We start from the raw sequence: 55,813 nt of genomic DNA on the forward strand, positions 1-55,813 counted from the left end.
GCTGGCCGCGATTTCGGCGCCGACGGCGCTGGCGGTGAACATGGCCGAGGGCGCCGGCCTGACCCTGGCCGGCTTCGTGCGCGGCGGGCGCCACGTGGTCTATAGTCACCCGCAGCGCCTGCTGGCCTAGCTGGCCTCGTCGGCCAGGGCCAGGGTGGCGGCGGCCGCGTCGAGCGGGCGGAAATAAAAATAGCCCTGCACGAAATCGCTGCCCATCTCGCGCAGGATGTCGAGTTCGGCGCGCGTTTCCACGCCTTCGGCGACCACGTCCAGCCCCAGCGTGCGCGCCAGCATGACCACGACTTCGGCGATCTGGCGTTTGTCGCTGTGGCTGTCCATGGCGCTGACGAAGGAGCGGTCGATCTTGAGCGTATCGATCGGCAGGCGCCTCAGGTGGCTGAGCGAGGAATAGCCGGTGCCGAAGTCGTCGAGGCTGAGGCGCACCCCGAGCGCCTTGAGTTCCTTGAACACCGCCAGCGCATGGTCGGCATCGGCCATCACGGCGCTTTCGGTCAGTTCCAGCTTCAGGCTGCCGTGGGCGATGCCGGTTTCCGCGAGCACGCGCGTCACGACCTTCACCAGTTCGCCGCCCGCCAGCTGGACGGCGGAGACGTTGACGCTCATGCTCAAGGGCAGGGCGCGCCCGCGCTGCCATTCGCGCAGCTGGAGGCAGGCTGCCTCCAGCACCCAGCTGCCGATCTGCCCGATCAGGCCCACTTCCTCGGCCACCGGGATGAACTCGAGCGGCGAGATCATGCCCAGCACCGGATGGCGCCAGCGCAGCAGCGCTTCGAAGCCGCTGATCATGCCGTCGCCCGGCGTGATGATCGGCTGGTATTGCAGGAACAGCTGGTTCGCGTCCAGCGCGAGGCGCAGCTCGGCTTCCAGCGTGAGGCGGCGCAGCGCGCCTTCCTGCATGGTCTGGTCGAACATCATCCAGCGCGCACGGCCGTTCTGCTTGGCGTGGTACATCGCGATGTCGGCGTCGCGCAGCATCACCTGCACGTCTTCGTAGCCGCTGGAACTCATCGCGATGCCGATGCTGGCGGTGACGAACACGTGCTGCTGGCCGACGACGATGGGCGTGGCCAGGGCTTTGAGCAGGCGTTCGGCGACCCGGATCGGCGTGGCGGGGCCGGTCACGTTGTCGAGCAGGATGGTGAACTCGTCGCCGCCCAGGCGCGACACGACATAGTCGCCGTCGGCGGCCTCGCGCGCCACCAGGTCGTTCTGGCGCAGGCAGGCGGTCAGGCGCCGCGCGGTGGCGACGATCACCTGGTCGCCGGCCTGGTGGCCGAGACCGTCGTTGATCGCCTTGAAGCGGTCGAGATCGACGAACAGGACGGCGAACTGGTAGTCCGGGATGCGCTGCGAGCGCACCAGGAAATGGTCGAGGCGGTCGAGGAAGAGCTTGCGGTTGCCGAGCTGGGTCAGCGGGTCGTGCAGCGCGTCGTGTACCAGTCGGTCCTGGGCGCGGCGGCGCTCGATCACCCGTCCGAGCTGGGTCCCGATCTGCGCCATCAGGCGCAGCATCGATTCGTCCGGCGTCTGCAGCTCGCGGCTGAAGAACTCGAGCACGGCCACCACTTCGTTGCCGATCACGACCGGGAAGGCGAACAGGGAGGACAGGCCGAGCTGCACCAGCAGCGGCATGCGCGGATAGTCGCCGGCATTCGCCGCGCCGGCGTTGGCCCAGGCCGGCGCCGCGGTGCCGACCACCCGGGCGGGCAGGCCCACTTCGCCCGCGAAGACCATGGACTCGCTCAGCCGGCGCAGGGCGTCGAAACGGCCCGCGCCTTCGTCGTGCCAGATGGGCGTGGAGTCGAGCGGCGCGCCGGCGCCGCCTTCAGGCACCAGCAGCAGGTGGCCGAGCGGCCAGGCGGCGTAGCGGCACACGGCTTCGAGCGCACGGCGCATCGCGTCGTCGACGCCCGCCGCTTCGTTGGCGGCGACCGCAATGCTTTCGAGCAGGCCGATTTCCTGCTGGCGCTGGAACAGGTCGCGCAGGCCGCGCTCGGCGATCGCTTCGGCTTCCTGGCGCGCCGCCGTCTCGCGGCGCAGGCGCCGCTGCAGGCGCGCGATTTCTGCGTCCGCGGGGTTCGAGAGGGCGCCGGCTTCGCCTGCGTTCACGCGCGGAACCGCACGTGGAAGCTGCACTTGGCCGCGCCGTGGTGCATGCACTCGGGCTGGCTGATCTCGGCCTGTTGGCCGAAATGCTCGGCCGCGCCGGCCATGAAGCCCTCGGCCAGCGCGCACAGGCGGCGCGCCGAGTTATAGCCGATGACGAGGCGCTCGCTGTCGCCGGTGTCGAAATCGAAGACCGGCGGCGCCGCGCCCGGATACAACTTGCGCACCTCGGGATGGATGATGCTGTTCAGGGTGAGGAGAAAACTGCGCGTGTCCGGATGGCCGGAAAAGAAGGTCGGGTAGCGCTTCGCCAGCAGCGGCATGGCGCGCCGCCCGAACCAGCGCAGCACGTCCGGTTCGGGAATCCCGAGCGCCTTTGATGCCACGCCGACCAGGCGCACGATCTCGGCGTCGTCATAGCTGCCGAGCGAGGTGTAGGCACCGTCGAGGCCGGCGTCGTCGAGCAAGCGGTCCCAGGTTGCGTCGCCGAACTCGGTGCTGACTGCCTCTTCCAGCAGATTGAATACGATGCCTTTCATGCCATTTTTCCAGATAAAGTGATTATGCAGGGCGGAATTTTAACCGCAGACTGTTGCTAGCGGGCAAGGTTTATGTAACAAATCAGCGATCTGGCACGTTCGGCATGCATACGGCGCCGAGGTGTTGTGAGATTGCAGCATTCCGGGCTTGCCCCGCACGCCTTCAGGCCGCCCGGTTCATTCCTCGTCGCGCAGTTTCTCGAAAATCGCCAGCGCCGCCTCGTCCAGGCCGTCGACGACGAAGGGATCGTCGGGCGCATACTCGGCCGCGTCGACCAGCATGCGCAGCTTTGCCAGGCGCCCGCCCATGGCCAGGGCCTGGGCAAGGACTGGCGCGTCGGGCCGGCCCGCGGCCTCGATTGCCGCCGCCACCGTTTCGGGAAACTCCCACAGGCGCGCGATGCATGCCGACAGGGTGCGCGCATGCAGGAACAGGCCGGCAATGAAGGGGTCCGACCAGGGCAGCGCTTCGTCCGGGCACAGCTGGTCGATCAGGCGGAACGCGACCACCAGGCCCACGTTTTCCATCAGCCCGGCCAGGTAGGCGTCGAAGGCGTTCGCGCGCAGGCCTGGCGCGAGCAGGCTGGCGGCCAGGGCGTTCTTTTCGGACTGGCGCCAGATCAGCGGCGCGGTGCGCCGGGCCACGCGTCCGCTCTGCATGCTGACGATCGGGCGGAAGGCCACGCGCGCCAGCAGCATGCGCATGCCGTTCTGCCCGAGCAGCATGATGGCGCCCTGGATGCTGTTGATCGGCGGACCCGAATGGTAGCGCGGCAGGTAGGCCGGGCGGTTCGCTTCGCGGTAGACCTCGGCCACGAGCACCATGTCCTGGCTGAGCTGGCGCGACAGTTCGGCGGCGTTCATGTCCTCGCCCTGCAGGGTGCGCATCAGCTGCGGAATAATCTCCGGAACCCGCGGCACCAGCGCGGCGCCGGCCACCGGCGCCTGCGCCAGGCGCGCCAGCTCGTCGAGGATACGCAGCTCGAGCTGCGCCGGGGCGCGTGGCGGCGGCGCGGCGGCCAGCCAGCGGTACCAGGCGGCGTCGATCTCGAAGGCCGTAGCGGGGGCGGCATCGAGCGCGTCCGGCGCCGTCCCGGGGGGCGGCGTACCCGTCCCGGGTGCTTGCGCACCGCCCAACAATTTGCCGAACCAACCCATACGACTGCTACCCGATAAGAATGCCAGCTCGGGATTTTACATGAGGATGCCGTCCCGGTCCGGCCCGGATCAGCGGTCCACTACCTGGCGCGGCACCAGGGCCAGCATGCAGGCGCCCAGCAGCAGGGCGCCGGCGGTGAGCCACAGGCCGGCGCCCTGTTTTCCCGTGAAGTCGTTCAGCCAGCCGACCAGGGAGGGCGAGAAGAAACCCGCCAGGTTGGCGATGCAGTTGATGGTGGCGATCCCCGCCGCCGCCGTCATCCCGCCCAGGAAGGCGGTCGGCAAGGCCCAGAACTGGGAGGTGCCGCAGATCGCGCCGGCCGCCGCCGCGCTGAGCAGGGCCAAGGCCGTCGTCACGCCGTCGGTGAAGGGCAGGGCGAACAGGGCCGCCGCCGCAACCAGCATCGGCACGCCGCAGTGCAGGCGCCGGGCCAGGGTGCGGTCGGAACTGCGGCCGACCAGCGGCAGGCAGAGCAGGGCGACGGCGTAGGGAATCGCCGCCAGCAGGCCGACCGTGCCGACGCCGGCTACCCCGGCATTCCTGAGGATGGCCGGCAGCCAGAAGGTGATGCCGTACTGGCCCATCACGATGCAGAAGTAGATGGCGGTCAGCAGCCACAGGCGGCGGTCGGCGAAGAAGTCCTTGACCGAATGGTGGGCCACCTTGCCGTCTTCCTCCTTCGCGATATTGCGTTGCAGGACGGCCTTTTCGTCGGGCGTGAGCCATTTCGCGGCGCCGATGCTGTCGTCCAGGTAGAACAGGATCGCGATGCCGAGCAGGAGCGAGGGCACGGCTTCCAGTGCGAACAGCCATTGCCAGCCTGCCAGGCCGTGCAGCCCGGAGAAGGATGCCATGACCCAGCCCGACAGCGGTGCGCCGACGATGCTCGCCAGCGGGATCGCCATGAAGAAGATCGCCATCACTTTCGCCCTGCGCGCCGACGGGAACCAGTAGGTGATGTACAGGATGACGCCCGGCGCGAAGCCCGCCTCGGCCACGCCCAGCAGGAAGCGCAGCACGTAGAAGGCGGTTGGCGATTCGACCACGCTGAAGCTGGCCGAGATCATGGCCCAGGTGATCATGATGCGCGCCAGCCAGCGCCGGGCGCCGAAGCGGTGCAGCACCATGTTGCTCGGCACCTCGAACAGGAAGTAGCCGATGAAGAAGACGCCGGCGCCGAGGCCGTAGACGGTGTCGCTCCAGCCCAGGTCACTGAGCATCTGCAACTTGGCGAAGCCGACGTTCACCCGGTCCAGGTAGGCGCCGAGGTAGCACAGCATGAGGAAGGGGACCAGGCGGCGCATCACCTTGGCATAGGCGCGCGTTTCGATATCGAGGGCGGGTGCGGAGGAGTCCGCGACGGCGCCGGCTGTGGAAAGGACGGAATGCGATTTCATGTTTGTCTCCAAAAAACCGTTCTGGTGCCCGGGGATCGGCTTCCACACGCGGCACATTTCATTGGCTGCGCGGCCCGGAGGTCTGTGCCTCCTGGCTGGCCGCGCGCCGCGTACTGTCTAGCTTAGCCAGCCCTTGATGCTGGCCGCCATGGCATCGAGCGAGATGCCGTAGCGGTCGTGCAGCGTCGGCAGCGCGCCGGCGTCGAGGAAGGCATCCGGCAACGCGACCTGGCGGAAGCGCGCCGGCGCCACCCCGGCGCGCAGCAGCGTGCCCGCCACCGCTTCGCCCAGCCCGCCGACGACCGAGTGGTTTTCCGCCACCACCACCAGGCGCCCCGGTTTCGAGGCTTCGCGGATCACGGCCTCTTCGTCGAGCGGCTTGATGGTCGGCGTGTGCAGCACCGCCACGCCGACGCCGTCGCTGCGCAGCTGCTCGGCCACTTCCAGCGCGCGCATCGTCATGATGCCACTCGAGATGACCAGCACCTCGCGCCCGTCGCGCAGCAGTTTCGCCTTGCCCAGCTCGAAGCGGTAATCGTACTCGTCCAGCACCAGCGGCACCTTGCCGCGCAGGAGGCGCATGTAGACCGGGCCCTGGTGGGCGGCGATCGCATGCGTGGCCTGCTCGGTGTCGAGCGCATCGCAGGGGTCGACGATGGTCAGGCCCGGCACGCCGCGGAAGATCGCGATGTCCTCGGTCGCCTGGTGGCTGGGGCCGTAGCCGGTGGTCAGGCCGGGCAGGGCGCAGACCATCTTGACGTTCAGGTTTTCCTCGGCGATCACCTGGTGGATGAAATCATAGGCCCGGCGCGCGGCGAACACGGCGTAGGTCGTGACGAAGGGCGTGAACCCTTCCTTGGCCATGCCGCCGGCGGCGCCCATCAGGAGCTGCTCGGCCATCCCCATCTGGAAGAAACGCTGCGGGAACTCCTTGGCGAAGATGTGCAGGTCCGTGTATTTCGCCAGGTCGGCGCTCATGCCGACGATGTCCGGCCGTTCGCCGGCGAGCTGCACCAGGGCGTGGCCGAAGGGCGCGCTCTGGGTGCGCTGGCCTTCGCCGGCGATCGAGGCGATCATGGCCGAGGTGGTCAGGCGCGGTTTGGTGAGGGTTGCCTGGTTCATTGGGTGTCTCCTGCATGGTTTGCGTCGAGGATCGCGATGGCTTGCTGCCATTCGTCGGCTTCGACCCGGATGAAGTGGTTCTTGTCGCGCTCTTCCAGGAAGGGCACGCCGCTGCCCATCAGGGTCTCGAACAGGATCACGCGCGGCTGCGCTTGATCGTGGGCGCGGGCCGCGTCGAAGGCGGCGCGCACGGCGCCGATGTCGTTGCCGTTCACGCGCTGGACGAACCAGCCGAAAGCGGCCCACTTGTCGGCCAGCGGTTCGAAGCCGAGGATCTTGCCGGAGGGGCCATCGGCCTGCTGGTTGTTGATGTCGACCAGGGTGACCAGGTTGCCGAGCCGATGGTGGGCAGCCGACAACGCCGCTTCCCAGGTCGAACCTTCGTCCAGTTCGCCGTCCGACATCGAGTTGTAGACGAAGGCGGGATTGCCCTTCTGGCGCAGGCCGAGCGCCATGCCGACCGCGATGCTCAGGCCCTGGCCGAGCGAGCCGCCCGAGATCTCCATTCCGGGGGTGTAGGTTGCCATGCCCGACATCGGCAGGCGGCTGTCGTCGCTGCCGTAGGTCTCCAGTTCGGACTCGGGAATGATGCCCGCCTCCAGCAGGGCGGCATAGAGGGCGATGGCGTAATGGCCGTGCGAGAGCAGGAAGCGGTCGCGGCCTTCCCATTCGGGCGCATCCGGCCGATAATTCAGCGCATGGCGGTAGGATACGGCGAGGATATCGGCCATGCCCAGGGCCTGGCCGACATAGCCCTGGCCCTGGACTTCGCCCATGCGCAGGGCGTAGCGGCGGATGCGGTAGGCTGCGCCGCGCAGGGCGGCCAGGCTGTCTTGTTGCTCCATGTTGGGTCTCCAGTGGTTGAATGGATCGCTGTCTGAGGCAGCGCTTGATGGAACCCAGTGTATAAATGGACCCATGAACCGTATAGCGAGTATTTTTGAGCCATAGATGAAACCAGTTCAGCGATACCGCGCCCTGCGCAAGGCCTCCCTCAAGGGCCTGCAAGCCTTCGAGGCCGCCTACATGCACCGTTCCTTCGCCAGCGCCGCCCAGGAGCTGTCGATCACGGCCTCGGCGGTGAGCCATTCGATCCAGACGCTGGAAGAGGCGCTCGGCACGCTGCTGTTCGAGCGCGCGCGGCGCGGCGTGGTGCCGACCGAGGCCGGGGCGCGCCTGTTCGAGGTGATCCGGCGCTCCTTCGGCGAGATCGACGACGAGCTGCGCACCATCCTCGACCGCAGCAGCAGCCAGCAGCAGGTGGTGACGATCCAGTGCGCGCCGAGCTTCGCCGCGATCTGGCTGATGCCGCGCCTGCCGGCCTTCTTGCGCGCCCATCCGGACATGGACGTCCGCTTGTGGGCGGTGCACCAGGCGCCGGATTTTTCGAACAGCGGCGTCGACGTCGCGGTGACCTACGGCCGCCCGCCCGCGTCGGCCGGCATCCACGTCGAGCCGATCTCGCGGCGCGAGCGCTACCTGCCGGTGTGCAGCCCGGCCCTGGTCGAGGGCTGGACCTTGCCGCTGCCGGCCGCCGACATCGAGAATTTCTACCTGATCCAGAACGATGTCTCGCTGACGTCGTGGGACGAGTGGATCGCGCGCTTCGCGCCCGGTTGCCTGAACCCCGTGCGCGGGCTGCGCCTGGACCGCGCTTTCATGACGCTCAGTGCGGCCGAGAACGGACTGGGGATGTGCATCGAGTCGACCGTGCTGGTGCACGACTACCTGCGCGATGGGCGGCTGGTGTGTCCGTTCGGGGAACTGGCCATCGAGGCGACCGCGCATTACCTGGCGGTGCCCAAAAGCCGCGAGGGGCTCGGGGCGGTGCACACGGTGCTGGAGTGGATACGGGGGTTTGTGGATGGGGAGAAGAGCGACCCGAATGGGGGCGCCTGAGGACGCGTAGGGTGGGCTCTCGAGCCCACGCGGTCGTACCTGTGCACACCGCAGTGTTCGCGAACAGCACTTTCCATATGCATGCGTGGTTCCGCGTGGGCTCGAGAGCCCACCCTACGGGCACCTATGCCGGTCAGTGGATCAGCATCCCCCCATTCACATCGAGCGTGATGCCCGTGCAATAGGCCGACAAGTCGCTGGCGAGGAAGACGACGGCGCCGGCGATGTCGTTCGCCCGTCCCAGGCGCGCCAGCGGAATGTCCCGGGCGATCTCGCCTTTTCTCTCCTCGGTCAGCTTGCCCTTGATGATGTCGGTCGCGATCAGGCCGGGCGTGATGGCGTTGACGCGGATGTTGTCCGGGCCGAACTCGCGCGCCATCGCCCGCGTCAGCCCCAGCACGCCGGCCTTGGCCGCCGAGTAGTGCGGTCCGCCCAGGATCCCGCCGCCGCGCTGGGCCGACACCGACGAGGTCGAGATGATGCTGCCGCTGCCCTGGCGCTGCATGGCCGGCAGCACCGCCTGCGACATCAACAGCGTGCCGCGCAGGCTGACGTCGAGCACGGCGTCGTAGTCGGCCGCCGAGATATCGAGCGTCTTGCGCGCCTGGGTGATGCCGGCGTTGTTGAACAGGATGTCGATGCGGCCGTATTTCTCCACGGCGGCCGCGGCGGCGGCTTCGCATTGCTCCTTGCTGGTGACGTCGGCCACCACCCCGAGGTGCCCCGTGCCCAGTTCGGCGGCGGCCGCGGCCGGATTGGCGGCGGCCAGGTCGAGGATCACGACTTGCGCGCCGTGCGCGGCCAGCATGCGGGCGGTGGCGAAGCCCAGGCCGTTGGTGCCGGCGCCGCCGGTTACGATTGCCACGCGTTCCTTGAGTAACATGTTGTGTCTCCATGGGTGTTGGTTGTAAGCCCATGTTCGCGGACCGTGGCCGCGCGCGCAAACGAGGAAAACTCAGGGCGGGGCGAATTGGATTCATGCCAGGTCACCAGCCGATAGCCTCAAGCGCGGCTGTCCGGTATGGCGGCGCTTAGGCGTGCACGGGCATCCATGCGACAATTCCGCGCATGATGACCTTATCGGATTTCCAGGCGCTGTTTCGCGTCACTCCTTATCCCTATCTCGTGATGACGCCCGACCTGACCATCGTCGGCGCCAGCGGGGCCTACCTGCGCTCGGTCCAGCGCACCGAGGAAGACATCGTCGGGCGCAACGTGTTCGAGGCCTTTCCGGCCGAGGAAAGCAATGCCGAGGCCACCAACATCACCGAAGTAAAAGCCTCGATGCTGCGCGCGCTGGCCAAGGGGCAGCCGGACACCAGCGCTTTCGTGCGCTACGCGGTCGAGGTCAATACGCCGGAAGGGAAGAAGTACGAGGAACGCTACTGGAGCACCGTGCACACGCCGGTGCTGGGCGAGGATGGGCAGCCCGTTCTTCTGTTCCAGAATGCGGTCGACGTCACCGAGCTGTATCGCTACGACCAGCAGTCCGAGGTCGCGACCCTGCAGCTGACGCCGCCGAGCGACAGCCATGCCGAAAACTTCAACCGCGCCCAGATGCACGAGGCGCTCTCGCGCATCCTGAACAACGAGCGCGAGCACCTGCGCAGCCTGTTCAACCAGGCGCCCGGTTTCGTCGCGGTGCTGATGGGACCCAAGCACGTGTTCGAGATGGTCAACGAAGCCTATTACCAGCTGGTCGGGCATCGCGAACTGATCGGCAAGGCGGTGTGGGAGGCGCTGCCCGAGGTGGCGGGGCAGGGCTACGAAGAATTCCTCGACCAGGTGTACCGCACCGGCGAGGCCTGGACCACGCGCGCGATGCCGATCTCGGTCCAGCGCGAGCGCAACGGCCCGATCAGCCAGCGCTACATCGACCTGGTGTACGAGCCCTACAAGGACCAGTACGGCACCACGATCGGCATCTTCGCGCAAGGCTACGACGTCACCGACGCGGTCGAGGCGCAGGCGGCCAAGCGCGAGAGCGACGAGCGCCTGCGCGACGGCATGGATGCGGCCAGGATGGCGGTCTGGGACTGGGATTTCGCGAGCGGCGAGCTGGCCTATTCGGACAACATCGGCCTCGTGCTCGGCTTCACACCGGGCGGCATGAACGTCGTCGGCGCGCATATCCATCCGGACGACCGCGAAACGATAGACCGCGCCCACGAGGAGGCGATTGCCGGCGCCGGCAGCTACCAGGAAGTGCTGCGCTTCATCCGGCCCGACAACGGCAGGCAGGTGTGGCTCGACAGCCGCGGCAAGGTCCGCTTCGACGACGAAGGCCGGGCGGTCAGCATGCGCGGCGTGACGGTCGACGTGACCGAGCGCTACCAGGCCGAATTCGAGCTGCGCGAATCGAACCGCAAGAAGGACGAGTTCCTCGCCATGCTGGCGCACGAGCTGCGCAACCCGCTGGCGCCGATCAGCACCGCAGCCGAGATGCTGCGCCTGGCAAATGCCACCGACCCACGCACCAGGAAGGCAAGTGAGGTCATCAGCCACCAGGTGAAGCACATGACGGCGCTGGTGGACGACCTGCTGGATGTCTCGCGCGTCACACGCGGGCTGGTCGAGCTGGAACGCGAGCTGGTCGACATCAAGGCGGCCGTGGCCAACGCCGTCGAGCAGGCGCGGCCCCTGATCGAGGCGCGCCGCCACGCGCTCACGGTGCGCACCGACGCCAGCCAGGCGACCGTGCTGGGCGACCGCACGCGCCTGGTGCAGGTGATCGCCAACCTCCTGAACAACGCGGCCAAGTACACGCCCCAGGGCGGCGAGATCACGCTCGCGGTGCACGCCCAGGCCGACCAGGGTTGGGTCGACATCGGCGTGATCGACAACGGCATCGGTATCGACGCCAGGCTGCTGCCGCATATCTTCGACCTCTTCACCCAGGCCGAACGCACGCCCGACCGCGCGCAGGGAGGTCTCGGGATCGGCCTGGCGCTGGTCAGGACCATGGTGGCGCTGCACGGCGGTGTCGTGACGGCCGCCAGCGACGGACCGGGCGCCGGCAGCACGTTTACAATCCGCCTGCCGGCCGTCACCCAGGGCGTGAAGGACCAGCTCGAGGGCGCGGCAAGGGAGGGCGCCCTGGCGGGTCCGGCGCCGCTGCAGATCATGATCGTCGACGACAACGTCGACGCCGCCGAATCGCTGGCCGTGCTGCTGGAAGCGCAAGGCCACCGCGTGCAGGTGGAAGCGCACCCCGTGCAGGCGCTCGCCGCCGCGCGCCAGGACCCGCCCGAGGTCTTCATCCTCGACATCGGCCTGCCGGAGATGGACGGCTACGAACTGGCGCGTCGCCTGCGCGCCGATCCGGCGACCGGTTCCGCGCTGTTCATCGCGCTCACCGGCTACGGCCAGGCCCACGACCGCATCCTGTCGAAGTCGAGCGGCTTCGAGCATCACTTCGTGAAGCCGATGGATACGGACAGGCTGGGGCAGGTGCTGTCGACGGTGCGCGGCGCCAGGCCGGCCTGAGTCGCTACCGACAGGCCGGTAACCGATGATAAACTTTTAACTGTCAGCTTTATACACCGCGAGCACGCATGCACATTACCTTCGAATCCCCTGATCAACCCGACGTGCATGCGCTGATCGCTGAGCTCGATGCCTATCTGTATTCGCTGTATCCCGCGGAGAACGTGTATGCGCTCGACATCTCCTCGCTGCAGCACCCGGGCGTGCTGTTCGCCGTCGCGCGCGACGCCGCCGGCGCCGCACTGGGCTGCGGGGCCATCGTCCTGAAGCCGGAATACGGCGAAGTCAAGCGGATGTACGTGCGCCCGCAGGCACGCGGCCGCGGCCTCGCACGGCGGCTGATCGAAACGCTGGAAGGCAAGGCGGCGGAGCAGGGGTGCCGCAGGTTCATGCTGGAAACCGGACCCACGCAACCGGAAGCGCTGATCGCCTACGAGCGCCTGGGTTACCGGTACCGCGGCCCGTTCGGCGATTATCCGGACGATCCGCTGTCTGTGTTCATGCAGAAGGACGCTGCCTGAGGCCGATCAGGAGGCTGGCGTCAGGTCCGTCCCGATCTCAGCTGGTTTCCCTTGCCATCGAACGCTCGACGAGTTCCCGGTTGATCGTCCCGGATGCGTCCAGTTCGCGTTCCGCCAGCGCGCGCACTTCCGCCGCTTCCAGGCCGTCGAGCAGGGCACGGCGCAAATCGACGGCCTCGGCTTGCTTGCCCTGTCCGCGCAGCACGGCCATGGCGAGCTGCACGTCCCTGGTGAGGTTCATCAGCTCCGCGGCGACTCGTGGGGCCTGGCCGGAAGGCGGGAACAGCGGCATGCTGCGGGCGTTCCGGTTGACCTCACCCAGCATGGCGAGGGGATCGCGGCGGTAACGGTCCGCCAGGTTGAAGTCGCCGGCCTCGACCACCGCTGGCAGGGCAAGCCCGGCATAGCGGCGTGCAAAGGCGGGCTGGGCAGCGTCGAGCCGGGCGAAGAGCTCGTAGGTCGGCCGCGTGTCGCCCAGGATCCGGTCGATCTCGACCACGAGCGAAAATCGGGTGAGACGTGGGAAGCTGTCTTCCTTGCCGTCGCCGGCACCGCGGTACAGGTCGCCGGCCAGCGCCCGCGCCGCCTGCTCTGCGCGGATGGCGGACAGGGAGCGGCGGGCCGGCGCGTAGTCTTCGGCCAGCGCCTGGAACTCCACCATCAGGATGAAATGGCGCGACCTGGACGGTTCGGACTCGCGCTCGAACTCGGCAAATAGGTGCTCCAGCAGGGCCAGGGCTTCGTCGAACCGTTTTTGCTCGCGCAACTTGCTTATTTCATACTCACGTGAATCGAGATCGGGCATGCCGTATCTTTCCAGGTCGGTTCAAGATGGTGAGGTTACAAACGGAAGCGCCGATCAATACTCGCGCCGGTCCGGCTTAATTTCCTGCAGGATCGTGGTCGAGATCTCCTCGATCGACTTGGTGGTCGACGACAGCCAGCGGATCCCTTCGCGCTTCATCATCATCTCCGCCTCGTTCACCTCATAGCGGCAGTTCTCGATCGACGCATACTTGCTGCCGGCGCGGCGCTCTTCGCGGATCTGGGCCAGGCGCTCGGGCGTGATCGTCAGGCCGAACAGCTTGTGCTTGAACGGCGGCAAGGACGAAGGCAGCTTGCCGCGCTCGAAGTCGTCGGGAATGAGCGGATAGTTGGCCGCCTTGATGCCGTACTGCATTGCAAGATACAGGCTGGTCGGCGTCTTGCCGGAGCGCGAGACGCCCACCAGGATGACGTCGGCCTCGGCCAGGTTCTTGTGCGACTGGCCATCGTCATGTGCCAACGAGAAATTGATTGCCTCGATGCGGTTCTTGTATTCCTCGGAATCGACGACGTTGTGGATGCGGCCGATCGTGTGCGTGGATTTCACGCCGAGTTCCATCTCGAGCGGGGCGACGAAGGTCTGGAACAGGTCCATGTGCATGCCGTTCGACGCGCGGATCACGCCCGACAGGTCGTGCTTCACCAGGGTCGAGAAGACGATCGGGCGCTGGTTGTCGGCGGCATAGTGTTCGTTGATACGGCGCGCGGCGTCCCTGGCCTTGTCGAGCGTGTCGATGAAGGGGATGCGGATCTGGCGGAAACGCATCTCGAACTGGCTCAGCACCGCGTGGCCGAAGGTCTCCGCGGTGATGCCGGTACCGTCGGAAACGAAGAACACGGTGCGGGTCGGCGGGGGAAGCGAAGGGCGGGCGTCGAGCGTCATGGTATTTTTTTATTAATACTGTCGGGTTTGCAGTGTTGTGCGATGTGAATCCGGGGCACACGGGGTAGAATGCTCGGCAACGGATTTTGCATTGTGCTGCACCGCGCCAAGAATAACAAGAACACGCATCCGCAGCCGCACCAAAGGTTTCCATCATCAAGTAAGGTGTATTACCATGACTAACCTGTCTAATGCAGTATTGAAAGAACCCGAGCAAGGGGCGAGTGTCTACGTTGCCCCGTTCGAAAACCTGCGCATGACCGATGTCGAATCGGTCGGCGGCAAGAACGCCTCGCTCGGGGAAATGATCAGCCAGCTCGCGGAAGCCGGCGTGCGCGTGCCGACCGGCTTCGCTACCACGGCCCAGGCCTTCCGCGACTTCCTCGAGCATTCGATCAACGGTGGTCCTTCGCTCGCCGACCGCATCGCCACCCGCCTCGAAGGCCTCGACATCGACGACGTGCGCTCGCTCGCCGCCGCCGGCGCCGAGATCCGCCAGTGGATCGTCGAAACCCCGTTCCAGCCGCGCCTGGAAAACGAAATCCGCAGCTATTACGAGCGCCTGGTCGCCGATTCCACCGCCGAGATGTCCTTCGCCGTGCGTTCCTCGGCCACCGCCGAAGACTTGCCGGACGCCTCGTTCGCAGGCCAGCAGGAGACCTTCCTGAACGTGGTCGGCATCGACAACGTGCTGGAAGCGATGAAGCACGTCTTCGCCTCGCTCTACAACGACCGCGCGATCTCGTACCGCGTGCATAAGGGCTTCACCCACGCCGAAGTCGCCCTGTCGGCCGGCGTGCAGCGCATGGTGCGCTCGGACCTGGGCGCCGCCGGCGTCATGTTCACCATCGACACCGAATCGGGTTTCAAGGACGTCGTCTTCATCACCTCGAGCTACGGCCTGGGCGAGACCGTCGTGCAGGGCGCGGTCAACCCTGACGAGTTCTATGTCCACAAGCCGATGCTGGCCCAGGGCAAGAAGCCTGTCATCCGCCGCAACATCGGCTCGAAGCTGATCAAGATGGAATTCACCAGCGAGGCGAAAGCCGGCCGTTCCGTGAAAACCGTCGACGTGCCGATCGAGATGCGCAACCGTTATTCGCTGACCGACGAGGAAGTCGTCGAGCTGGCCAAGTATGCCGTCATCATCGAAAACCACTACGGCCGTCCGATGGACATCGAGTGGGGCAAGGACGGCCGCGACGGCAAGCTGTTCATCCTGCAGGCGCGTCCGGAAACCGTGAAGTCGCAGCAGAAGGCGACCGACGCCCAGCAGCGTTTCAGCCTGAAGGGCAGCGGCACGGTGTTGACGCAGGGCCGGGCGATCGGCCAGAAGATCGGCGCCGGTCCGGTGCGCGTGATTACCGACCCGTCGGAAATGGAACGCGTGCAGCCGGGCGACGTGCTGGTGGCCGACATGACCGACCCGAACTGGGAACCGGTCATGAAGCGCGCCTCGGCGATCGTCACCAACCGCGGCGGCCGCACCTGCCACGCGGCCATCATCGCCCGTGAACTGGGCGTGCCGGCAGTCGTCGGCTGCGGCGACGCGACCGAAGTGCTGAAGGACGGCACCTTCGTCACCGTCTCCTGCGCCGAAGGCGACGAAGGCAAGATCTACGACGGCCTGCTGGAAACGGAAATCACGGAAGTCTCGCGCGGCGAACTGCCGCCGATCGCGACCAAGATCATGCTCAACGTCGGCAACCCGCAGCTGGCCTTCGACTTCCAGTCGGTGCCGAACAACGGCGTCGGCCTAGCGCGTCTCGAGTTCATCATCAACAACAACATCGGCGTGCACCCGAAGGCCATCCTCGAGTACCCGAACATCGACGCCGACCTGAAGAAGGCGGTGGAGTCGGTCGCCCGCGGCCACGCTTCGCCGAAAGCCTTCTACGTCGACAAGCTGGCCGAAGGCGTGGCGACCATCGCCGCCGCCTTCTGGCCGAAGCCGGTCATCGTGCGCCTGTCCGACTTCAAGTCGAACGAGTACAAGAAGCTGATCGGCGGTTCGCGCTACGAGCCGGACGAAGAAAACCCGATGCTGGGCTTCCGCGGCGCCGCGCGCTACCTGGCCGAAGACTTCGCCGAAGCCTTCGAGATGGAATGCATCGCGATGAAGCGCGTGCGCGAAGAGATGGGCCTGACCAACGTCGAGCTGATGATCCCGTTCGTGCGCACCCTGGGCCAGGCCGAGAAGGTCATCGCCCTGCTGGCCAAATATGGCCTGAAGCGCGGCGAAAACGGCCTGCGCGTCATCATGATGTGCGAAGTGCCGTCGAACGCCATCCTGGCCGAGCGCTTCCTCGAACACTTCGACGGCTTCTCGATCGGTTCGAACGACCTGACCCAGCTGACCCTGGGCCTGGACCGCGATTCCGGCATGCCGCTGCTGGCCGCCGATTTCGACGAGCGCGACCCGGCCGTGAAGGCAATGCTGTCGCTGGCCATCAAGGCCTGCCGCGCGCAGGGCAAGTACATCGGCATCTGCGGCCAGGGTCCTTCGGACAATCCTGATTTCGCGCAGTGGCTGGTGGAAGAGGGCATCGAGTCGATGTCGCTGAACCCGGACTCGGTGATCGAGACCTGGCAGAAGCTGGCGAAGATGTAACGGACTATAACCCTAATCTGTATGCTTGCTAGGCCCTCGGCGTTCGGCTACCGAGGGCCTTTTTTTGTCTTGCACTAGTATCACTCCTACCTTTACTCCTAATATCTAGTTGTTGTACTAGTTGCTGCCTTTGAAAAAGGACTAGGTGGACTAGTTTTAGGGGCACTCCAGTAGTACTATTGCACGTTAGGAAATCCTTTTGTTGAGACCTGAATAGAGAGCTGCAGCTGTGCTACACACCAAAGTTAAGGAAGAGCTTGTCGAAGAAGGAGTAACTTCTGGCGTCGAGCAAGAGGAAGAAACGTTTAAGAGTCATGAGCCATTCGATCCCGCATCAATCTCGTTGTCTTCAAAGGTTGTCGCCCTTGATACAGTGCTTCGTAGGATTAGAAATGGAACTATCGTTCTGAACCCAGATTTTCAACGCAATTATGTATGGGATTCAGAGCGTAAAAGCCTCTTAATAGAGTCCATGATGTTGCGTATTCCGCTTCCGATGTTCTATGTGTCCGAAGATAAAGATGGGATATGGGAGGTCGTGGATGGCCTGCAGCGCCTCACGACTATACGAGATTTCATTTTAGGTCCAGACGGAGACGGCAAAGGGTTCTCATTGCGTGGTCTTGAGTTTTGGGGGGATATTTTCGATGGGAATAACTTCTTCACGATTGAAAAACGGGCAAAAATGCCTAGGATTATCAATAATATAATGGAGGCAGAACTTTCGTTTACCATTATCAATCCCGACACCCCTGAAAAAGTTAAGCGAAATATCTTTAAACGGATTAATACGGGTGGTATGCGATTGTCGTCACAAGAGATTCGCCATGCGTTATACCAAGGTGAGGCGACTGAATTATTGAAGGAAATGGTATCTACAACCGCGTACAAAAAGTTTGTAGGAAAAACGGTAAAAGATGGAAGGATGGCCGGGCGTGAATTGGTTCTGCGTTTTCTTTCATTTTACCTGCGGGAACGTAAAAGCTATAAAGGCGATATGGACGCCTTCCTTTCGGATACTATGAGATTTGTTAACGGTGATCTAAAGTTTGAAGACGTGCGTAGGATTCCAAATGTAAAGGTTTTGGCAGACTTCGACCGGGCTCTTGAAAGGGCAAATATTCTGTTTGGGGAACATGCTTTCAGACGATCAAAAGGGCGTGAGAGAAAGACTCCCATTAATAAATCATTATTCGATGTATGGACGTATTGCCTTGCAAAAATAAACGTTGAGTGGTTTAATAAGATAATTGAGCGTCAGGGCGCGTTTGAAGCCGCTTATTATGCATTGCTTGAGAACGATAGCGACTTTAGCGATTCAATTGGTCGGTACGGGGGCGACTTGGCGGGAGTTCGGTATCGTTTTGATCGTATAATTAGTCTTCTAAGAAGTATTAAAAATGATTAATAAGATAAAAATAAATGGTTTCAAGTCTTTTCGATCAGAAGAGGTAGATCTTGGCAAGCTAACGGTCTTGACTGGACTTAATAATTCAGGAAAGAGTAGCGTTATTCAAGCGCTTCGAATGTGCTCTGCTGTATCGAATGGTAAATCCCCTTATATAGACGGCTATGGCGGCTTTAGCGAGTTGAGGTCAAGGCTGGTTGATATTAATGCACACATCGAATTGTCTATTGGCACCGATGATGCTAAAAATTATACTTTAAACATTGGCGGCTTAAATTACGAGGTAACTGCCGACTTAGATCTCCCATTCTGTCAGTATATCTCCGCAGATCGATACGGTCCTAGAGTTGCGCTTCCATTGCTGAGTGATGACATGAATGATTTGACGGTGGGATCGCTTGGGCAGTATGCGGCGCACTACGCGACAATATTTGAAAATACCATCGTGGCTTCTCTGCTGCGTCATACTGATTCAGCGAGTAACACGCTTAAACACCAAGTTGTGAGATGGATTAGCGAAATCTCTCCAGGGGTTCGACTTGAATTTGACGTTCTCCGTAAATATGATTCTTCGACGCTAGCAGTGGACGGAAACCGTGCAACGAACTCAGGCTTCGGAATTAGTTATACGCTACCCATTATATTGTGTTTGCTTACAATGACCGGAAATATTGGCACTGATGATTCTGATCAAAGATTGACTCAGTGGTTTGGAACGTTAGCAAACAAGGGAGGTTTGTTGCTAATCGAGAATCCGGAAGCTCACTTGCATCCACGGGGGCAAACGAGGATGGGCAATTTAATTGCTTGTGCTGCTGCGCTGGGGTTACAGGTAGTTGTGGAGACTCACAGCGACCATTTATTAGATGGAATTCGTCTCGCGGTCAAAAACAACTGTGGGCTAAAAGGCGACGAAGTGAAGATAGGATTTTTTGAGAAACCGGAAGATGGTGCGAGCATTCTGACAAAAATTCAGCTTCGTGATGATGGTAAGTTAGAGCGTTGGCCTAAAGGGTTCTTTGACCAGTTTTCAATAAATTTGCGTGAGCTGAGTAAGAAGAATGCCTGACATACATTTTTTCGTTGATGAAGAGGTACTTCTCAATGCTCTAGCCTGTATTCATCGTGATTGTGAACCATTAGACAAATTTGTACAGGTGATCGATGCTGCACTTGACATTGATTCTAACTTGGCAACCGTTTGTTGCTATTCCGACGTTTATTCGCTTGAGGTCAACGGAAGTGATGTAGCTCAGTTGGTATTTGAAGGTAACGAAGAAGGGAGTGTGCGTGATTCGATAGTGAAATTCCAGATTGCACATTCCCGAACCGTGGCATGCGATTCGAATAATGGAAGCGGATTTGCAAACACTGCTTTATTGGACGCGGGTGCTGGTGCTCTCATCTCGACTAACGGACGGCAGCACGAGTCTTGGTGGGATGAGAACGCGATGACTCTTGTAGCTGACGTGGCGCACGTTCCCCCTGCACTCCGAAGCTTATTTCTACATTACAAGATGTCGCTTGATCTATTGGTGTTATACGCGCCAATAATGTATGAAAATATATATTTTTATGCCGAAGTCGCTGAGTTGAAGAGCACGGGAGTAGATTTTGACAGTGGCCGTGCCGAAATTCTAAGTCATTTGACATACCTTAATGACGTTGCGCCTGTTGATTTTCGCTCAGGTATCTCGGCAAAGGAGATTATTGGGAACGCAAGGGCGTATGGAGTCGAAATTTCGCCTGAGAGTCCTAGTACTCACAAAAATAAGGCTGCAATGAAAGAAAGAGAAATAAATATTGCCGGAGAGAAGATTCTATGTGAGTGGCATACTAAGCTGCAGCCAACGTATGGCCGTATTCATTTTTATGCGCGCAGTTACGCAAACGAAAAGGTCGCAAAAGCGGTCAATAAGAAGGTTATTGTTGGTGTCATCGCAGCCCATCTAACGACGTAAACTTTTGGATAGCAATGAGATCGTACTCTGCGAAAGCCATCTACGAGCAGGGTCTCAGCACCGTCCCCGATTTCACGCAGTGGCTGGTGGAAGAGGGCATCGAGTCGATGTCGCTTAACCCGGACTCGGTGATCGAGACCTGGCAGAAGCTGGCGAAGATGTAAGCTTCGCTGGACCGGAAAAACCCTCGCTCACCTTGCTGGTGGCGAGGGTTTTTTTTCGCACCGGCGATGCGCCAAAAAGAAACGCCAACCGAATGGTTGGCGTGTGCGTCGTACCTTGCCGGCTCTAGTTGCAGCCGCCGGCTGCCTGTCGTTGCATGAACCGCTCGGCGCGGTGGCGGGACATGCGCATCAAGAGGCGCGTGACAGTTCTGACCAATCGTTTCATTTCCATCTCCTGGGATTGCATTGCGGTAGATCCTGCGATCACCGATACTCCCTTTATAGGCCGGTTCCGGCCCTTGCGCCAATTCTCGTTGGCAATGACAGATATTTCAGTGATGAATGAATTGTTCAAGATGCTGCTTTCGGGGCAATAGTCTCGCGGGCCGCAATTGGGAATTTATTAATAGCCTAACGGCAACAAATGTCTTGACTCATCCCGGGAACGGGTTAAACTTTTGGTAACCCTCGTCAGCCCTGCGGCGGCGGGGGTTTTTCACATTGACTGGAGAGATACATGCGCCTCGCACCCTTGCTCCTCACCCTGGCGGGTACGCTGGTCTCGCACGCCGTCCTTGCGGCCGAGCCAAGTTTCTGCCATTCCGTCTGCGACAGCGAACGCCGTGCCTGCAAGGCCGACGTGGCGCAGCTGGCGGCCGAAGACGGCGAGGGCCTGCTGGTGACGCAGGAGAAAAACCAGCTGGCGCGCACGGCTGCGAAGACTGGCGCACCTTCGCCGGAGCCGGTGCGGGCCGGCGAGCACTCGGCGGTGCAGAACCGGCGCATCGTGCGCACGGCGGCCTGCGAGAGCACCTGGCAGCGCTGCGAACGAACCTGCAAGGCGCCCGAGGCCAAGGCGCCGGTCTCGCCGATTTTCACGCCGCGCAAGAGCGGCTGAGTACTGCCCGACAGGAGAACGCCATGCTTGATTGGATGAACTGGCTGGTCGGTGCGGGGATCCTGGTGATCGCCGAACTGTTCACCGGCACCTTTTATCTGCTGATGATCGCCATTGGCCTGGCCTTCGGCGGCATCGCCGCGCTGCTGGGCTTGAGCGGACCGATCCAGACGCTGGTCGCGGCCGTGGTCGGCGTCGTCGCCACCAGCATCCTGCACCGCAGCCGTTTCGGCCGGCCGGCCAAGGGAAGCGCCAACCGCGACCACAACGTGAACCTCGACATCGGCGAGCGTGTCAGCGTTCCCAGCTGGCAGGGCGGCCGGGCGCGCGTGATGTACCGCGGCGCGCTGTGGGATGTCGAACTCGGCCCGGGCGCGCTGCCCGAAGCCGGCGAATACCGCATCGTCGAAGTGCAGGGCAGCCGCCTGATCGTCGCAAATTCATAAACAAACGAATACTCATCTTGAAAGCATGCTCATGGAATTCTCGTTCGGAACGGTAGCGCTGGTCATTTTCATCATCGCGATGGTCTTCGTCTTCAAGACGATCAACGTCGTCCCCCAGCAGCACGCCTGGGTGGTCGAGCGCCTTGGCAAGTACCACGCGACGCTGGCGCCGGGCCTGAACATCGTGATCCCCTTCATCGACCGCATCGCCTACAAGCACGTGCTCAAGGAAATCCCGCTCGACGTGCCGCCGCAAGTCTGCATCACCAAGGACAACACCCAGCTGCAGGTGGACGGCATCCTGTACTTCCAGGTGACCGACGCCATGCGCGCCTCCTACGGCGCGTCGAACTACATCCAGGCCATCACCCAGCTGGCGCAGACCACGCTGCGCTCGGTGATCGGCAAGATGGAGCTCGATAAAACCTTCGAGGAGCGCGACCACATCAACACCACCATCGTCAACGCCATCGACGAGTCGGCCGCGAACTGGGGCGTGAAGGTGCTGCGCTACGAGATCAAGGATTTGACGCCGCCGGCCGAGATCCTGCATTCGATGCAGCGCCAGATCACCGCCGAGCGCGAAAAACGGGCACTGATTGCGGCGTCCGAGGGACGGCGCCAGGAGCAGATCAACATCGCCAGCGGCGAACGCGAAGCCTCGATCGCCCGCTCCGAAGGCGAGCGCCAGGCCGCGATCAACCGCGCCCAGGGCGAGGCGAGCGCGATCGTCGCCATCGCCGAGGCCAGCGCCACGGCGCTGCGCCAGGTGGGCGCCGCGATCCGCGATCCGGGCGGCGAGGACGCGATGAACCTGCGCGTGGCCGAACACTATGTCGACGCCTTCGGCAAACTGGCCAAGACGAATAACTCCATCATCGTGCCGGCCAACCTGGGCGAGATGAGCGGGCTGATTGCCAGCGCGCTGCAGATCGTGAAGACGCAGAAATGACCGGGGCACGAACGCCGCGGGTCATCATCATCACCGGCGCCTCCGACGGCATCGGCGCCGAGATGGCGCGCCAGCTGGCGGCGAAGGAGGGCGCGGGCCTGGCGCTGGTGCTGGCCGCCCGCAACGCCGCGCAGCTGGACGCAGTGGCGGCCGAATGCGCCGCCTTCGGTGCACAGGTGCTCGCGGTGCCGACCGATGTGGGCGTGCAGATCCAGTGCCGCAGGCTGGTGATCACGGCCGTCGAACGCTTCGGCCGCATCGATGTCCTGGTCAACAACGCCGGGCGCTCGGCGCACGCCCTGTTCGAAGAGGTCGAGGACCTCGGCTGGTACGAAGAGCTGATGCGGGTGAACCTGTGGGGCAGCGTCTGGTGCACCCAGGCGGCGCTCCCGCATCTCAAGGATGCGCGCGGCAGCATCGTCGCCGTCTCCTCGCTGGCAGGCCTGATCGGCGTGCCGGGACGCACCGCCTACAGCGCCACCAAGTTCGCGATGACCGGCTTCTTCGAGGCGTTGCGGGCGGAAGTGAAGGGCGCCGGCGTGAGCGTGACGACGGCGTATCCGGGCGTGGTCGCAACAAAAATCCGCTATCGCGGCTTCAATGCGCAGGGCGAGGCGGCGGGAGCGAGCGGCTTGAAGGAAGAGGGCGCGATGAGCGTCGAGGAATGCGCGCGCCTGATCATCGAGGGCATGAATGCGCGCAGGCGCGAGGTGGTGATGTCGGCCAAGGGGAAGCTCGGGCGCTTCCTCAAGCTGCTGGCGCCGGGCATGGTCGAAAAAATGGCGCTGGCGGCCTTGAAGGACGAAGTCAAGCCGCATGGGTAGGCAAGACCACGAACATGCATACGGCCGGCTGTCGAACGTGGTGAGGTGAAACAATGCGCACGAAGCACGTACTGATTGCCATGCTGGCGCTGATGCTGGTTTCCGGACTCCTCGAGCCGCTCGAACCGACATCCGCCATGCCGCCCGCGTGGTGGGTCCTGGTGTCGGCCTTCCTGTCGAGCTTTTTACCGTTCTACTGGTACCGGCTCGATAGCGAAGCGCGCCTGTTCCTGCCCTCGCGCTGGATGAGCACTGGCGTCGTCACGCTGACGCCGGTCGTGTTGCCGATCTACCTGCTGCGCACCCGCCCGCGCGGCGAGCGTGCCCGCGCGCTGCTTCGGTGCCTCGGATTTTTCCTTTTGATGATACTGGCGTCCGGCTTCGGGACCGCGCTTCGGTTCGCCGTCTACTGAGGCGCGCAGCAGCCCATGGCCCGGGCAAATGCGCCGCCCCGACCAGCACCACTGCCGAACCCTCGTCGAGGGCCGCGCAGCGACGGCATCCATGCGACATTGCGCTCCTTCAGCATCAGCTCGTAGGGTGGGCACTCCGTGCCCACGCCGTCTCAGCGGTCGCGCAGTTGCGGGATAACGTGAAGTCAGTGGTGTGCAGCCGCCGCAACGCGTGGGCACGCAGTGCCCACCCTACATGCTCAGAAGTCGATCGACCCCGACACGCTCACCGTGCGCGGCGCACCCGCCACCAGGTAGCCGAAGCCCGGATAGCCGCCGCTCGAGGCCCAGTAGCTACGGTTGGCGACATTGTCGATGCGGGCACGCAGCGTCACGTCGCGCGCCATCACGCGCGTCATCCAGGTCGCGCCGATATCGAGGCGGGTCCAGGACGGCAGCCTTTGCAGGTTGGCCGCGTCCGCGAACTGGTCCGAGGTGTGCACGGCGCGCGCGTTCAGCGACAGGCCCTGCACGCCCGGCACGCTCCAGTCGGCGCCGAGGTTGAACTGCATTTCCGGCACGCCGATCGCCTCGCGGCCGTCGGTGGCGCCGTTGTAGGTGTGGCGCTGCTGGGTGTCGAGCAGGGTGGCCCCGCCCAGCAGGCGCAGGCCCCTGGCCGGCGTGCCGAACACCGACAGCTCCAGCCCGCGGTTGCGCTGTTCGCCGAACAGGCCGAAGGTATTGTTCAGGACATTCGTCTGCGGCTGGCTGGTCGTGAACAGGGCCGCGCTGGCGCCGAACTTGCCGGCGTCGACCTTCACGCCGATTTCCTTCTGGCGCGAGGTGTAGGGCGCGAGCACCTCGCCTTCGTTGGCGAAGAGATGCGCGCGGTCGAAGCTGGTGGCAACCGTGCCGGGCTGCAGCGCCTCGATATAGTTCGCGTACAGGGACACACCCTCGGCCGGCTTGTAGACCAGGCCCGCGACCGGCGTGTTGGCGCTCGATTCGTAGCGCGAGTTCTCGATGCCGGTGGCGTAGTCGTAGCCGGCATCCCTGATGCGCTGGTGGCGCAGGCCGAGCGTCAGCAGGACCTTGTCGCCGGCGAAGGAGAGGGTGTCGGCAATCGCCGCGCTCGACAGGATGGTCTTGCGCGTCAACAGTGGATCGCTCATGTTCCCGCCGGGGTAGGCGAGGTAGCCCGGCGCGGCCGCGTCCATCGGACGGTAGATGTTCGTGTTGATCAGCGCGTTACCGAGCGCGAAGGCATTGCGCGACTCGCTGTGGAAGCCCGAGGCCGTGGCCGACAGCGTGTGGCCGATCGCGCCGGTACGCAGGCTCGTGCGGGCGCCTAGCTCTCCGGTGCGCACCTCGTCCTCGCGCACGTTGTCGAAGCGGCTCATGGTGGCGCTGCCGTCCCGGGCGAAGACGTCGGCCGAGGCGAGCACATTCGATTCGTCGCCCTTGCGCGCGCCGAAGGCGGCCCAGGCGACCGAGTCCTTGCCGAGATCGACTTCCGCGCGCAGGGTGCCGAACACGTCGCGTTCCTTCGACACCGTCCAGGGCTGGGCCCAGTTGCTGTCGGCATCGGGCGCTTCGAGGATAGGCAAGCCGGCCGCGACGGTGACGCTCGGGCGTGCCTTGTCCAGCCGGTGGTTCTGGTAACCGGCGTCTGCCGACACCCGCCAGCCGCGTCCGCGGTAGTCGGCGCCGACCGAGAACACGGACAGTTCGCGGCCCTCGCGGTCGATGGCGGTGTCGCCGTCGCGGCGCGCGCCGTTGATGCGCAGGCCGGCGCGGCCTTCGGGACCGAAACGGCGCGCCAGGTCGAAGGCGCCGTACAGCTGGCCGCCGCTCTCGACGCCCAGCGTCACCTGGTTCAGGGGCGCGTTCGGCGCGCGTTTCGGCACCAGGTTGATCATGCCGCCGATGCCGCCGCCGCCCGGCGCCGCGCCGTTTACGAAGCTGTTCGCACCGCGGAAGACTTCGACGCGCTCGAGCAGTTCGGAGGCCACGAACTGGCGCGGCAGCAGGCCGTACAGGCCGTTATAGGCGAGGTCGTCCGAGTTGACGGCGAAGCCGCGGATCACATACAGCTCCTGGTAATTGCCGAAGCCGCGCGCCACGCGCACCGAGGGGTCGTTCTGGACCACGTCGGCGACGCTCCTGGCCTGCTGGTCCTGGATCAGCGCGTGGGTGTAGTTGGTGGTGTTGAAGGGCGTGTCCATCATGTCGACATTGCCCAGCAGGCCGATGCGGCCGCCGCGCGCTACCTGGCCGCCGGCGAAATCCTTCGGCAGGCCCTGGGCCGAGGCGTCGGCCGAGGCGGTGACGACGACGGTCTGGATCGGCTGTTCAGGGGTGTCTGGAGCGGCGGTCTGGGCGCCGGCATGGCCGGAGATGAAGACGAAAGCGCCAAAGGCGAGGGGAGTAAGGCGGAGCTGGTTCATCGGTAGTATTGTTCTTGAATGAGAATAGTTATCATTATTATGCACGCGAAGCTTGCGGCTGTAAATGAGAACCATTATTATCTGTACTCATCTTCTTCAAGCGCCACATGTCATCGCATTCCCTACGCCGCTGGTCCTGGATCCATAAATGGAGCAGCCTGGTCTGCACCATCTTCATGCTCCTGCTGTGCCTGACCGGCCTGCCGCTGATCTATCACCATGAGATCGGCCACCTGCTGGGCAACGATGTCGAGGCGCCGAAGCTGGATTCCACTCTGGCAGCCGATCCGCCGCGCGCGAATGTCGACGACGTGATCGCCGCCGCCCGCGCCCTGTATCCGAACAAGATCACGATGTACATCTCGCAGGAGACGGACGAGCCGGCGATCTGGAACGTCACCCTGGGCGACCACCCGACCGACGAACACTACAAGCCGATCGCGGTCGACGCGCGCACGGCCAAGCTCATCACCGAGCCGGCTTTCGAGGGCGGCGCCTTCATGTCGACCATGTTCCGCCTGCACGTGGACCTGTTCGCGGGCCTGCCCGGCAAGCTGTTCCTGGGCCTGATGGGCCTGCTCCTGCTGGTGGCCATCGTCAGCGGGGTGGTGCTGTACGCGCCCTTCATGCGCAAGCTCGACTTCGGCACCGTGCGCCACGGCCGCACCGCACGCCTGAAATGGCTCGACCTCCATAACCTGCTCGGCATCGTCACGCTGGTGTGGGCGCTGGTCGTCGGCGCGACCGGCATGGTCAATACCTGGGCCGACGTGCTGCTGAAATACTGGCAGGCGACCGAGATCGCGGCCATGCTCGAACCCTACAAGGGCGCGCCGCCGCCGACGAAACTGGCCTCGATGGACGCGGCCGTCAAGGCAGCCGAGAAGGCGGCGCCCGGGATGCAGGTCGGTTTCGTGGCCTTCCCCGGCACGCCGTTCGCCAGCCCCCATCATTACGGCGTCTACATGCGCGGCAACGAAGCCTTTTCCTCGCGCCTGTACAAGCCGGTGCTGATCGACGCCCAGACTGGCGCCATCACCGACCACCGCGACCTGCCGTGGTATTTGACGGGCCTGCTGATCTCGCAGCCGCTGCACTTCGGCGACTACGGCGGCGGCTGGATGAAGTTCCTGTGGGCGCTGCTCGACCTCGCGACCATCGTGGTGCTGGGCAGCGGACTGTATTTGTGGTTCCAGCGTGGGCGCGCGCTCAGGCGGCATGCACAGGCCGTCGCCCGGCAAATGGGAACGCCGGCGCGGGCACTGGTGCGCAGCGGGGAAGGGCGATGAACAGCCCTTTCCTGAAACTGTGGGGCATGCCGATCCTGCTCGGCCTGCTCACCACGATCGGCCTCCTCAGCGCGCTGCTGGGCGACGGCATCTGGGACATCGTGTCCGCTTTCGCGCTCGGTATCCCGGTCATCATCGGCTTCTGGTACGGCCTGCGCGGCTGGCGCAGCTGAGCATTTCTGAAGCCTTCCTTAAGCCGCCTTTCGTTGCCTGAAGCTTAAGCTTTTCCAAAGAATTGCCCCGTATAAAGTGGAGACACCAACCACCACACATCGGGACACTCCAGTGAAGAACTTCATCCGCGCCAACAAGGGCTTTATCGCTTTCATGCTGCTGTTCGGCGTGTTCCGAACGGCGGTCGCGGACTGGAACCCGATTCCCTCGTCCTCGATGCGGCCGAACCTGCTCGAGGGCGACGTGGTGTTCGTCAACCGCCTGGCCTTCGATCTGAAGGTGCCGCTGACCGACACCATCGTCACCCGCACCGGCGAACCGCAGCGCGGCGACGTCGTCACCTTCAGTTCGCCGAAGGACGGCACGCGCCTGATCAAGCGCCTGGTTGCACTGCCGGGCGACGTGGTCGAGATGCGCAACGAAATGCTGATCATCAATGGCCAGCATGCCCAGTACGACGCCGTGCAGCAGGTGATGGAGCCGGCCGGCAAGGGAGAAGTGCCGGCAATGCGCATCAGCGAGCGCCTCGACGGCCACGCACGCCGCGTCCAGTTCTTCCCGCAGATCGATTCGCCGGCGCGCAATTTCGGACCGGTGACGGTGCCGCCGGACCAGTACATGATGCTGGGCGATAACCGCGACAACAGCGCCGACTCGCGCTACATCGGTTTCGTGCCGCGCAAGCTGCTGATCGGCCGCGCCGAGCGGGTGCTGGTCTCGGCCGATACGCTCGGTAACTGGCACCCGCGCTTCGACCGCTTCGGCATGTCCCTGCGGGATTAAGCGGCTGCCGCTCCGGGCCCGCTCCCGATGAGCTGACCTAATATTCTGTACAATCTCGGCCTTCCCGCTTCACTGAAAGTCCCTGATGTACAGAATCCTGACCGTCGTCCTGGCCTGCCTCGGCATGGCCGGGGCCCTTGCGATCGACACCTATCTGCCCTCGATGCCGGCCATCGGCCGCGATTTCGGCGTCGGCCCGGTCGCCGTCCAGCAGACCCTGTCCGTCTTCCTGTTCTGCTTTGCCTTCATGATGCTGTTCTATGGCACGCTGTCCGATTCCTTCGGGCGGCGGCGCGTGATCCTGGTCGCGCTCGCGATCTATACGCTGGCGTCGGTCGGCGCGGCCTTTGCCCCGAGCTTCGGCTTCCTGCTGGCCTGCCGCGCGCTGCAGGGACTGTCGGCCGGCGCCGGTTCCGTCATCGGCCAGGCCATCGTGCAGGACCGCCTGAAGGGGGCCGAGGCGCAGAAGATGATGTCGAACATCATGATGGTGTTCGGCCTGGCGCCGGCCATCGCGCCGATCCTCGGCGGCTGGCTGCACGTGCACTTCGGCTGGCGCTCGACCTTCTGGTTCCTGGCCGCCTTCGGCACCCTGCTGATCGTGCTGACGCTGCGCCTGCTGCCGGAAAGCCTGCCGGTCGAGAAGCGCCAGCCTTTTCATCCAGCGACGATCGCGGCCAACTACCTGAAGGTGCTGCGCAATCCGCAGTTCCTGCTGCTGTCGCTGTCGGTCGGCATGTCCTTCGGCGGCCTGTCGCTGTATATCGGCTCCGCCGCGAATTTCGTGATGGTCATTCTCGGGCTGCCGGAGACGGCCTTTGCCTGGATGTTCATCCCGCTGATCGGCGGCATGGTGCTCGGTTCCGCCTGGGGCGGCAAGCGCGCGGCGCACATGGCGGCCGGGCGCCTGAAGTGGATCGGTTTCGGCACCATGCTGGTGGCGGCGGTGCTGAACATCGGCTACAACGCGCTGTTCCCGGCCGCGATTCCCTGGGCGGTGCTGCCGCTGGCGATCTATACCTTCGGCCTGGCCGTGGCGATGCCGGCGGTGCAGATGACGGCGCTGGGGCTGTTTCCGGACAACCGCGGGCTGGCCTCGTCGATGCTGGGGTTTATCCAGATGATGTCGTTTGCGCTGGTGTCGGGGCTGGTGGCGCCGGTGCTGTTCGACAGCGCGTTCAAACTGGCTTGCGGGGTGGGGGTGGGGCTGGTGTTGAGTTTTGGGGCGTGGAGGGCCAGCAAGCTGGCGTGAGCGTTGGCTGCGGGCTGCTCACCGTTTACGCGTGAGCTCCGGAGCCCACGCTACGGTGCACCCCAGCCAACGACAATTGCGTAACGTAGGGTGGGCTCCCGAGCCCACGCGTTTACGCACATGTGGACACCGCGCCGCGAATCACCGCCGGTTCGTCTTCATCGCCGACTGCACCTCGCGCTTGGCATCCCGGTCCTTCTCGGTCGCGCGCTTGTCGTGCTGCTTCTTGCCCTTGGCCAGGCCCACTTCGCACTTCACCCGCCCGCCCTTGTAATGCAGGTTCAAGGGCACCAGCGTATAGCCCGAACGCTCGACCTTGCCGCGCAGCTTGTCGATCTCGGCACGGTGCAGCAGCAGCTTGCGCGTGCGCAGGGCTTCCGGGTGGCTGAAGGAGGAGGCGGTGGTCAGCGCGCTCACGTGGCAGCCGAACAGGAACAGCTCGTCGCCGCGCACGACGACATAGGCTTCCTTGATGTTCACGCGTCCTTCGCGAATGGCCTTGACTTCCCAGCCCTCGAGCACCAGGCCCGCTTCGTAACGGTCCTCGATGAAGTAGTCGAAAAATGCTTTTTTATTGTCAGCGATGCTCATGAAATAGCGAAAATCCGCGGGTCGGTTAAACTACAGCTGTCGCGGCCGAATGGCCGCGAAATGCAACTTGTCCAACATCATAACAAACGGTTGACCAATGGCAGTAGTGCACAAATCAGTTTTCCTGGGCTATAGCGCTGAACAGATGTTCGATCTGGTGGCAAAGGTGGAAGATTATCCGAAGTTCCTTCCCTGGTGCAGCGGCGTCAAGCTGCTCGAACGCAGCGACGACAAGCTGGTGGCCAGCCTCGGCATCAACTTCCACGGCGTCAAGCAGAGCTTCACCACCTCGAACCACAACCAGCGTCCGACGCAGATGAAGATGCACCTGGTCGACGGCCCCTTCAAAATGCTGGAAGGCACCTGGAATTTCAAGGCCTTGCGTGAAGACGCCTGCAAGATCGATTTCGACATGCAGTACGAGTTCTCGAGCATTATCCTCGAACAGCTCGTCGGACCCGTGTTCGGGATGATCGCCAATAACATGGTCGATTCCTTCTGCAAGCGCGCCGAGGTGGTCTATGGTGTCTGATGGGGCGGCCGGCACCCTCGCGGTGGTGGTCTGCTATGCGACGCCGCAGCAGGAATTCCTGCGGCCGCTCGACGTCGCTCCCGGCACGACGATCGGCCAGGCGATCGAGGCCAGCGGCGTGCTCGCCGCCTTCCCCGACATCAACCTGGTGACCCAGCCGGTCGGCATTTTCGCCAAGAAGAAAACCCTCGATACCGTCCTGCGCGCGCATGACCGCATCGAGATCTATCGCCCGCTGGTGGCCGACCCCAAGGATTCGCGCCGCAAGCGTGCGGCAAAGAAGGAAGCCGGCGCCCAGAAATGAGGGAAGGCGCCTAGCGGCATTCTTTCATTTCGCTGGCGGTGCGCTCGGCCAGTGCGGCACGCTCGGCATCGCTCACGAATCGTTTCTGGCCGTCCGCCCCGACGTCGGCGATCCGGATTCCCGAGTCGTACAGGCGCTTGTGCTTGCGCAGGTTCTCGCAATATTCGGCCTGGGCCGCCGCCTGCTGCGCTTGCGCCTGCGACTTGCGCTGCGCGTCCTCGCTCTCCTGCCTGCGTTTGCGATAGTCGGCTTCGCGCTCCGCCAGGGTCGGAGGCTTCGGCTTCGCGGGAGCAGGCGCCTTGTCTTCCTCCTTCGCTTCCTTCCCGGCCTCCAGCACCTGCGGCGGCGCCGCGCGACCCGGTCCCTTCAGGATCTTCGCGGCCGGCGTGCCGGGCGGCGGCGGCTGGTCCGAATACACGCGGGTGCCGTTCGGGCCGATCCAGACGAACTGGGCCTGCGCAAGGCCGGCGCAGCAGAACAGGAGCACGGCGGCGCAGCGGGACAGGGAGGGGCGAAGCGATCTTGGCATGGTGGATATTTTCGTGTGGCAACTCTTTAGCAACTGAGTGCGATTCTCCATGATTCCCCGCGGCTGTCAACGAAGCCGTGCGGAAACGGTCTTTTTTACCCAACGTGCGACGACTTTCGCGGCTTTCTGTATAATTCGCTTTTGCGCCTATAGGAAAATGCTATGCGTCTACTTCAAAAAGCACTCACGTTCGATGATGTGCTGCTCGTCCCGGCCTACTCCAATGTTCTTCCGGCCGACACCTCCCTTCGCACCAAGCTGACCCGCAACATCACGCTGAACATCCCGCTGCTCTCGGCCGCGATGGATACCGTGACCGAAGCCCGTCTGGCGATCGCGATGGCGCAGGAAGGCGGCATCGGCATTATCCACAAGAACCTTCGCCCGGCCGACCAGGCCCGCGAAGTTGCGCGCGTCAAGCGTTTCGAAGCAGGCGTGCTGCGCGATCCGATCACCGTCCCGCCGACGATGAAGATCCGCGACGTCATCGCCCTGCAGCACCAACACGGCTTCTCGGGCTTCCCGGTCGTCGAGGGCAAGCAGGTGGTCGGCATCATCACCAACCGCGACCTGCGTTTCGAAGACAACCTGGATGCGGAAACCCGCACCAAGATGACCCCACGCGAAAAACTCGTGTACGTGAACGAGGAAGCGAACACGGAAGAAGCCAAGCGCCTGATGAACAAGCACCGCCTCGAGCGCGTGCTGGTCGTCAACGACGCCTTCGAACTGCGCGGCCTGATCACCGTGAAAGACATCATGAAGTCGCACGAGCACCCGTTCGCATCGAAAGATGCGCAGGGCAAGCTGCTGGTCGGCGCGGCGGTCGGCGTCGGCGAGAAGGATCGCGAGCGCGTCGAGCTGCTGGTCGCGGCCGGCGTCGACGTGCTGGTGGTCGACACCGCCCACGGCCACTCGCAGGGCATCCTGGACACCGTGAAATCCATTAAGACCCGCTACCCGCACGTGGACGTCATCGGCGGCAACATCGCCACCGCCGCCGCCGCCAGGGCGCTGGTCGAGGCCGGCGCTGACGCAGTCAAAGTCGGCATCGGTCCCGGCTCGATCTGCACTACCCGCATCGTCGCAGGCGTCGGCGTGCCCCAGATTACCGCGATCTCGAACGTGGCCGAAGCGCTGGCCGGCACCGGCGTGCCCTGCATCGCCGACGGTGGCATCCGCTACTCGGGTGACGTCTCGAAGGCGCTCGCAGCGGGCGCCTCGACCGTCATGATGGGCTCGATGTTCGCCGGTACCGAAGAAGCGCCGGGCGAAGTCATCCTGTACCAGGGCCGCAGCTATAAATCCTACCGCGGCATGGGTTCGCTGGGTGCAATGGCCGAAGGCTCGGCCGACCGCTACTTCCAGGACGCCTCGGCCAAGGCCGACAAGTTCGTCCCGGAAGGCATCGAAGGGCGCGTCGCCTACAAGGGCAGCGTGCTCGCGATCATCTATCAGCTGGTCGGCGGCGTGCGCCAGTCGATGGGCTACTGCGGCTGCGCGACGATCGACGAACTGCGCGAAAAGGCGGAATTCGTCGAGATCACCTCGGCGGGCATGCGCGAATCGCACGTCCACGACGTCCAGATCACCAAGGAAGCGCCGAACTACCGTTCGGAGTAATGCAAGAGCGGCCCAATGCGGCCGCTTTTTTTGCATCTGCATCGGTCGTGCACCGTAGGGTGGGCTCCCCGAGCCCACGCGTTTGCACTCGATGATCATCCGCGACGCCACGCGCTGCCCCTGAATTCGAATTACTTCTTTAAATCGGCCCAATGCACTCCAAAATCCTCATCCTCGACTTCGGCTCCCAAGTCACCCAACTGATCGCCCGCCGCGTCCGCGACGCCGGCGTCTTCTCCGAAGTCTTCCCCTACGACGTCGACGACGAATTCGTGCGCAACTACGGCGCCTCCGGCGTCATCCTTTCCGGCAGCCACAACTCCACGCTGGAAGGCGACTCCCCGCGCGCCCCGCAAGCCGTGTTCGAACTCGGCGTCCCCGTGCTCGGCATCTGCTACGGCATGCAAACCATGGCCGCCCAGCTTGGCGGCAAGGTCGAAAACGGCAAGGTCCGCGAATTCGGCTACGCCGAAGTGCGCGCCCGCGGCCACACTAAACTGCTGAACGGCATCAACGACTTCGTCACCGACGAAGGCCACGGCATGCTGAAGGTCTGGATGAGCCACGGCGACAAGGTCCTGGAAATGCCGGAAGGCTTCAAGCTGATGGGCTCCACCGACAGCTGCCCGGTCGCCGCCATGGCCGACGAAGACCGCCGCTTCTACGCGCTGCAATTCCACCCGGAAGTCACCCACACGACGCAAGGCGAAGCCATCATCGGCCGCTTCGTGCACGAGATCTGCGGCTGCAAATCCGACTGGAACATGCCCGACTACATCGGCGAAGCCGTCGAAAAGATCCGCGCGCAAGTCGGCACCGACGAAGTCATCCTGGGTCTCTCGGGCGGCGTCGACTCGAGCGTGGCCGCAGCCCTGATCCACCGCGCCATCGGCGACCAGCTGACCTGCGTCTTCGTCGACCACGGCCTGCTGCGCAAGGACGAGGGCAAGATGGTGATGGACATGTTCTCGAAGAACCTGGGCGTCAAGGTCATCCGCATCGATGCCGAAGACCAGTTCCTCGGCCACCTGGCCGGCGTGAACGACCCCGAGCAGAAGCGCAAGATCATCGGCCGCGAATTCGTCGAAGTGTTCCAGGTCGAAGCCGGCAAGCTGACCAATGCGAAGTGGCTGGCCCAGGGCACGATCTACCCGGACGTGATCGAATCGGCAGGCAAGGGCAAGAAGGGCCAGACCATCAAGAGCCACCACAACGTGGGTGGCCTGCCGGAAACCCTGAACCTGAAACTGCTCGAACCGCTGCGCGAACTGTTCAAGGACGAAGTGCGCAAGCTCGGCGTCGCCCTCGGCCTGCCGCACAACATGGTCTACCGCCATCCGTTCCCGGGCCCCGGCCTGGGCGTGCGCATCCTGGGCGAAGTGAAGAAGGAATTCGCGGACCTGCTGCGCGAAGCTGACGCCATCTTCATCGAAGAACTGCGCAACACCCCGTTCGAACTGCCGCCGGTCGCCGGCATCGACGCCGGCAAGGCGCCGGTGAACTGGTACGAAGCGACCAGCCAGGCGTTTGCCGTGTTCCTGCCGGTGAAATCGGTGGGCGTGATGGGCGACGGGCGTACCTACGAATACGTGGTCGCGCTGCGCGCGGTGCAGACGCTCGACTTCATGACGGCGCAGTGGGCGCATCTGCCGCATTCGCTGCTGGGGAAGGTGTCGAACCGGATCATCAACGAAGTGCGCGGGATCAATCGCGTGGTTTATGATATTTCGGGGAAGCCGCCGGCGACGATTGAGTGGGAATAATCAACAACTCGGCAGTAGCCCGCAAGCTCAGGCAATAGAGCACAAGGAAGCCCCTGATTTCAGGGGCTTTTTTATCCTTTCGTTACAACTATGCGATCAATGGGCGGCAAGAGACGCTGGTCCTCGGCAGGTACGGTCCGGACGGGATCAAACTGGCAGAGGCAAGGGAGATGCTCAACGAGGCCAAGCGATCGCTTGCCTCTCCGACTTGCGGTGCGGGCGGGTCTTCCTTGACGGAAGGAACGGTGGCACGCAAGACGAAAGCCTTGAGCGCCAGATAAAACAGGGTCCACCCGGGAGGGCGGGACAAAACTTCTATTGCGGCCGAGGCCGATTCGCGTAACGAGCGCACCGCCCGCTTGAGGCATAGCCAAGGTTGCGGGGACCAGGAAACGTGCTCAGCACAGCAAAACGCCCGTGCCTGCTTGAGGAGCCCAAAAACTCTCGCTGGTGCCAATTTGGCGCTCTCAAGCCCGAAATCGAGGCGATTTTCGCTCGACGTGGCCGATGAACGAGGTACCTCTGTTTCTCAGCGGCTTTGGTTCGGGTGCTTCTCGCGGCATAGGTGTTGAACCGTTGTTGAACGCTTGTTGAACGGGTGTTCAACAACGAGTTTCTGCGGCTGCCGCTTCCATCCTGTTGAACGCTCGTTGAACCGTTGTGGAACGATTGTTCAACGACAGAGGAAAAGGCGCGACAAAATATCGCTTCACGCGTGCACAGCACGGAGAGGTAGCGCAGCAAGATGTCAGGGCGGCGAGCCAGGAAGGTGCGCCCGGCCGTAACTGGCCTGGGCGTGGCGATAGACTCGACCAGAAAATCCAGGAGCTGTCAGGCATGCTTCAGGAGGAGCAGGTAACGAGAGCGACCATTGAGCGAAAGTTTGCGGTGGCGTCGGCGCTCGGCAGCGAGCAGCTAGCGACAGAACAAAAGGGACGAAAACATGGGGGGCACCCAGGCCAGGTCTTGGAAAGGGGAGTCGACTGAAGGCTTGGTATCGCCTGCTGCGTAATGTTGCCGGATGGCTTTAGGAGCACTTGCGACCGAAACAGGCTTTAGCGAAAGGGATTGCGAAAGCTAACTGGCGAGGCGGTTGCATCTGGCATCGTTCGCAACGTTTGACGGACGCGATAGCGAGTGCGGCGCCTGCGTGCTGTTTCAGCCGATTCCAAGCCGCCTTCATCTGCAGCCCGCCTTGCCGGCACGCGCCTCATAGCAGCGCGGCCGGCGGAAGGGTTCCTTGGACGTATCCCAATGACTCGACAGGCACAATGGTCGTTGCTCGAGGAAATGGCACGCGCAGATCGACCAACGGCAATATCATCTCCGCAGTCACTGTATTGCACTGGTCCGTTATGGCTGGGTCGCAAATTCGGACCTGAACGAAGCGGATACATGTGGGCGCACGCAAATCACTCATGCAGATCCGCCTGTTCACGGCCGCGTCGTTTGGCCACAATGCCTCGGGTATCACAGACAGGTCAAACCGCAGGTATTCCAAACGGACATGTTCGTCCGTAATGGGGTTCCCAAGCACGAGCCCACCAGGCGAGCTTCGTAGGATCCCGTATTGCCTTACCCTGGCAGTTGCGGCGGTGTCACGCGGATAGACGTTCACTGCAGCAGCGGCAGTCCTGCGCGTGACCTCATGCAGGGTGTTAATCACAAACAGGACGCGCGCCAGTTCGATGATGCCGAAAACAAACATAAAAAAGATGACGGCGAGCAGCGCAAATTCGACTGCTGCAGTACCGGCCTGTGTCTTGAGTGGGCGCCAGCCGTCGCGCCGCGACAGGTTAGTTGCCGGCATAGCGCATGGTGTAATTGGCAGTAATCTGCAAGCCATACCACCCCGTGTCAACAAGCCCGAAAGGGTCGAACATTGAGATCAAAAAATGAACGCGGACGGTCGTAGGGAGCGTTCCCGCTGCGTTGCCGCCGCAATTCGACGTATCACAGAACGTTTCGAGAGTACCAATTTCAGAACTCGATGAAACCTCAGCGATTTCCCGTCGAATGATCTCTTGGGCAAGGTCCCCTGCCGCTCGTGCCGAGGCAGGTGTCATCATTTCTGCTACGGGCACAGTAGACAGGTAGCGGGCGGCGTCCTGTGCCGCTTTCTGTGCCATCGTGTAATGCCAGAATATGCTTACAGTGAAGAAACCTAGTGTAAGGAACGCTATGAGAACCGGCAGCAGGAGTGCGCACTCTACGGCAGCTACGCCGGCCTGGTATTTCGTTGATCTGCGGACTACTGCAGGAAGGAATTTTTTCATGGGAAGAGCTCCACGTGACCTGGCAACGATTGCAGGGGAATCAATCCGGCGAATTCGGCGATGAGACTGTTGTCGGTCGCTGGTACGGTCATAAAAAACTTCCCGATCGCGACCACTGTGGCCGGTGCGTTCGCGCCGGATGGCGCTGACGGGCTGCATGAGAGCAGCGGGATGTTCAGTACCCGCCGGTGCGGGACCGCCATGGGTCTGTTGGCCAGGCTCGGAGCCTGGTAATAGCCGCTGGCTGTGGTAGACGAAAGATAGGGCACTGGCGGCGATGTCGGGTAATTTGAAGAAGTGGGACCCGACGGGTACAGGGTGGGCCAGTCCGTGTGAGAAAACGTCGGATAGCCGCCGGGCGGTTCGGGCGAAGTCACAGGGGAGGGCGCCTTGGCTGCCTTTGCATATGCCCACAAAGGGCCGTACTCCCCAGGTGTTGCTGGCGGCGCCGGCAAGTCAATGACGGGCTCAATCTTGCCACGGGCTGTCGTCGTTGCCACGGCTGGTGTACCTTTGTTGGGGCTCATCCATTTGACGATACCGGCCTGGTCGTATGCATATGACTTGATATTGATGTCCGGTGAAGCGCTGCTCGGGGCGCAGGACGTGTTTGCGTAGGTGTCAAAACGCGTGTTGAGCGCAGTACTCAACGATGCAAGGGGAGATGTGTCGGGGAGTTCGGAGACGCGGATAGGGCTGCCTGTTATCCGTCTAATCCACATGGACCCGCTGCATACGAAGGGTGCCAGCGCTGGGATGTCGAAAGCTTGGCTATTTGTTCCAGGCTCGGAGACGGGGTTGATTGCAAAACGGGCTGGCGTTGTGTTATTTGGGTTGAGTTTCATCAGGTCGTAGCTGATCCCGCGACGAAACCCATATTGCACCAGCTCCGAGAGCGTGGCCCCGGAAGAGCTGGTGGCAGGACGCGCTGCCGCGGCATCCGGGGACATCGCGCAGACCCCGATCGGCATTGCCTTCACCGATGTGCGCCCAGCGATCGCACTATCGCTGAGCTGAACCTTCGCCAGGCTGCTGTCGAGGATCCTGATGAAAAAGGTCTCGACTTCGCTAATGGCTGGATCAAGACCTGCGGTATCGACACGTGCAAAAAAGAGTTCCGCAGCCTGGGCTGCTCCGGCCGAGGTAACCCAGGTTCCAGTACGCGATGAGGTAGTGCCGAAACTGAGGGCGTCGTCGTGCCACGTAAAGGCAGTGCCGCTACCATAGTTTCGGTAGCGGAGATTTGCTACGGCCACACTCGCTGCGTTCCTCGCCGCAACAAGTCCTGCAGGAGTGCCGTCGAGCTCCCGTGCAGCTGCGAGCGCGGCCGCCTTGGCTATTCCGTACAGGTCGACTTTGCGGTTGTAGATCTGTCCGATATCCACGGCAAGGCTCCAGAAGCCGAGCATTACTATCAGCAATGGAACGAACATCACAGCAAAGGCACCTTGCTGCCTGGGGCGCCTGTTTTTCACAGAGCGCGATATAGCCAATGGACTTGTGCAGGCGCTGCGCCTTCCACGAAATGCATTCTGCCCAGATGTCATAATTGCCTCATATCCTCGAGACCGTTGAAATACTCGATAGCTCTAACTTAGAAGAAATAGTTCTGGATTGGAAACTATCAAAGGCCATCGTTCTAAAACTAGCCCAACGGCCCAGGCTAGCGCTGCCGCTAATGGTCGCTAACCAGCGGAGTGGATCGTGCAGGGCTCTGGTTCAACAGCATTCGTTGACCCATTCTTCTCGTGCGTGATACGCCGTTGTTGCTCCCTCCTAAGCAGCAATGCACAGCATGCACACGACCAGAACGCCCAGGCGGCGAGGGGTAGAAACATCGTGTCGATAGACTTGTGTCCTATCGCAATGGCAGATCCAAATCCGCCCATTGCGCTCACGCAGGATATGGCGAGCCTGTCACGGCTGAAAGACAGGCGAGCCCACGGGGCAAAGGCGAGGGAAATAGCAGCCATTCCGAGCAGGGTAAGGCTTCCGGCGAGGAATAGGACTCCGAAAATCACACCTGAAACATAGAGCAGGGTGCATGACATTCCAGTCCGCCAGGATTCCGTCGCTGGACTCGTTCCGCGTTCAGCCACCACATTACTACGGTCGAATGCTGGACGGCGGCCAGACCATATAACAAGCGATGCCCCGGGAATTGTGGCAAACAAATGCAATGAAAATCCGGCGCCTATCAGGAATAGCCACGCGTCGAAAAGCATCCAGCCTAAAAGTGAGTAGAGAAGCGCTATGAATGACCAGTATCGACGCCGCTTCGCAGGCCGAACGTTATCCGAGTCCATGTCTTCCCTTGTATTTGCAGTAGTGCGGTTATTTCCTGATGAAAACTTGCTCGATCGAGTGTGGACTAAGGTCGATTCCTCTGCAATCAGAGTGTCTTGCAACATTGATTCGCATCATCGAAGGAAACAAATGCGCCTTTGTACGTTGCTGTCGTGCATACCGGCGTGGCTGCACAATCTGCTTCTCCTCAATGAACACTATGCAACAGCAAGACAACAAGCACCGGGTCGCGGTCGTCGTGGGCGGCGCCATGGGCATCGGCGCCGATATCTGCCAACGGCTTGGCGCGGCGGGCTATACGGTGATCGTCGCCGATCGCGACGTGGACGCAGCGAAGACCCGCGTCGAGGAGCTGGGCGCCGCCGGCCTGCGCGCCGAGGCCCAGCAGATCGACGCTGCCGATGCGGCATCGGTGGCACAGGCATTTGAGGAAATCGACGGCCGGCATGCCCGCTGCGACGTGCTGGTGAACTGCGCCGGCATCGCCAAAGTGTTCCCCTTCCTCGAGTTCCCACTCGATAATTTCGTGGCGACGCTGAACGTCAACGTGGTCGGCACCCTGTTGTGCGCCCAGCATGCCGCCAGGCTGATGGTGAAGCATCGGTGGGGGCGGATCGTGAACCTGGCATCGGTTGCGGGCCAGCGCGCCGTCGGCACCGGGCGCACCGCATACGGCACGTCGAAAGGCGCGGTCATCGCGTTGACGCGGCAGATGGCGGTGGAGCTTGCCGAGCACGGCATTACTGCGAATACGGTATCGCCCGGCCCGGTCGACACGCCGATGACGCGCACCCTCCATACGGACCAGTTCCGCAAGGAATACACGCATGCCATCCCGATGGACCGCTACGGATCGACCGCCGAGGTCGCGGCGGCCGTGATGTATTTCGTGGGGGGCGAGGCAGGGTACACCACGGGGGTCGACCTGGCGGTCGATGGCGGTTTCCTGGCCGCGGGCGCCCGCAAGCTCGCGTAAGCCGGCGCGGTACGAAAACCCAACGGGCCGCAGGGCCCCACATACTTAAAGGGAGACAAACATGGACAGCCGGCGACTCTTCACCGCGCTCATTGGCGCGCTTGCGGCCGCAGGCAGCCCCCTGGCTGGTGCGCAGAGCAATCTGTCGATCTACGGCATGATCGACATGGCGGCGATACGGGAAAGCGGCGGCGCCGCCGGTTCCGTGACGAAGATAACAAGCGGTGTCAGCGCCGGATCGCGCCTCGGGTTCAAGGGAACGGAAGACCTTGGGAACGGCCTGTCCGCGCTGTTCGTGCTGGAGAGCGGCTTCCAGGGCGACACCGGCGCCATGGGGCAGGGCGGATTGCTGTTCGGCCGGCAGGCCTATGTTGGCTTGCGGGGCGGGTTCGGCACGGTATTGGTCGGGCGCCAGTACACACCGGAATATCTGGTCGTGGTGTTCGCCGATCCGTTTGGGTCGGGCTATGTCGCCGACAGCAAGAACATCATCGCCACCAGCGGCAATTCGCTCAGCCGGATGGACAACACCGTCAAATACCTGTCGCCGACCGTCGGCGGCCTGACGCTGGAGCTGGCTGCCGCGCCCGGCGAAGTCGCGGGCGACAACGCAGCGGGCCGGCAGATCGGCGGCTCGCTTGCCTACGCCGCCGGCCGCCTGCAGGTACGCGTGGGCTATCACAACCGCAACAACGATACCGCGACGCTGAGGAACACGGACAACGGCCGTAACAGCGTCATCGCCGCGGTGTATGACTTCGGGGTCGTCAAGGCGCATGCACTGTATGGCGTCAACCGTGGCCTGAACAGTTCAGTCCTGCGCAACACGGCCAATCCGTACGGCCGTGCTGTCGTTCCGGTGGCCTCGACCGCCAGCCGCGACGCGCTGCTGGGCCTGACGGTGCCGTTCGGCCCGCACACATTGATGGCCTCGTATCTTCACAAGGATGACCGGACCGCGCTCGACCAGGATGCCGGACAGGTGGCGCTCGGCTATCGATACAGCTTGTCGAAGCGGACCAGCCTGTACGCGGTCTATGCCCGCATCGACAACCGGAACGGTGCCAGCTATACCGCTGGCAATGCGAGCGATCCGGGCAGTGGCAATCGCGCAGTCAGCGCTGGCATGAGCCACAGCTTCTGACTCTCGCCGGATCACGCACCAGCAGCAGGTCAGGCCCGCCCAGCCTGTCCACGCGCGTGCCGAACTGCCGGCACTCCCGGTTCAGCGTCTCCACCAGCCAGCGTACTCCGGACTCCGGGGCCGCGTTCACCCGAAAGTGGCGGATCTGGGTGGGCGTTATGGCAAAGCGCGTCAGCCGGCCCTCGTCCAGGGTGGGGAAATACATGAGCGCCAGGTCGCCCCGGAACTGTTCGTGACCGCGGATGCCTTCGTAGTCATTCAGGAGGTCGCCGCAGCCGTAGAGGATGGGCTTGTCGCAGTAGATCTCGATCCCCTTCACGTGGTGGGACGAATGGCCATGGACCAGGTCCACTGCGGCCACGTCGATCAGGCCGTGGGCGAAGTCCCGCTGCTGCGGCGAGATGCCGAAGTCCCAGTTCCCGCCCCAGTGAATCGATGCCAGCACCAGGTCGCCGGCCCGCTTCGCGGCGCGCGTCTGTTGCGCAATGGACTCGAGGCTGCGCGCACCGAGGTCGGGCAGGAGGTTCACGCCAGGGCGGGACGGACCCGCACGCCAGTCCGCGGGCACGCCGCTGTCTTCCATGGCCCACGCGAACACCCATACCCGGCCCTTGCCCGGTACGTCGAGCAGGGCCGGTGCCGCGGCGCCGGCCTCGTCGAGCCCTGCGCCGGCCGTCGCGATGCCGGCGCGGCGCAGGCTGTCGAGCGTTTCCTTCAGGCCTTGCGTGCCCCAGTCCAGCACATGGTTGTTGGCCAGTACGCAGCAGTCGATGCCGGCCGCGGCGAGGCAGGGCAGGTTAGCGGGGTGCATGCGGTAATGGATGCCTTTGCCGGGCCAGGCATCCTTGCTGGCGGTGACGGCGGTCTCCAGGTTGACGATGCGCAGGTCCGGCCCGGTACGGCGCAAGGCATCGAGGGCGTCGCCCCAGATGTAGGCAAAGTCGACCGGCCGGCCGATCGGGCCGTTGGTCTCCTCGGCCAGTTGCACATAGCCGAGTGCCGAGCGCATCCAGGGTTCGAACAGGCGCGGCTTTCCGGGGTGCGGCAGGACCTGGTCGATGCCGCGCCCGGTCATGAGGTCGCCGCACAAGAACAGGGTGATGCCGCCCGGGCGTGCTTGCGTCGGCATGACGATGCTCCTTCATGGATACGCCGGCCCTGGATCGGCCGTAGTGGAAGTGTGACACGAGACATCGGCACATGCTTATGTCTGAAATGCGAACCCGCCTCTGCCAACCCGGCGCCGATGACACGCCGTCCCCTCCAAAGCTATAATCGACGCCTTCGTCGACGAGGAACGTGCCATGTCTCTACTAGACCACCAGCTCGAATTGTTGTCCCCCGCCAAAACCGCCGAGATCGGCCGCGAGGCGATCCTGCACGGCGCCGACGCCGTCTACATCGGCGGCCCGGCCTTCGGCGCCCGCCACAATGCCAGCAATTCCCTGGAAGAGATCGCCAGCCTGGTGCAGTTCGCGCACCGCTACCGCGCCCGCATCTTCGTTACGATGAACACGATCATGCACGACGCCGAGCTCGATCTGGCGCGCGAGCAGGTCTGGCAGCTGTACGAAGCGGGCGTCGATGCGCTGATCGTCCAGGACATGGGACTGCTCGAACTCGACCTGCCGCCGATCCAGCTGCACGCCAGCACGCAGTGCGACATCCGCAGCGTGGAGAAAGCGAAGTTCCTCGGCGATGTCGGCTTCTCCCAGCTGGTGCTGGCGCGCGAGCTGACCATCGAACAGATCCGCACCATCCGCGCGCAGGTCGATACGCCGCTCGAATATTTTATTCATGGCGCCCTGTGTGTCGCGTTTTCCGGGCAGTGCTATATCTCGCATGCGGACACGGGACGCAGCGCCAACCGCGGCGACTGTTCCCAGGCCTGCCGGCTGCCGTACACGCTGACGGACGGGAAGGGCGGCGTGGTGGCCTACGACAAGCACCTGCTGTCGATGAAGGACAATGACCAGAGCCGCAACCTGGAAGCGCTGATCGACGCCGGCATCCGGTCGTTCAAGATCGAGGGCCGCTACAAGGACATGGGCTACGTGAAGAACATCACGGCCCACTACCGCCTGCTGCTGGACGAGATCCTGGAACGTCGCGCTGGTTTCGTGCGCGCCGCCAGCGGACACACGCAGGTCTTCTTCACGCCGGACGTCGACAAGAATTTCAATCGCGGCCACACCGACTATTTCGCCCAGGGCCGCCAGGACGACATCGGGGCCTTCGATTCTCCGAAATACCTGGGCGTGGAAGTAGGGACCGTTACCAGGGTGGGCATCGACGAGTTCGAGATGATGACGGACGCGCCGCTAGCCAACGGCGACGGCCTGAACTACATGAACAAGCGCGCCAGCGTCGGCATCGGGGTCAACACGGTCCAGAAGCTGGGCGAGAGCGAGGAGGGCCAGCGCTGGCGCGTGTTCCCGAACGAGCCCGTGAGCAGTTTGCCCGGCCTGAAGCCGGGTACGCAGGTGCACCGCAACCGCGATCACCAGTGGGAAGCGGCGCTCAGCAAACGCTCGGCCGACCGCAAGGTCGCACTGCACCTGACCCTGTTGGAGCTTGATGACGGCCTGGCGCTGACCCTGCGCGACGAGGATGGCATCCAATCAATCACGCGCGCGCAGCTGCCGCTGCAGCCGGCGCACAATGCCGAGCAGGCCGATGCGGCGCTGCGCACCAGCCTGACCAAGCTGGGCAACACGATGTTCGAAGCCGACGGCATCGCCCTGGAGCTGTCGCAGCCGTGGTTCGTGCCCGCCGCCGCCATCAATGCCTTGCGACGCGATGCCGTGGCGGCACATGAGGCGGCCCGGCTGGCCGCATGGGAGCGTCCGGAGCGCAAGGCGCCGCTTGAACCGCCCGCCGTGTATCCGGCGACCCAGCTGTCCTACCTGGCCAACGTCTACAACGAGAAGGCGCGCGCCTTCTACCGCAAGCATGGTGTGGGCCTGATCGACGCGGCCTACGAAGCGCATGAAGAGGCGGGCGAGGTGTCGCTGATGATCACCAAGCACTGCCTGCGCTTCTCGTTCAACCTGTGCCCGAAACAGGCCAAGGGCGTGCAGGGTGTGCAAGGCCAGGTGCGGGCCGAGCCGATGACCTTGAGCACGGGCGAGGACACCTACACGCTGCGCTTCGACTGCAAGCCTTGCGAGATGCACGTCGTCGGGGCGATGAAGCCCGGCATTTTGCGGATGCCGCCGCCGTCCGCCGTGCCATATGGTTCGGTGAGCCCGCTGACCTTCCATCGCCGCCGGCCGGCGTGAAGTCTTGCGGACAGTGGCCGGCACGAAGCTGGTGTCCCGGCCTGGGACTGCTTGAAGCCTGCCGCCCGTCCCCTCATTCCAGGAACCGTTGCAGGTGTCGGGTGAACTCCGGCTCCGCCTCGACGCTGGACAGGTGCGAAGCCGGCAGCTCGACGCATTCCGCGCCGGCGATCCGCGCCTCCATCCAGCGCGCGTCGTCCACGGTGGTTACCGGATCCTCGCGGCCGGCGACCAGCAGTGTCGGCACGGAGATCGCGGCGAGCTCCGCGCGCAGGTCGGCCTCCGCCAGGGCCAGGCAGCAGGCCGCATAGCCCTGCGGATCGCAAGCCTGCAATTGGCCGACCAGCCCGTCCACGGCCGCCGGGACGCGTGCGCGGAAGTCGGGCGTGAACCACCGTTCGGCCGCGCCGGCCGCGATCGGATCCATGCCCTGCGCCAGCACCTGATCCGCGCGCGCTGTCCAGCCTTCTGCCGTCCCGATCCGGGCCGCGCTATTGGCAACGACCAGCCGTCGCAGCCTCGGACCGGCATGGACGCCCAGCCACAAGCCGGTGAGACCGCCCATCGAGATGCCGCAGAAGTCGACGGTCTCGATGTCCAGCGCGTCCAGCAGGCGCAGCACGTCGCCGCCGAGTTGGGCGAGCGTATAGCCTCGGCCAGGGCCGTGCGCTTGCGCGCCGGCCAGGCCGCTCATCCCATGGCCGCGCGTGTCGTAGCGCAGCACCCGCAGGTGCCGCGACAGCAGGTCGGCCTGCGGCTGCCACGACGACGCGGTAGTGCCGAGGGAGTTCGAGAACATCACGACCGGTGCGCCCTCGGGGCCTTCCAGCGTGTAGGCGAGCTGTCGCGCGCCAGGATCCAGTAGCCGCATCGGTCGCTCCCTTCAGGCCTCGAAGTGCGCGCGCTCGATCTGGTCGGCTGGAAGGCCGTCGCGCGCCGCCTGCAGGTCGAAATCGAAGTCGATCGCATAGTAGGGCGCGTCGACTTCCCTGGCGCGCAGCGCGGCGGCGTCGTCCACCTTGCGCATCGCCGGCACCAGGCCCTCGCGGGTGGCGAAGGCAAAGTCGTCCCACAGGTAGGGATCGCCATCGATGTTGATCTGCGTGGTCAGCTTGCGGTGGCCAGGTGCCGTCACGAAGAAATGGATGTGCGCGGGGCGGGTGCCGTGACGGCCCAGCAGCGTCAGCAGCTTTTCGGTCGAGCCGCCTGGCGGCACGCTGTAGCCGACGGGCACCTTGCTGCGGAAGCGGTAGCGGCCGTCGGCATCCGTGCGGATCGAGCGGCGCAGGTTGTACGGGCTCTGGGTGGGATCGAAGAACGAATAGCCGCCCAGGTGGTTCGCGTGCCACACTTCCACCAATGCGCCCGCCACGGGGCTGCCGTCGGCGCCGCGGACCTGGCCTTGCATGAACAGCACCTCGCCCGGCTGCTCGTCCTGGTCCAGTCGTGCGCTGCCCACCGATTCGGGGGCGCCGGCGACGTACAGCGGCCCTTCGATCGTGCGCGGCGTCCCGCCGGAGAGGCCGGCGCGCTCTTCCGCCTCGTCCATGCGCAGGTCGAGGAAGTGCTCGAAGCCCAGTCCGGCCGCGATCAATCCCCATTCGCCGTTGCGGCCGGCTTCGGTCAGGTAGCCGACCGCGCTCCAGAATTCGTCGGGCTGGACGTCCATCTCCTCGATCGTTGCGAACAGGTCGCGCACGATGCGGTTGACGACGGCCTGCACGCGCGGGTTGCCGCTGGCCGTTTCCGTGCTTTCGATCTTGTCCAGCAGTGCTGCGATGGCTTGCTTGTTCATGTCTGTCTCCTTGCTTGTTATGGGTGGTTCAGCGGTCGTCGTCATGGATCGACGAAGGATGGCGGCACAGGGCTTCCACCTCCACGTCCATATAGGGAAAAAGGGGGAGCGCGGTCAGCAGGGCGTGCAGCTCGTCCGCGCCGGACACGTCGAAGATGCTGACGTTCGCGTAGCGGCCAGCCACGCGCCACAGGTGGCGCCATTTGCCGCTGCGCTGCAGCTGCTGCGCGACGGCGCGTTCGGTGGCCTTCAGTTCGTCCGCATGCGCCTGCGGCATGTCGTGCGGCAGGCGGACCGTCATGGATACTTTGAACAGCATGGTGTCTCCTGAATCGATAAAAATGTGCGCGCCTACCGGTCCTTGCGGCGCAGGAAGGCGAGCTTGTCGTCGTCGAGCTCGATGCCGAGGCCCGGGCCGGTCGGCAGGCGTAGCGCGAAATCGCGGTACTCCAGCGGCGTGGTCAGGATTTCCTCGGTCAGCAGCAGGGGCCCGAAGAGTTCCGTGCCCCATGCCAGCGCCGGGAAGGTGGCAAACAGCTGGGCCGAGGCGATGGTGCCGACCGCGCCTTCGAGCATCGTGCCGCCGTACAGCGCCACGTCGGCCGCGCGGGCGATGGCCGCGACCTCCTGCGCGCCGGTGAGGCCGCCCGACTGCGTGATCTTGACGGCGAAGACGTCGGCCGCGCGCCGCTCCGCCAGGCGGAAGGCGTCGACCGGCCCGTGCAGCGCCTCGTCCGCCATCACCGGCACCAGGTTCATGTCGCGCAGGCGGCGCATGCCCTCGATGTTGGCGGCGGCGATGGGCTGCTCCAGCAGGTCGGCGCCGGCGTCGTGCAGCAGGCGCATGCCCAGCACGGCATCGGCCTCGCCCCAGGCCTGGTTGACGTCCACGCGGACGCTGGCGCGCTCGCCCAGGGTGCGCTTGATGGCGGCCACGTGGGCGACGTCGCTGCGCACGGAACGCTTGCCGATCTTCAGCTTGAACACGTTGTGGCGGCGCAGGTCCAGCATCCGTTCGGCTTCCTCGACGTCGCGCGCCGTGTCGCCGCTGGCCAGCGTCCAGGCGACGGGCAGGCTGTCGCGCACCCGGCCGCCGAACAGCGCGGACAGCGGTACGCCGAGACGGCGCGCCTGCGCGTCGAACAGCGCGGTTTCGATCGCGCACAGGGCGAAGCGGTTGCCCTGCAGGCGGCTGCGCAGGGCCAGCATGCGCGCGCCCGGGCTGGCGGCGTCGGCGCCGACCAGGATCGGGACCATGTAGGTCTCGATATTGGCGCGCATGCTTTCCGGGCTTTCTTCGCCGTAGGCCAGGCCGCCGATGGTGCTGGCTTCGCCCCAGCCCGTGATGCCGTCGCTGCAGCGTATGCGCACCAGCACGATGTTCTGGGTCCGCATGGTGGCCATGGACAGCTGGTGCGGGCGGATGGTCGGAACGTCGAGCAGCAGTACCTCGACGCTGTCGATGCGGTGTTCGTTGGTGCTCATGCAATCCTCATCATGCGGTTCTCAAAGTGAACGGAACAGCGGGCTGCGCACGGCCTGGCCGGCGTCCGCTGCGGACAGGAACTTCTCCGTGAAGATGTCCTTTTCGAACAGCCGGCCCTGCATCAGTGCCGCGATGCTCGCCTCGATCATCGGCGGCGGCCCGCACAGGTAGGCGCGCCAGCCGCGGAAGTCCTGGCCGAAGTGGCGCACGGCCAGTTCGTGCACGTAGCCGCGTTCGCCGGCCCACGCCGAATCCTGCGGCTCGCCCGACAGCACCGGCAGGTACTCGAAGTTCGGATGGCGCGCGGCCAGTTGCTCGAACTCGGCCCGGTAGTACAGCTCGTCCAGGGTGCGCGCGCCCTGGATCAGGCGGATCGGGCGGGTGTCGCCGGACTCGAGCAGGTCGAGCACCATCGAGCGCGGGCTGGACAGCCCCGAGCCGCCGGCGATGAACAGCAGCGGCCGAGGGTCGCTCTTGCGCACGAAGAAGCGGCCCAGCGGTCCCGACAGCATCACCTGCTCGCCGACCTTCAGCCCGTCGTGGACGTAGGACGTGACTTTCCCGCCCGGCACCAGCCGGATGTTCAGCTCGACCTCGCGCGACGATGGCGCGGAAGCGATGGAAAACGCGCGCGGCGCCGCTTCCCCCGCCAGCCACAGGTTCACGTACTGGCCCGGCTGGAAGCGCAGCGCGGCGTCACCGTGCTCGTGCTCGATCTCGAGGAACACGCCCTTGATGGTCGGCGTGAGGGTCTCGATGCGCGCCACGCGGGCCTGGTAGTCCATCAGCGGCAGGCATTGCGCGTCCGGATCGGGATCGATGTCGGCTTCGATGGTGATGTCCGTCTGCACGGTCGCGGTGCAGGCCAGGCATTTGCCCTCGTCGCGCTCGAAGTCCATCAGGGCGAAGGGCGAGGCCTCGCCGTGCTCCAGTTCACCGCCGCTGGCCTGCACCTTGCAGGTGCCGCACAGGCCGTGGCCGCAGGCGTGCGGCAGCCAGATGCCGGCGCGCAGGCAGGCGTCCAGGATGGTCTGGCCTTCGGCCACCTCCACGGTCTGGCCCAGCGGTTCGATCGTCAATTGGTAGCTCATGGTGTCCTCCGTTCAGTTGCCGCTGCCGCCGACGCCGGCCGGTTGCGGGGTTTGCAGGCGCAGCACGGTTTTATGGCCCAGGCCATTGGCCACCAGGCTGGCCTCAGGCTCGGGCACGAAGGGCTGGCCGGCGCGCAGCCAGGTCGCCGTGCTCCAGTCGATGGAAGCGCCTTCGGGATGCGCGGCCAGGAGCGGCGTGAGCACGTCGCTCACCAGGGTCTTGAATGGCATGTCGGGCGGCAGCGGCAGCGTGAAGGGGCTGCAGAACAGCATCCGACGGTCCCAGCCGAAGTACACGAGCTGGTTGCCGTGGAAGTTCTCCACGCGGTCGCGGACTTCGCCGCGGTAGTCTGGTGCTAATGCGATGACTGGCATGATGTCTCCTCGCGTGCCGCTCAGGCGGCTTTAGGGTTGTCGTTGGTCCAGCGCTCCCAGTTGGCGCGGTCGGCCGAGTCGGCGTAGTCGCCGGCGGCCTCGGGTTTCAGGTGGTACCAGTCGAGCACCTCGGGCAGGGTGGGGCCGCCGCAGTTGCCCTGGAAAATCTGATGCACCGGCAGCCACGCCTGTACATACTTTTCCGGTTCGTTCTTGAAGATGTCGCAGCAGCCGTCCGAGCAGAAGTGGTAGTTCTCGCCTTCGTACTTGACCTCGCGGTAGCAAACCTGGGTCGGGTCGCCTGGTTCGCGAAAGGCCATCGGGACCTGGCAGAGCTGGCACAGCATCGGCAGGCCCGGATTGGTCCATCGCTTGCCGGCCTTGTGCTGTTCCTGCCAGTAGCGCAGGTGCGGCAGGTGGTGTTCCTCGAACGTGTCCGGGTACTGCGCCTTCAGCCAATCCAGCTCGTTTTCTTCCGGCACCCAGGTGTGGATGGCGGCGGCATGGTTGAAGTTGTAGAAGATCGACCAGGCGATGTGCGACAGGTGATCCTTTTCCTGCGCGGCCTGTTCGTGGTACTTCGGCATGCGCACGCCGTAGCGGGCCAGGTCGGCGAACAGGGCGCCGCCGTTCTGTTCGAAATACATCTCCCACGCTTCCTTCCAGCTCATCACCTTCTTGGGCAGCATGTAGTCCATCATCATGGCCACCAGCGTGAGCAGGCGGTAGCCGCGCCAGAACCACTTGTCCACCCACTTCTGGATGATCGGCAGGTTGGCCGGATCCTGCTCCAGCATGAACTTCACCACTTCGAGGCCGAGCGTCATGTGGCGCGACTCGTCGGACTGGGCCGAGAAGCCGAAGGTGACGGTGGCCATGTCGCCGTTGAAGGCGGCGCCCGACATGAAGGGCATGAACAGCAGGTTGGTCAGCACGTACTCGAACGAGAACGAGATGGCGGTGATGAATTCGAAGGGTCCCGCCGTCATCGCGTCCTCGAAGTAGGACTTGGGCACGGACAGGTACCACAGGCGGTCGTGCATGTGGGTCCAGTCCTCGAAGCCGTTGAAGAACTTGTTGTACTGGCTGATCGTGTGGACCTGGGTCTGGCAGTGGCGCAGTTCGTCCACGGACTGCATCTGGCAGGCCACGCGGGCGCCGGCGCCGCGCAGGTTGCGGCCGGCCATGGCGAAGCCGCGGTGGGCGGCGTATTCCAGCGGCGAGACGCCGGTCAGGAACAGCTTGAGGGCGTTCACGTAGCGCGCATCCGTCACGTTGAGCTGGCCGTTGTTCTGCTGGAAGGCGTCGATGATGGCGTACAGCTTGCGCTCCTTCTCCGACTGGAACTTCCAGTACGCGTCCATCGTCATGCGGAAGGGGTCTTCCCAGCCGTCCCAGTTGTGGATCACGATGCCTTCGAATTTATCTTGAGGGAAGACGGCGTCCATCGATTGGTAGGTCGTGTCCCAGCCCAGGTCGCGGGTGAGCAGGGCGTATTTTTCCTTGATCGACATCTTCGCCGAAGTGGCCTGGGCCTTGGCCTGGCCAGCCTGGCCCTGTTCCTGCGTGCTTGCGGTATTCATGTTTGTCTCCTTGTCGTTGTATTCAGCGCCAGGCCAGCACGAGCTGGTCTTCGGTTTCGTCGATGTTGCCGGCCAACGAGATCAGGCCGAGCTGCAGCTCCTGCATGTCCCAGTTGCGGCCGATCAGGTCCTCGATGGTGGCGCGGTTGATCTCGAGGCGGCCCGGTGCATCGATCTTCACCATCGCGGGAAAGCGGTGCACGGTCGCGTGCGGGTTGTCGGTCTCGATGGCCTCGATTACGGCACGCGTGTCCTCGTTGGTCTGCAGCGCGATGAAGACGAGTTGATCGCTCACGATGCGGCTCCTTCACGGGACAGGCCGAGGCCGGACAGGCGTTTTTCCAGCGGCGCCGCCACGGCCGCAAGGACGTCGCCGCCATCGGGGCCGAACAGGCGCTGCGCGACCTGGGCCAGTGCCGGTTCGAAGCGGTCGAGCCATGCGAAGGCGAAGCGCGAGATGGTGGCGGCGTTGGCAGGGCTTTCCTGGACGGCGGCTTTGACGACCGCATCGACCCAGCGTGCGGTCTCGGCATGCCAGACGCGCATGAAGTCTGTGGCGAGCGCGCAGGCGGGACCGTGCTCGAGGGCCAGCTGCGCGTCCAGCTTCTGGTAGAACAGCGGGTAGACGAGGCCGTCCAGCACCAGGTTCTGCGCGACGAACAGTTCGAACCAGTCCTGGCACACCATCAGGTCTTCCACGGCATGGCGTACGGGTTGCCATGCCGCGTCCTGCAGCCAGGCGTCCCTGGCTGCCGCGACCGCCGGCTTGCCGCCGATGAGCAGTCCGATGCGGGTGAGGTACTGGGCCAGCGCCAGGCGGTCCATGGTGTGGAACATGGTCGCCTCCGTAATGGCGGAACCGTAGCCGTAAGCGGTGACGTAGGCGTTGTTCATGTTGGCGGCCCACTCGGTATGGCGCAGCACGACCAGGGTCGTGGCCAGCAGTTCCTTCGTCGGCTCGGGCAAGGCGGCCAGCAGTGCGCGCTGTTCGAGGAATTCGAGGTTCTTTTCCATCGACTCCTGCTGGCGCGCCCGGGTGTTCACCCAGGTGCCGTAGTAGAACTGGCGCGGGTCCTTCAACGCATACCAGTCGGCCATGACGACGGCTGTGCGGCGCTTGTCGTACAGCTCGTATTCCGGCTGCCACAGCGGGCGGTAGTGGAAGTTGGCCTCGGGCTGCAGGTCGTACATCGCTTCCTGGTAGCGGGTGGCCGGCTTGTCCGCGCCGAGGCGGCGCGCGATGTTGGCGAAGGTCTGGCGGACAGGCTTGACGCTGTCGGTCCGTATGTCGATTTGCATGCTGGTCTCCTGGTTGTTTTAGTCGTGGGGGCAGGCGCCGGGCACGCTCTCGTGCCAATGGCGCCGTTCGTGTTCGAGCTGGGTGGCGGGAAGGTCCGGCAGCACCAGAGCACACTGCCGCCGGCGGAAGGCCTCGTACTGGGCCGGCCGCATCGTCAGCTCGACGCAAAGGTCGGGGTCGCCGATCGAGAATTCGAACTGGACCCAGTCGGCATCGCGCGACGTGACGCGCACGAAGCGGCTGGGCATGTCGGGTAACGGATTCATGTCTCCTCCTGTTTTCTATGGCTGCACAAGAGCTATAGCAACTGGTGTGCCAGGAGGCCAAGTGATTGAATTTAAAGGAAAGACATGTCCGCGCCGGAGCGGCGCGGCAGGTGGGGTTCACGATTTGATGAAGCGCCGCGGGCGGGATTCAGCAAATGCGCAGGCGGGGAGGGAGGGAGGCGCGCCGCGGCGGCGGCACCGGGCGCGGGGACGCTACTTGGGCAGTTTCAGCTTGTCCAGCCGGTAGGCGAGCTGAGGACGCGTGATGCCGAGCAGGCGGGCGGCCTGGGTGACGTTGCCTGCGGCCCTGGCCATGGCCGTGTGGATCAGGCGCGCTTCGAACTGGTCCAGCTTGAACTCGTTATTCAGCAGTTGTTCGCACAGCGTGTCCGGGCTGGACGGGGCGCCCGGCGCGGGCGGCGTATGCAGGTGGCCGGACGGGGCGATGGCCTTCATGCCGCCGGCTTCGGCGAGGGTCGGAAACAGCGTATGGACGTCGATCATCTGGTTGCTGTCGGTGAGGATGACGCCGCGCTCCATCATGTTCTCCAGCTCGCGGATGTTGCCCGGCCATGCATAGTGCATCAGCGCCTGCAGGGCCTTGTCCGATACGCCCAGGATGCGCTTGCCGTACACGGCGTTGTACTTTCCGACGAAGTGTTCCGTCAGCAGGGGGATATCGTCGGTGCGCTCGCGCAGGGGCGGGATGTGGACGGGATAGACGTTCAGGCGGTAGTACAGGTCCATCCTGAACTTGCCGTTGGCCACCGCCTGCTGCAGGTCCTCGTTGGTAGCGGCGACGATGCGCACGTCGATTTTCTGGCTGTGCGTGCCGCCCACGCGTTCCAGTTCTCCTTCCTGCAGCACGCGCAGCAGCGAGGCCTGGGCGCGCGCCGACAGTTCGACGACTTCGTCGAGGAAGATGGTGCCACGGTTGGCGCGCTCGAACTTGCCGGGCCGGCTGACGGTGGCGCCCGTGTACGCCCCTTTCTCCACGCCGAACAGCTCCGCTTCGATCAGGTCCGGCGGAATGCTGGCGCAGTTGACCGCGACAAAGGGCTGCTCCGCGCGCGGCGAACCCGCGTGCAGGGCGCGCGCGAACACTTCCTTGCCCACGCCGGTTTCGCCCAGCAGCAGCACATTGGCCTTGCTTGCCGCCGCGCGCCGGATCAGCTGGCTCGCTTCGCGGAAGGCGCGCGAGCGCCCCACGGAATTGGCCGGGGTGTCCTGCTCGCTGGCCCGCACGGCTTCCCGCAGTTCGCTCAGCTGGCTTTGCAGGGCGAACAGTTCTTCGGCCATCGAATCGCGCATCAGCAGCCGCTGCGTTTCGGCGTGGTCTTCCCATTCCTCGGCCGGTTTTCCCACGATTTCGCAATGCGTGCTGCCACAGCCGGCGCAGGCCACCTCTTTGTAGATGATGGAGCGCCCCATGAAATAGGTGGTATAGCCGCTGGCGTAGCCAAGCTGGCTCCAGCACACCGGCTCCTTGCTGGTGTCGTGGTGCTGGAGGTAGACCTGCGCCTCGAACGAATTGCGCCACTCGAAGCGCCCGAAATAGCTCCCCTTGGCGAGGTCGAACTCCAGCTCCAGCGGCGTCACGTGCACGAGGCCGCGTATGCTGTGCAGTTGCGGCCCCACCATGAAGGCTTGTTCGACCGGCAGGTCCGGCCGCAGTTTGCGGGCCAGTTCCGCATCGCGCAATCCGGTCTGGTAGCCGTAGCGCATCAGCAGGGCGCGCGCGCGCTGCATGCCCATGGTCTCTACCAGCTCGTCGCGCAGCGCGCCCCAAACGCCCGCATGGTTGAGCATCACGCGCTGCTCGGACAGCCAGATGGTGCCCTGGTCTGGATCGAAACGTATCTGCGCGAGCAGGTCCTCATTGGAAGGTAACTGCGGGTTTCCCACTACTGCGCCTCCAGCGTGTTCATCGATGTTATCGGCGCATAGTGCCACAGATGCCCAGCCTCGTCAGCGATGTTCCGGAATCCGGACGTCACGATTTCATGAGGCCGGTTCACCGAATGATGAAGTGCCATGCCGGCAGCCTGCGCTACCACTTGGTGCGTGACGGCGCCGCGCTGCAGCGCGATGCCGCTCAGTAAGCGAAGGTCCCGGCCTGGGTGCAATCAAGATAGGCCATGCGCGTGCGCAACGACCAGATTTCATTGGCAATATTATGCAATGCCAGCGTTTTGTCGTGGACACGTTGACGCACGGCTGCAGGGGCCGACGGAATAATGTCGGTCAGGTCCGGCGCAGCGTCGGCGACTTTCACGAAGAGGGCGCTCCGGGCAGCGATGTCCGAAGAGAGCTGCGTGCAGGCGGCGTCGCCATTGTTTGCGGCCTGGGCTGCGGAGCCGGCACCGGTGCAGAGGGCGAAGCAGATAAGTGCGATCGATTTCTTCATCATCAGTTCTTTAATTTTAGAGTGGAGAAGCCCGCCAGCGAACTCGCGGGCTGAGTCTATTTCCTGGAGGAGAATAGGGCAGACTGATCAATTATTGTGCAGCGCACCATCGGACGCCAATTCTTTATGGTGATGTGGGATATTTCCCTAAGGCATAGGAGATGGCCTGATCCCCGACGGCGAACGACAGTGCCGGTGACAGGGACATTGACTCGCATGATGCGTTAGCGCCACGGGACTAGCTGCATCTGATGCCCAAACAATAATATTTGCTAGCATGGCAATAGCTGAATGTTATGATTCGCACATCTTCTATCGCCGATCTCCGTGAAGGCAGGCCATGCACCTCCTACTGAAAGTCAATCTTTCCCTGGCTGCGGTGTTTTGTGCCGGCTTGACGGTAACCGGCCTGATCAGCAAAAACGTATTGCAAGAAAACGCGAAGCGTGAAGTGATGAGCCACGCCAGCCTGATGATGGAAGCGGCATTGGCGGCGCGCAGCTACACCAGTGCGGAGATCAAGCCCCTCCTGGAAGCGCGGCTCCACAAGGAATTCCTGCCCCAGACGGTGCCCTCGTATGCCGCGACGCAGAGTTTCTCCAGGATGCAGGCGGCATTCAAGGAG

The 55,813-nt window shown here is 63.8% G+C and carries 54 protein-coding genes (2 of these 54 running past the window's edge); 26 read left to right on the plus strand and 28 right to left on the minus strand.

Annotation, left to right across the window (positions count from 1 at the left end; genetic code table 11):
* A protein-coding gene (fdhD, locus tag LPB04_RS15865) for a formate dehydrogenase accessory sulfurtransferase FdhD (RefSeq protein WP_193685481.1) crosses the window boundary here: on the plus strand, positions 1-130 show its end. It extends 707 nt beyond the left edge of the window; only the last 130 of its 837 coding nucleotides appear in the window; its start codon lies beyond the left edge, outside the window; the stop codon is at positions 128-130.
* Here fdhD and LPB04_RS15870 read toward each other — a convergent pair.
* From LPB04_RS15870 to LPB04_RS15895, 6 genes are all read right to left on the minus strand, one after another.
* Entirely contained in the window at positions 127-2,130 is a 2,004-nt protein-coding gene (locus tag LPB04_RS15870) for a putative bifunctional diguanylate cyclase/phosphodiesterase (RefSeq protein WP_193685482.1), read from the minus strand. The genes fdhD and LPB04_RS15870 overlap by 4 nt on opposite strands.
* On the minus strand, positions 2,127-2,666 hold the full coding sequence (locus LPB04_RS15875) for a heme NO-binding domain-containing protein (RefSeq protein WP_193685483.1): 540 nt from the start codon (positions 2,664-2,666) through the stop codon (positions 2,127-2,129). Before LPB04_RS15875 ends, LPB04_RS15870 begins: the two co-directional genes overlap by 4 nt.
* A 177-nt stretch (positions 2,667-2,843) precedes the next feature.
* On the minus strand, positions 2,844-3,824 hold the full coding sequence (locus LPB04_RS15880; RefSeq protein ID WP_193685484.1) for an HDOD domain-containing protein: 981 nt from the start codon (positions 3,822-3,824) through the stop codon (positions 2,844-2,846).
* Between the two features lie 69 nt (positions 3,825-3,893).
* Entirely contained in the window at positions 3,894-5,222 is a 1,329-nt protein-coding gene (locus tag LPB04_RS15885) for an MFS transporter (RefSeq protein WP_193685485.1), read from the minus strand.
* A gap of 117 nt (positions 5,223-5,339) precedes the next feature.
* Positions 5,340-6,344, minus strand: a complete 1,005-nt coding sequence (locus LPB04_RS15890) for a transketolase family protein (protein WP_193685486.1) — start codon at positions 6,342-6,344, stop codon at positions 5,340-5,342.
* The gene (locus tag LPB04_RS15895; protein ID WP_193685487.1) at positions 6,341-7,189 is read right to left on the minus strand and encodes a transketolase; all 849 of its coding nucleotides are present in this window, start codon (positions 7,187-7,189) and stop codon (positions 6,341-6,343) included. Before LPB04_RS15895 ends, LPB04_RS15890 begins: the two co-directional genes overlap by 4 nt.
* A 106-nt stretch (positions 7,190-7,295) precedes the next feature.
* Here LPB04_RS15895 and LPB04_RS15900 point away from each other — a divergent pair, with 106 nt between their 5' ends.
* The gene (locus LPB04_RS15900; protein ID WP_193685488.1) at positions 7,296-8,243 is read left to right on the plus strand and encodes a LysR substrate-binding domain-containing protein; all 948 of its coding nucleotides are present in this window, start codon (positions 7,296-7,298) and stop codon (positions 8,241-8,243) included.
* Between the two features lie 133 nt (positions 8,244-8,376).
* On the opposite strand, the gene LPB04_RS15905 is transcribed toward LPB04_RS15900, so the two are convergent.
* A complete protein-coding gene (locus tag LPB04_RS15905) occupies positions 8,377-9,126 on the minus strand; it encodes an SDR family NAD(P)-dependent oxidoreductase (RefSeq protein WP_193685489.1) in 750 nt (249 codons plus the stop codon).
* Positions 9,127-9,311: 185 nt separating this feature from the next.
* Here LPB04_RS15905 and LPB04_RS15910 point away from each other — a divergent pair, with 185 nt between their 5' ends.
* A complete protein-coding gene (locus tag LPB04_RS15910; RefSeq protein ID WP_193685490.1) occupies positions 9,312-11,729 on the plus strand; it encodes a hybrid sensor histidine kinase/response regulator in 2,418 nt (805 codons plus the stop codon).
* A gap of 68 nt (positions 11,730-11,797) precedes the next feature.
* Positions 11,798-12,250, plus strand: a complete 453-nt coding sequence (locus LPB04_RS15915; protein WP_193685491.1) for a GNAT family N-acetyltransferase — start codon at positions 11,798-11,800, stop codon at positions 12,248-12,250.
* Positions 12,251-12,287: 37 nt separating this feature from the next.
* Here LPB04_RS15915 and LPB04_RS15920 read toward each other — a convergent pair whose 3' ends face one another.
* The gene (locus LPB04_RS15920) at positions 12,288-13,016 is read right to left on the minus strand and encodes a hypothetical protein (RefSeq protein ID WP_193685492.1); all 729 of its coding nucleotides are present in this window, start codon (positions 13,014-13,016) and stop codon (positions 12,288-12,290) included.
* Positions 13,017-13,109: 93 nt separating this feature from the next.
* Entirely contained in the window at positions 13,110-13,958 is an 849-nt protein-coding gene (ppsR, locus tag LPB04_RS15925) for a posphoenolpyruvate synthetase regulatory kinase/phosphorylase PpsR (protein ID WP_193685493.1), read from the minus strand.
* Positions 13,959-14,214: 256 nt separating this feature from the next.
* Between ppsR and ppsA the strand changes: the two genes are divergently transcribed.
* The 10 genes from ppsA to LPB04_RS15975 all read left to right on the plus strand — a co-directional run bounded on the left by ppsA (position 14,215) and on the right by LPB04_RS15975 (position 23,635).
* Positions 14,215-16,569 carry a phosphoenolpyruvate synthase gene (ppsA, locus tag LPB04_RS15930; RefSeq protein WP_229515048.1) on the plus strand — a complete coding sequence of 785 codons (2,355 nt, stop codon included), beginning with the start codon at positions 14,215-14,217 and terminating at the stop codon, positions 16,567-16,569.
* Positions 16,570-16,798: 229 nt separating this feature from the next.
* The gene (locus tag LPB04_RS15935) at positions 16,799-17,977 is read left to right on the plus strand and encodes a DUF262 domain-containing protein (RefSeq protein WP_193685495.1); all 1,179 of its coding nucleotides are present in this window, start codon (positions 16,799-16,801) and stop codon (positions 17,975-17,977) included.
* Positions 17,970-19,046: an AAA family ATPase gene (locus LPB04_RS15940; protein ID WP_193685496.1), complete on the plus strand. Its 1,077-nt coding sequence runs from the start codon at positions 17,970-17,972 to the stop codon at positions 19,044-19,046. Before LPB04_RS15935 ends, LPB04_RS15940 begins: the two co-directional genes overlap by 8 nt.
* The gene (locus LPB04_RS15945) at positions 19,039-19,938 is read left to right on the plus strand and encodes a hypothetical protein (RefSeq protein ID WP_193685497.1); all 900 of its coding nucleotides are present in this window, start codon (positions 19,039-19,041) and stop codon (positions 19,936-19,938) included. Before LPB04_RS15940 ends, LPB04_RS15945 begins: the two co-directional genes overlap by 8 nt.
* A 14-nt stretch (positions 19,939-19,952) precedes the next feature.
* Complete coding sequence (locus LPB04_RS15950) at positions 19,953-20,102, plus strand: hypothetical protein (RefSeq protein ID WP_193689166.1); 150 nt, start codon at positions 19,953-19,955, stop codon at positions 20,100-20,102.
* A 517-nt stretch (positions 20,103-20,619) separates the two neighbouring features.
* Positions 20,620-21,000: a hypothetical protein gene (locus LPB04_RS15955; RefSeq protein WP_193685498.1), complete on the plus strand. Its 381-nt coding sequence runs from the start codon at positions 20,620-20,622 to the stop codon at positions 20,998-21,000.
* A 23-nt stretch (positions 21,001-21,023) separates the two neighbouring features.
* Positions 21,024-21,446 (plus strand): NfeD family protein, encoded by a 423-nt coding sequence (locus LPB04_RS15960; protein WP_193685499.1) that lies wholly within the window; start codon positions 21,024-21,026, stop codon positions 21,444-21,446.
* A gap of 31 nt (positions 21,447-21,477) precedes the next feature.
* Positions 21,478-22,398: an SPFH domain-containing protein gene (locus LPB04_RS15965; RefSeq protein WP_193685500.1), complete on the plus strand. Its 921-nt coding sequence runs from the start codon at positions 21,478-21,480 to the stop codon at positions 22,396-22,398.
* Positions 22,395-23,222, plus strand: a complete 828-nt coding sequence (locus LPB04_RS15970) for an SDR family oxidoreductase (RefSeq protein WP_193685501.1) — start codon at positions 22,395-22,397, stop codon at positions 23,220-23,222. The genes LPB04_RS15965 and LPB04_RS15970 overlap by 4 nt, the downstream gene beginning before the upstream one ends.
* Before the next feature lie 53 nt (positions 23,223-23,275).
* Positions 23,276-23,635, plus strand: coding sequence for a hypothetical protein (locus LPB04_RS15975; RefSeq protein ID WP_193685502.1), 360 nt, complete (start codon positions 23,276-23,278; stop codon positions 23,633-23,635).
* 239 nt (positions 23,636-23,874) lie between these two features.
* Here LPB04_RS15975 and LPB04_RS15980 read toward each other — a convergent pair whose 3' ends face one another.
* Complete coding sequence (locus LPB04_RS15980; RefSeq protein ID WP_193685503.1) at positions 23,875-26,061, minus strand: TonB-dependent receptor; 2,187 nt, start codon at positions 26,059-26,061, stop codon at positions 23,875-23,877.
* Between the two features lie 107 nt (positions 26,062-26,168).
* Here LPB04_RS15980 and LPB04_RS15985 point away from each other — a divergent pair, with 107 nt between their 5' ends.
* The 4 genes from LPB04_RS15985 to LPB04_RS16000 all read left to right on the plus strand — a co-directional run bounded on the left by LPB04_RS15985 (position 26,169) and on the right by LPB04_RS16000 (position 29,559).
* Positions 26,169-27,350 (plus strand): PepSY-associated TM helix domain-containing protein, encoded by a 1,182-nt coding sequence (locus tag LPB04_RS15985; protein ID WP_193685504.1) that lies wholly within the window; start codon positions 26,169-26,171, stop codon positions 27,348-27,350.
* On the plus strand, positions 27,347-27,523 hold the full coding sequence (locus LPB04_RS15990) for a hypothetical protein (protein ID WP_193685505.1): 177 nt from the start codon (positions 27,347-27,349) through the stop codon (positions 27,521-27,523). Before LPB04_RS15985 ends, LPB04_RS15990 begins: the two co-directional genes overlap by 4 nt.
* A gap of 112 nt (positions 27,524-27,635) precedes the next feature.
* On the plus strand, positions 27,636-28,307 hold the full coding sequence (gene lepB / locus LPB04_RS15995) for a signal peptidase I (RefSeq protein ID WP_193685506.1): 672 nt from the start codon (positions 27,636-27,638) through the stop codon (positions 28,305-28,307).
* An 85-nt stretch (positions 28,308-28,392) separates the two neighbouring features.
* Positions 28,393-29,559, plus strand: coding sequence for a multidrug effflux MFS transporter (locus LPB04_RS16000; RefSeq protein ID WP_193685507.1), 1,167 nt, complete (start codon positions 28,393-28,395; stop codon positions 29,557-29,559).
* 141 nt (positions 29,560-29,700) lie between these two features.
* Here LPB04_RS16000 and smpB read toward each other — a convergent pair whose 3' ends face one another.
* Positions 29,701-30,150 carry an SsrA-binding protein SmpB gene (smpB, locus tag LPB04_RS16005; protein WP_193685508.1) on the minus strand — a complete coding sequence of 150 codons (450 nt, stop codon included), beginning with the start codon at positions 30,148-30,150 and terminating at the stop codon, positions 29,701-29,703.
* 97 nt (positions 30,151-30,247) lie between these two features.
* Here smpB and LPB04_RS16010 point away from each other — a divergent pair, with 97 nt between their 5' ends.
* Together LPB04_RS16010 and LPB04_RS16015 are read left to right on the plus strand one after the other, a co-directional pair.
* Entirely contained in the window at positions 30,248-30,682 is a 435-nt protein-coding gene (locus LPB04_RS16010; RefSeq protein WP_193685509.1) for a type II toxin-antitoxin system RatA family toxin, read from the plus strand.
* Entirely contained in the window at positions 30,672-30,986 is a 315-nt protein-coding gene (locus tag LPB04_RS16015; protein ID WP_193685510.1) for an RnfH family protein, read from the plus strand. Before LPB04_RS16010 ends, LPB04_RS16015 begins: the two co-directional genes overlap by 11 nt.
* A gap of 10 nt (positions 30,987-30,996) precedes the next feature.
* Here the strand turns inward: LPB04_RS16015 and LPB04_RS16020 are convergent, their stop codons facing one another.
* Positions 30,997-31,515 (minus strand): DUF4124 domain-containing protein, encoded by a 519-nt coding sequence (locus tag LPB04_RS16020; RefSeq protein WP_193685511.1) that lies wholly within the window; start codon positions 31,513-31,515, stop codon positions 30,997-30,999.
* A gap of 162 nt (positions 31,516-31,677) precedes the next feature.
* Here LPB04_RS16020 and guaB point away from each other — a divergent pair, with 162 nt between their 5' ends.
* Together guaB and guaA are read left to right on the plus strand one after the other, a co-directional pair.
* Positions 31,678-33,138, plus strand: coding sequence for an IMP dehydrogenase (guaB, locus tag LPB04_RS16025; RefSeq protein ID WP_193685512.1), 1,461 nt, complete (start codon positions 31,678-31,680; stop codon positions 33,136-33,138).
* Positions 33,139-33,290: 152 nt separating this feature from the next.
* A complete protein-coding gene (gene guaA, locus LPB04_RS16030; protein ID WP_193685513.1) occupies positions 33,291-34,901 on the plus strand; it encodes a glutamine-hydrolyzing GMP synthase in 1,611 nt (536 codons plus the stop codon).
* A gap of 1,210 nt (positions 34,902-36,111) precedes the next feature.
* Here the strand turns inward: guaA and LPB04_RS16040 are convergent.
* The 3 genes from LPB04_RS16040 to LPB04_RS16050 are packed head-to-tail and all read right to left on the minus strand — an operon-like array spanning position 36,112 to position 38,724.
* Positions 36,112-36,711: a TadE family protein gene (locus LPB04_RS16040; RefSeq protein WP_193685514.1), complete on the minus strand. Its 600-nt coding sequence runs from the start codon at positions 36,709-36,711 to the stop codon at positions 36,112-36,114.
* Positions 36,698-37,177: a TadE/TadG family type IV pilus assembly protein gene (locus LPB04_RS16045; protein ID WP_193685515.1), complete on the minus strand. Its 480-nt coding sequence runs from the start codon at positions 37,175-37,177 to the stop codon at positions 36,698-36,700. Before LPB04_RS16045 ends, LPB04_RS16040 begins: the two co-directional genes overlap by 14 nt.
* Positions 37,174-38,724, minus strand: a complete 1,551-nt coding sequence (locus LPB04_RS16050; RefSeq protein ID WP_227496441.1) for a pilus assembly protein TadG-related protein — start codon at positions 38,722-38,724, stop codon at positions 37,174-37,176. Before LPB04_RS16050 ends, LPB04_RS16045 begins: the two co-directional genes overlap by 4 nt.
* 959 nt (positions 38,725-39,683) lie before the next feature.
* Here LPB04_RS16050 and LPB04_RS16055 point away from each other — a divergent pair.
* Together LPB04_RS16055 and LPB04_RS16060 are read left to right on the plus strand one after the other, a co-directional pair.
* Complete coding sequence (locus LPB04_RS16055; protein WP_193685517.1) at positions 39,684-40,460, plus strand: SDR family NAD(P)-dependent oxidoreductase; 777 nt, start codon at positions 39,684-39,686, stop codon at positions 40,458-40,460.
* 61 nt (positions 40,461-40,521) lie between these two features.
* A complete protein-coding gene (locus LPB04_RS16060; protein WP_193685518.1) occupies positions 40,522-41,604 on the plus strand; it encodes a porin in 1,083 nt (360 codons plus the stop codon).
* Here LPB04_RS16060 and LPB04_RS16065 read toward each other — a convergent pair.
* Positions 41,576-42,733 carry a CapA family protein gene (locus tag LPB04_RS16065; RefSeq protein ID WP_193685519.1) on the minus strand — a complete coding sequence of 386 codons (1,158 nt, stop codon included), beginning with the start codon at positions 42,731-42,733 and terminating at the stop codon, positions 41,576-41,578. The two genes, LPB04_RS16060 and LPB04_RS16065, sit on opposite strands and share 29 nt — an antisense overlap.
* Before the next feature lie 175 nt (positions 42,734-42,908).
* Here LPB04_RS16065 and LPB04_RS16070 point away from each other — a divergent pair, with 175 nt between their 5' ends.
* Positions 42,909-44,885 (plus strand): peptidase U32 family protein, encoded by a 1,977-nt coding sequence (locus LPB04_RS16070; RefSeq protein ID WP_193685520.1) that lies wholly within the window; start codon positions 42,909-42,911, stop codon positions 44,883-44,885.
* A 73-nt stretch (positions 44,886-44,958) separates the two neighbouring features.
* Here LPB04_RS16070 and pcaD read toward each other — a convergent pair whose 3' ends face one another.
* The 12 genes from pcaD to LPB04_RS16130 all read right to left on the minus strand — a co-directional run bounded on the left by pcaD (position 44,959) and on the right by LPB04_RS16130 (position 55,191).
* Positions 44,959-45,756 (minus strand): 3-oxoadipate enol-lactonase, encoded by a 798-nt coding sequence (pcaD, locus tag LPB04_RS16075; protein WP_193685521.1) that lies wholly within the window; start codon positions 45,754-45,756, stop codon positions 44,959-44,961.
* Between the two features lie 12 nt (positions 45,757-45,768).
* Entirely contained in the window at positions 45,769-46,680 is a 912-nt protein-coding gene (gene catA / locus LPB04_RS16080) for a catechol 1,2-dioxygenase (RefSeq protein ID WP_193685522.1), read from the minus strand.
* A gap of 28 nt (positions 46,681-46,708) precedes the next feature.
* Positions 46,709-46,999, minus strand: coding sequence for a muconolactone Delta-isomerase (gene catC, locus LPB04_RS16085; protein WP_193685523.1), 291 nt, complete (start codon positions 46,997-46,999; stop codon positions 46,709-46,711).
* 32 nt (positions 47,000-47,031) lie between these two features.
* On the minus strand, positions 47,032-48,165 hold the full coding sequence (locus LPB04_RS16090; RefSeq protein ID WP_193685524.1) for a muconate/chloromuconate family cycloisomerase: 1,134 nt from the start codon (positions 48,163-48,165) through the stop codon (positions 47,032-47,034).
* 21 nt (positions 48,166-48,186) lie between these two features.
* On the minus strand, positions 48,187-49,257 hold the full coding sequence (locus LPB04_RS16095) for an NADH:ubiquinone reductase (Na(+)-transporting) subunit F (protein ID WP_193685525.1): 1,071 nt from the start codon (positions 49,255-49,257) through the stop codon (positions 48,187-48,189).
* Positions 49,258-49,269: 12 nt separating this feature from the next.
* On the minus strand, positions 49,270-49,632 hold the full coding sequence (locus LPB04_RS16100; RefSeq protein ID WP_193685526.1) for a phenol hydroxylase subunit P4: 363 nt from the start codon (positions 49,630-49,632) through the stop codon (positions 49,270-49,272).
* Positions 49,633-49,652: 20 nt separating this feature from the next.
* Positions 49,653-51,146, minus strand: a complete 1,494-nt coding sequence (locus tag LPB04_RS16105) for an aromatic/alkene/methane monooxygenase hydroxylase/oxygenase subunit alpha (protein ID WP_193689041.1) — start codon at positions 51,144-51,146, stop codon at positions 49,653-49,655.
* Positions 51,147-51,237: 91 nt separating this feature from the next.
* A complete protein-coding gene (locus tag LPB04_RS16110) occupies positions 51,238-51,510 on the minus strand; it encodes an MmoB/DmpM family protein (RefSeq protein WP_193685527.1) in 273 nt (90 codons plus the stop codon).
* On the minus strand, positions 51,507-52,514 hold the full coding sequence (locus LPB04_RS16115; RefSeq protein WP_193685528.1) for an aromatic/alkene monooxygenase hydroxylase subunit beta: 1,008 nt from the start codon (positions 52,512-52,514) through the stop codon (positions 51,507-51,509). Before LPB04_RS16115 ends, LPB04_RS16110 begins: the two co-directional genes overlap by 4 nt.
* An 18-nt stretch (positions 52,515-52,532) precedes the next feature.
* Positions 52,533-52,781 (minus strand): phenol hydroxylase subunit, encoded by a 249-nt coding sequence (locus tag LPB04_RS16120; protein WP_193685529.1) that lies wholly within the window; start codon positions 52,779-52,781, stop codon positions 52,533-52,535.
* A 213-nt stretch (positions 52,782-52,994) separates the two neighbouring features.
* Positions 52,995-54,686 carry a sigma-54-dependent Fis family transcriptional regulator gene (locus LPB04_RS16125; RefSeq protein ID WP_193685530.1) on the minus strand — a complete coding sequence of 564 codons (1,692 nt, stop codon included), beginning with the start codon at positions 54,684-54,686 and terminating at the stop codon, positions 52,995-52,997.
* Between the two features lie 190 nt (positions 54,687-54,876).
* Positions 54,877-55,191, minus strand: a complete 315-nt coding sequence (locus tag LPB04_RS16130) for a hypothetical protein (protein WP_193685531.1) — start codon at positions 55,189-55,191, stop codon at positions 54,877-54,879.
* 337 nt (positions 55,192-55,528) lie between these two features.
* Here LPB04_RS16130 and LPB04_RS16135 point away from each other — a divergent pair, with 337 nt between their 5' ends.
* A protein-coding gene (locus tag LPB04_RS16135) for a Tll0287-like domain-containing protein (protein WP_193685532.1) crosses the window boundary here: on the plus strand, positions 55,529-55,813 show its 5' portion. It continues 585 nt past the right edge of the window; the window shows 285 of its 870 coding nt (coding positions 1-285); the start codon lies at positions 55,529-55,531; its stop codon lies off the right edge, out of view.

Origin of the sequence: Massilia litorea, from assembly GCF_015101885.1 — a bacterium.
In the GTDB taxonomy this organism is placed as follows: domain Bacteria; phylum Pseudomonadota; class Gammaproteobacteria; order Burkholderiales; family Burkholderiaceae_D; genus Telluria; species Telluria litorea.

Coding starts and splice junctions, on each gene's coding strand:
- LPB04_RS16120 (WP_193685529.1), bottom strand. CDS start 52,781: ATGAATCCGTTACCCGACATGCCCAGCCGCTTCGTGCGCGTCACGTCG.
- LPB04_RS15905 (WP_193685489.1), bottom strand. CDS start 9,126: ATGTTACTCAAGGAACGCGTGGCAATCGTAACCGGCGGCGCCGGCACC.
- LPB04_RS16010 (WP_193685509.1), top strand. CDS start 30,248: ATGGCAGTAGTGCACAAATCAGTTTTCCTGGGCTATAGCGCTGAACAG.
- LPB04_RS15980 (WP_193685503.1), bottom strand. CDS start 26,061: ATGAACCAGCTCCGCCTTACTCCCCTCGCCTTTGGCGCTTTCGTCTTC.
- LPB04_RS16040 (WP_193685514.1), bottom strand. CDS start 36,711: ATGCCGGCAACTAACCTGTCGCGGCGCGACGGCTGGCGCCCACTCAAG.
- LPB04_RS16095 (WP_193685525.1), bottom strand. CDS start 49,257: ATGAGCTACCAATTGACGATCGAACCGCTGGGCCAGACCGTGGAGGTG.
- LPB04_RS16045 (WP_193685515.1), bottom strand. CDS start 37,177: ATGAAAAAATTCCTTCCTGCAGTAGTCCGCAGATCAACGAAATACCAG.
- LPB04_RS16105 (WP_193689041.1), bottom strand. CDS start 51,146: ATGTCGATCAAGGAAAAATACGCCCTGCTCACCCGCGACCTGGGCTGG.
- LPB04_RS16130 (WP_193685531.1), bottom strand. CDS start 55,191: ATGATGAAGAAATCGATCGCACTTATCTGCTTCGCCCTCTGCACCGGT.
- smpB (WP_193685508.1), bottom strand. CDS start 30,150: ATGAGCATCGCTGACAATAAAAAAGCATTTTTCGACTACTTCATCGAG.
- catC (WP_193685523.1), bottom strand. CDS start 46,999: ATGCTGTTCAAAGTATCCATGACGGTCCGCCTGCCGCACGACATGCCG.
- LPB04_RS15880 (WP_193685484.1), bottom strand. CDS start 3,824: ATGGGTTGGTTCGGCAAATTGTTGGGCGGTGCGCAAGCACCCGGGACG.
- LPB04_RS15985 (WP_193685504.1), top strand. CDS start 26,169: ATGTCATCGCATTCCCTACGCCGCTGGTCCTGGATCCATAAATGGAGC.
- LPB04_RS16055 (WP_193685517.1), top strand. CDS start 39,684: ATGCAACAGCAAGACAACAAGCACCGGGTCGCGGTCGTCGTGGGCGGC.
- ppsR (WP_193685493.1), bottom strand. CDS start 13,958: ATGACGCTCGACGCCCGCCCTTCGCTTCCCCCGCCGACCCGCACCGTG.
- LPB04_RS16070 (WP_193685520.1), top strand. CDS start 42,909: ATGTCTCTACTAGACCACCAGCTCGAATTGTTGTCCCCCGCCAAAACC.
- LPB04_RS15885 (WP_193685485.1), bottom strand. CDS start 5,222: ATGAAATCGCATTCCGTCCTTTCCACAGCCGGCGCCGTCGCGGACTCC.
- LPB04_RS16100 (WP_193685526.1), bottom strand. CDS start 49,632: ATGCCAGTCATCGCATTAGCACCAGACTACCGCGGCGAAGTCCGCGAC.
- guaB (WP_193685512.1), top strand. CDS start 31,678: ATGCGTCTACTTCAAAAAGCACTCACGTTCGATGATGTGCTGCTCGTC.
- LPB04_RS16060 (WP_193685518.1), top strand. CDS start 40,522: ATGGACAGCCGGCGACTCTTCACCGCGCTCATTGGCGCGCTTGCGGCC.
- LPB04_RS15955 (WP_193685498.1), top strand. CDS start 20,620: ATGCGCCTCGCACCCTTGCTCCTCACCCTGGCGGGTACGCTGGTCTCG.
- LPB04_RS15895 (WP_193685487.1), bottom strand. CDS start 7,189: ATGGAGCAACAAGACAGCCTGGCCGCCCTGCGCGGCGCAGCCTACCGC.
- LPB04_RS16115 (WP_193685528.1), bottom strand. CDS start 52,514: ATGCAAATCGACATACGGACCGACAGCGTCAAGCCTGTCCGCCAGACC.
- guaA (WP_193685513.1), top strand. CDS start 33,291: ATGCACTCCAAAATCCTCATCCTCGACTTCGGCTCCCAAGTCACCCAA.
- LPB04_RS15990 (WP_193685505.1), top strand. CDS start 27,347: ATGAACAGCCCTTTCCTGAAACTGTGGGGCATGCCGATCCTGCTCGGC.
- LPB04_RS15910 (WP_193685490.1), top strand. CDS start 9,312: ATGATGACCTTATCGGATTTCCAGGCGCTGTTTCGCGTCACTCCTTAT.
- pcaD (WP_193685521.1), bottom strand. CDS start 45,756: ATGCGGCTACTGGATCCTGGCGCGCGACAGCTCGCCTACACGCTGGAA.
- LPB04_RS15940 (WP_193685496.1), top strand. CDS start 17,970: ATGATTAATAAGATAAAAATAAATGGTTTCAAGTCTTTTCGATCAGAA.
- LPB04_RS16015 (WP_193685510.1), top strand. CDS start 30,672: ATGGTGTCTGATGGGGCGGCCGGCACCCTCGCGGTGGTGGTCTGCTAT.
- LPB04_RS15900 (WP_193685488.1), top strand. CDS start 7,296: ATGAAACCAGTTCAGCGATACCGCGCCCTGCGCAAGGCCTCCCTCAAG.
- LPB04_RS16020 (WP_193685511.1), bottom strand. CDS start 31,515: ATGCCAAGATCGCTTCGCCCCTCCCTGTCCCGCTGCGCCGCCGTGCTC.
- LPB04_RS15890 (WP_193685486.1), bottom strand. CDS start 6,344: ATGAACCAGGCAACCCTCACCAAACCGCGCCTGACCACCTCGGCCATG.
- LPB04_RS15950 (WP_193689166.1), top strand. CDS start 19,953: ATGAGATCGTACTCTGCGAAAGCCATCTACGAGCAGGGTCTCAGCACC.
- LPB04_RS16090 (WP_193685524.1), bottom strand. CDS start 48,165: ATGAGCACCAACGAACACCGCATCGACAGCGTCGAGGTACTGCTGCTC.
- LPB04_RS15960 (WP_193685499.1), top strand. CDS start 21,024: ATGCTTGATTGGATGAACTGGCTGGTCGGTGCGGGGATCCTGGTGATC.
- LPB04_RS15975 (WP_193685502.1), top strand. CDS start 23,276: ATGCGCACGAAGCACGTACTGATTGCCATGCTGGCGCTGATGCTGGTT.
- LPB04_RS16050 (WP_227496441.1), bottom strand. CDS start 38,724: ATGACATCTGGGCAGAATGCATTTCGTGGAAGGCGCAGCGCCTGCACA.
- LPB04_RS15965 (WP_193685500.1), top strand. CDS start 21,478: ATGGAATTCTCGTTCGGAACGGTAGCGCTGGTCATTTTCATCATCGCG.
- ppsA (WP_229515048.1), top strand. CDS start 14,215: ATGACCGATGTCGAATCGGTCGGCGGCAAGAACGCCTCGCTCGGGGAA.
- LPB04_RS15945 (WP_193685497.1), top strand. CDS start 19,039: ATGCCTGACATACATTTTTTCGTTGATGAAGAGGTACTTCTCAATGCT.
- LPB04_RS16065 (WP_193685519.1), bottom strand. CDS start 42,733: ATGCCGACGCAAGCACGCCCGGGCGGCATCACCCTGTTCTTGTGCGGC.
- catA (WP_193685522.1), bottom strand. CDS start 46,680: ATGAACAAGCAAGCCATCGCAGCACTGCTGGACAAGATCGAAAGCACG.
- LPB04_RS15875 (WP_193685483.1), bottom strand. CDS start 2,666: ATGAAAGGCATCGTATTCAATCTGCTGGAAGAGGCAGTCAGCACCGAG.
- LPB04_RS15970 (WP_193685501.1), top strand. CDS start 22,395: ATGACCGGGGCACGAACGCCGCGGGTCATCATCATCACCGGCGCCTCC.
- LPB04_RS16000 (WP_193685507.1), top strand. CDS start 28,393: ATGTACAGAATCCTGACCGTCGTCCTGGCCTGCCTCGGCATGGCCGGG.
- LPB04_RS15915 (WP_193685491.1), top strand. CDS start 11,798: ATGCACATTACCTTCGAATCCCCTGATCAACCCGACGTGCATGCGCTG.